Source organism: Terrabacter sp. 05T424 (genome assembly GCF_056396225.1).
The window spans coordinates 229,055-285,758 of record NZ_JBFTLB010000004.1; the positions used below are offsets into that span (position 1 = coordinate 229,055).

Annotated in this window: 48 protein-coding genes, 1 pseudogene and 1 riboswitch (2 of these 50 cut by a window edge); of the genes and pseudogenes, 22 read left to right on the forward strand and 27 right to left on the reverse strand. The window is 72.0% G+C overall.

The features are described from left to right. The 4 genes from AC1DE0_RS11585 to AC1DE0_RS11600 all read right to left on the reverse strand — a co-directional run. Positions 1-23, reverse strand: the 5' end (the start) of a protein-coding gene (locus AC1DE0_RS11585; protein WP_478100536.1) for a hypothetical protein. It extends 343 nt beyond the left edge of the window; the window shows 23 of its 366 coding nt (coding positions 1-23); the start codon lies at positions 21-23; its stop codon lies off the left edge, out of view. Next, a complete protein-coding gene (locus AC1DE0_RS11590; protein WP_478100538.1) occupies positions 20-691 on the reverse strand; it encodes a hypothetical protein in 672 nt (223 codons plus the stop codon). The genes AC1DE0_RS11585 and AC1DE0_RS11590 overlap by 4 nt, the downstream gene beginning before the upstream one ends. Before the next feature lie 126 nt (positions 692-817). Continuing rightward, complete coding sequence (locus AC1DE0_RS11595) at positions 818-1,747, reverse strand: WXG100 family type VII secretion target (RefSeq protein WP_478100540.1); 930 nt, start codon at positions 1,745-1,747, stop codon at positions 818-820. Between the two features lie 197 nt (positions 1,748-1,944). Beyond that, a complete protein-coding gene (locus AC1DE0_RS11600; RefSeq protein ID WP_442293016.1) occupies positions 1,945-2,706 on the reverse strand; it encodes an isoprenyl transferase in 762 nt (253 codons plus the stop codon). 223 nt (positions 2,707-2,929) lie between these two features. Here AC1DE0_RS11600 and trhA point away from each other — a divergent pair, with 223 nt between their 5' ends. After that, a complete protein-coding gene (gene trhA, locus AC1DE0_RS11605) occupies positions 2,930-3,697 on the forward strand; it encodes a PAQR family membrane homeostasis protein TrhA (RefSeq protein WP_478100542.1) in 768 nt (255 codons plus the stop codon). 75 nt (positions 3,698-3,772) lie between these two features. Here the strand turns inward: trhA and AC1DE0_RS11610 are convergent, their stop codons facing one another. Next, positions 3,773-4,045, reverse strand: a complete 273-nt coding sequence (locus AC1DE0_RS11610) for a hypothetical protein (RefSeq protein WP_478100544.1) — start codon at positions 4,043-4,045, stop codon at positions 3,773-3,775. Next, complete coding sequence (mca, locus tag AC1DE0_RS11615; protein WP_478100546.1) at positions 4,045-5,073, reverse strand: mycothiol conjugate amidase Mca; 1,029 nt, start codon at positions 5,071-5,073, stop codon at positions 4,045-4,047. The genes AC1DE0_RS11610 and mca overlap by 1 nt, the downstream gene beginning before the upstream one ends. Before the next feature lie 172 nt (positions 5,074-5,245). Between mca and AC1DE0_RS11620 the strand changes: the two genes are divergently transcribed. Both AC1DE0_RS11620 and greA read left to right on the forward strand, forming a co-directional pair. Further along, entirely contained in the window at positions 5,246-5,617 is a 372-nt protein-coding gene (locus tag AC1DE0_RS11620) for a DUF4307 domain-containing protein (protein ID WP_478100549.1), read from the forward strand. A 210-nt stretch (positions 5,618-5,827) separates the two neighbouring features. Continuing rightward, the gene (gene greA / locus AC1DE0_RS11625) at positions 5,828-6,313 is read left to right on the forward strand and encodes a transcription elongation factor GreA (RefSeq protein WP_442293006.1); all 486 of its coding nucleotides are present in this window, start codon (positions 5,828-5,830) and stop codon (positions 6,311-6,313) included. Positions 6,314-6,584: 271 nt separating this feature from the next. Here greA and AC1DE0_RS11630 read toward each other — a convergent pair whose 3' ends face one another. The 3 genes from AC1DE0_RS11630 to AC1DE0_RS11640 form a co-directional block, all read right to left on the reverse strand. Beyond that, complete coding sequence (locus AC1DE0_RS11630; protein ID WP_478100551.1) at positions 6,585-7,574, reverse strand: hypothetical protein; 990 nt, start codon at positions 7,572-7,574, stop codon at positions 6,585-6,587. Positions 7,575-7,767: 193 nt separating this feature from the next. Then, the gene (locus AC1DE0_RS11635) at positions 7,768-9,117 is read right to left on the reverse strand and encodes a glutamate mutase L (protein WP_478100553.1); all 1,350 of its coding nucleotides are present in this window, start codon (positions 9,115-9,117) and stop codon (positions 7,768-7,770) included. A gap of 23 nt (positions 9,118-9,140) precedes the next feature. Then, entirely contained in the window at positions 9,141-10,319 is a 1,179-nt protein-coding gene (locus tag AC1DE0_RS11640; protein ID WP_478100555.1) for a cystathionine gamma-synthase, read from the reverse strand. Between the two features lie 44 nt (positions 10,320-10,363). Here AC1DE0_RS11640 and AC1DE0_RS11645 point away from each other — a divergent pair, with 44 nt between their 5' ends. Beyond that, positions 10,364-11,077 carry an SGNH/GDSL hydrolase family protein gene (locus tag AC1DE0_RS11645; RefSeq protein WP_478100557.1) on the forward strand — a complete coding sequence of 238 codons (714 nt, stop codon included), beginning with the start codon at positions 10,364-10,366 and terminating at the stop codon, positions 11,075-11,077. A gap of 48 nt (positions 11,078-11,125) precedes the next feature. Here AC1DE0_RS11645 and AC1DE0_RS11650 read toward each other — a convergent pair whose 3' ends face one another. From AC1DE0_RS11650 to AC1DE0_RS11670, 5 genes are all read right to left on the reverse strand, one after another. Beyond that, the gene (locus AC1DE0_RS11650; RefSeq protein ID WP_478100559.1) at positions 11,126-11,749 is read right to left on the reverse strand and encodes a response regulator; all 624 of its coding nucleotides are present in this window, start codon (positions 11,747-11,749) and stop codon (positions 11,126-11,128) included. After that, positions 11,746-13,239 carry a sensor histidine kinase gene (locus AC1DE0_RS11655; protein ID WP_478100561.1) on the reverse strand — a complete coding sequence of 498 codons (1,494 nt, stop codon included), beginning with the start codon at positions 13,237-13,239 and terminating at the stop codon, positions 11,746-11,748. The genes AC1DE0_RS11650 and AC1DE0_RS11655 overlap by 4 nt, the downstream gene beginning before the upstream one ends. A 2-nt stretch (positions 13,240-13,241) precedes the next feature. Next, positions 13,242-13,838 carry a hypothetical protein gene (locus AC1DE0_RS11660; protein ID WP_478100564.1) on the reverse strand — a complete coding sequence of 199 codons (597 nt, stop codon included), beginning with the start codon at positions 13,836-13,838 and terminating at the stop codon, positions 13,242-13,244. Positions 13,839-13,996: 158 nt separating this feature from the next. Continuing rightward, complete coding sequence (locus tag AC1DE0_RS11665) at positions 13,997-14,995, reverse strand: GNAT family N-acetyltransferase (protein WP_478100566.1); 999 nt, start codon at positions 14,993-14,995, stop codon at positions 13,997-13,999. Beyond that, positions 14,992-16,014 (reverse strand): GNAT family N-acetyltransferase, encoded by a 1,023-nt coding sequence (locus AC1DE0_RS11670; RefSeq protein WP_478100568.1) that lies wholly within the window; start codon positions 16,012-16,014, stop codon positions 14,992-14,994. The genes AC1DE0_RS11665 and AC1DE0_RS11670 overlap by 4 nt, the downstream gene beginning before the upstream one ends. Positions 16,015-16,292: 278 nt before the next feature. Here AC1DE0_RS11670 and thrS point away from each other — a divergent pair, with 278 nt between their 5' ends. Both thrS and msrA read left to right on the forward strand, forming a co-directional pair. Next, a complete protein-coding gene (gene thrS / locus AC1DE0_RS11675) occupies positions 16,293-17,522 on the forward strand; it encodes a threonine--tRNA ligase (RefSeq protein ID WP_478100570.1) in 1,230 nt (409 codons plus the stop codon). 158 nt (positions 17,523-17,680) lie between these two features. After that, positions 17,681-18,385, forward strand: coding sequence for a peptide-methionine (S)-S-oxide reductase MsrA (gene msrA / locus AC1DE0_RS11680; RefSeq protein WP_478100572.1), 705 nt, complete (start codon positions 17,681-17,683; stop codon positions 18,383-18,385). 93 nt (positions 18,386-18,478) lie between these two features. Here msrA and AC1DE0_RS11685 read toward each other — a convergent pair whose 3' ends face one another. Further along, positions 18,479-29,041 (reverse strand): calcium-binding protein, encoded by a 10,563-nt coding sequence (locus tag AC1DE0_RS11685; protein WP_478100574.1) that lies wholly within the window; start codon positions 29,039-29,041, stop codon positions 18,479-18,481. 222 nt (positions 29,042-29,263) lie between these two features. Here AC1DE0_RS11685 and AC1DE0_RS11690 point away from each other — a divergent pair, with 222 nt between their 5' ends. After that, the gene (locus tag AC1DE0_RS11690) at positions 29,264-29,728 is read left to right on the forward strand and encodes an SRPBCC family protein (RefSeq protein ID WP_478100576.1); all 465 of its coding nucleotides are present in this window, start codon (positions 29,264-29,266) and stop codon (positions 29,726-29,728) included. Further along, positions 29,725-30,183, forward strand: a complete 459-nt coding sequence (locus AC1DE0_RS11695; protein WP_478100578.1) for an N-acetyltransferase family protein — start codon at positions 29,725-29,727, stop codon at positions 30,181-30,183. The genes AC1DE0_RS11690 and AC1DE0_RS11695 overlap by 4 nt, the downstream gene beginning before the upstream one ends. A 42-nt stretch (positions 30,184-30,225) precedes the next feature. On the opposite strand, the gene AC1DE0_RS11700 is transcribed toward AC1DE0_RS11695, so the two are convergent. From AC1DE0_RS11700 to AC1DE0_RS11710, 3 genes are all read right to left on the reverse strand, one after another. Next, the gene (locus tag AC1DE0_RS11700; RefSeq protein ID WP_478100787.1) at positions 30,226-32,184 is read right to left on the reverse strand and encodes a M13 family metallopeptidase; all 1,959 of its coding nucleotides are present in this window, start codon (positions 32,182-32,184) and stop codon (positions 30,226-30,228) included. A 158-nt stretch (positions 32,185-32,342) separates the two neighbouring features. Next, positions 32,343-33,020, reverse strand: coding sequence for a hypothetical protein (locus AC1DE0_RS11705; RefSeq protein ID WP_478100580.1), 678 nt, complete (start codon positions 33,018-33,020; stop codon positions 32,343-32,345). Next, on the reverse strand, positions 33,017-34,348 hold the full coding sequence (locus AC1DE0_RS11710) for a PspC domain-containing protein (protein WP_478100582.1): 1,332 nt from the start codon (positions 34,346-34,348) through the stop codon (positions 33,017-33,019). Before AC1DE0_RS11710 ends, AC1DE0_RS11705 begins: the two co-directional genes overlap by 4 nt. Before the next feature lie 125 nt (positions 34,349-34,473). Here AC1DE0_RS11710 and AC1DE0_RS11715 point away from each other — a divergent pair, with 125 nt between their 5' ends. Both AC1DE0_RS11715 and AC1DE0_RS11720 read left to right on the forward strand, forming a co-directional pair. Next, positions 34,474-35,934, forward strand: a complete 1,461-nt coding sequence (locus AC1DE0_RS11715) for an ATP-binding protein (RefSeq protein ID WP_478100584.1) — start codon at positions 34,474-34,476, stop codon at positions 35,932-35,934. Beyond that, positions 35,931-36,635, forward strand: a complete 705-nt coding sequence (locus AC1DE0_RS11720; RefSeq protein ID WP_478100589.1) for a LuxR C-terminal-related transcriptional regulator — start codon at positions 35,931-35,933, stop codon at positions 36,633-36,635. The genes AC1DE0_RS11715 and AC1DE0_RS11720 overlap by 4 nt, the downstream gene beginning before the upstream one ends. Positions 36,636-36,786: 151 nt before the next feature. Here the strand turns inward: AC1DE0_RS11720 and AC1DE0_RS11725 are convergent, their stop codons facing one another. Beyond that, positions 36,787-37,617, reverse strand: coding sequence for an alpha/beta fold hydrolase (locus tag AC1DE0_RS11725; protein ID WP_478100591.1), 831 nt, complete (start codon positions 37,615-37,617; stop codon positions 36,787-36,789). Between the two features lie 215 nt (positions 37,618-37,832). Here AC1DE0_RS11725 and AC1DE0_RS11730 point away from each other — a divergent pair, with 215 nt between their 5' ends. Genes AC1DE0_RS11730 through nirD form a run of 5 tightly spaced genes read left to right on the forward strand, consistent with a single transcriptional unit; the run spans position 37,833 to position 46,125 of the window. Next, complete coding sequence (locus AC1DE0_RS11730; protein WP_478100594.1) at positions 37,833-39,320, forward strand: nitrate/nitrite transporter; 1,488 nt, start codon at positions 37,833-37,835, stop codon at positions 39,318-39,320. Then, the gene (locus AC1DE0_RS11735; RefSeq protein ID WP_478100596.1) at positions 39,317-41,485 is read left to right on the forward strand and encodes a molybdopterin oxidoreductase family protein; all 2,169 of its coding nucleotides are present in this window, start codon (positions 39,317-39,319) and stop codon (positions 41,483-41,485) included. Before AC1DE0_RS11730 ends, AC1DE0_RS11735 begins: the two co-directional genes overlap by 4 nt. After that, positions 41,482-43,080 (forward strand): FAD-dependent oxidoreductase, encoded by a 1,599-nt coding sequence (locus AC1DE0_RS11740; RefSeq protein ID WP_478100598.1) that lies wholly within the window; start codon positions 41,482-41,484, stop codon positions 43,078-43,080. Before AC1DE0_RS11735 ends, AC1DE0_RS11740 begins: the two co-directional genes overlap by 4 nt. After that, complete coding sequence (gene nirB, locus AC1DE0_RS11745) at positions 43,080-45,638, forward strand: nitrite reductase large subunit NirB (RefSeq protein ID WP_478100600.1); 2,559 nt, start codon at positions 43,080-43,082, stop codon at positions 45,636-45,638. The genes AC1DE0_RS11740 and nirB overlap by 1 nt, the downstream gene beginning before the upstream one ends. Before the next feature lie 43 nt (positions 45,639-45,681). Continuing rightward, complete coding sequence (gene nirD / locus AC1DE0_RS11750) at positions 45,682-46,125, forward strand: nitrite reductase small subunit NirD (RefSeq protein ID WP_478100602.1); 444 nt, start codon at positions 45,682-45,684, stop codon at positions 46,123-46,125. Positions 46,126-46,452: 327 nt separating this feature from the next. Here nirD and AC1DE0_RS11755 read toward each other — a convergent pair whose 3' ends face one another. Beyond that, positions 46,453-47,328 (reverse strand): SDR family oxidoreductase, encoded by an 876-nt coding sequence (locus tag AC1DE0_RS11755; RefSeq protein WP_478100604.1) that lies wholly within the window; start codon positions 47,326-47,328, stop codon positions 46,453-46,455. A 95-nt stretch (positions 47,329-47,423) separates the two neighbouring features. Here AC1DE0_RS11755 and AC1DE0_RS11760 point away from each other — a divergent pair, with 95 nt between their 5' ends. Then, positions 47,424-47,813, forward strand: a complete 390-nt coding sequence (locus tag AC1DE0_RS11760; RefSeq protein ID WP_478100606.1) for a winged helix-turn-helix transcriptional regulator — start codon at positions 47,424-47,426, stop codon at positions 47,811-47,813. Positions 47,814-47,834: 21 nt separating this feature from the next. Here AC1DE0_RS11760 and AC1DE0_RS11765 read toward each other — a convergent pair whose 3' ends face one another. Together AC1DE0_RS11765 and cobA are read right to left on the reverse strand one after the other, a co-directional pair. Then, entirely contained in the window at positions 47,835-48,965 is a 1,131-nt protein-coding gene (locus AC1DE0_RS11765) for a uroporphyrinogen-III synthase (RefSeq protein WP_478100791.1), read from the reverse strand. Between the two features lie 104 nt (positions 48,966-49,069). Continuing rightward, positions 49,070-50,164, reverse strand: a complete 1,095-nt coding sequence (gene cobA, locus AC1DE0_RS11770) for a uroporphyrinogen-III C-methyltransferase (protein ID WP_478100608.1) — start codon at positions 50,162-50,164, stop codon at positions 49,070-49,072. 205 nt (positions 50,165-50,369) lie between these two features. Between cobA and AC1DE0_RS11775 the strand changes: the two genes are divergently transcribed. The 4 genes from AC1DE0_RS11775 (at position 50,370) to crcB (ending at position 52,606) form a co-directional block, all read left to right on the forward strand. Then, the gene (locus AC1DE0_RS11775) at positions 50,370-51,059 is read left to right on the forward strand and encodes a sirohydrochlorin chelatase (protein WP_478100610.1); all 690 of its coding nucleotides are present in this window, start codon (positions 50,370-50,372) and stop codon (positions 51,057-51,059) included. Between the two features lie 13 nt (positions 51,060-51,072). After that, a riboswitch (Fluoride riboswitch) is annotated at positions 51,073-51,148 on the forward strand. A 107-nt stretch (positions 51,149-51,255) separates the two neighbouring features. Continuing rightward, complete coding sequence (locus tag AC1DE0_RS11780; protein ID WP_478100612.1) at positions 51,256-51,759, forward strand: universal stress protein; 504 nt, start codon at positions 51,256-51,258, stop codon at positions 51,757-51,759. Next, a complete protein-coding gene (locus tag AC1DE0_RS11785) occupies positions 51,750-52,232 on the forward strand; it encodes a fluoride efflux transporter FluC (RefSeq protein WP_478100614.1) in 483 nt (160 codons plus the stop codon). The genes AC1DE0_RS11780 and AC1DE0_RS11785 overlap by 10 nt, the downstream gene beginning before the upstream one ends. Next, the gene (crcB, locus tag AC1DE0_RS11790) at positions 52,229-52,606 is read left to right on the forward strand and encodes a fluoride efflux transporter CrcB (protein ID WP_478100616.1); all 378 of its coding nucleotides are present in this window, start codon (positions 52,229-52,231) and stop codon (positions 52,604-52,606) included. Before AC1DE0_RS11785 ends, crcB begins: the two co-directional genes overlap by 4 nt. 32 nt (positions 52,607-52,638) lie before the next feature. Here crcB and AC1DE0_RS11795 read toward each other — a convergent pair whose 3' ends face one another. Next, positions 52,639-53,286, reverse strand: coding sequence for a WXG100 family type VII secretion target (locus AC1DE0_RS11795; RefSeq protein ID WP_478100618.1), 648 nt, complete (start codon positions 53,284-53,286; stop codon positions 52,639-52,641). A 123-nt stretch (positions 53,287-53,409) separates the two neighbouring features. Here AC1DE0_RS11795 and AC1DE0_RS11800 point away from each other — a divergent pair, with 123 nt between their 5' ends. Then, positions 53,410-54,078, forward strand: a complete 669-nt coding sequence (locus AC1DE0_RS11800) for an IMPACT family protein (RefSeq protein ID WP_478100620.1) — start codon at positions 53,410-53,412, stop codon at positions 54,076-54,078. 19 nt (positions 54,079-54,097) lie between these two features. On the opposite strand, the gene AC1DE0_RS11805 is transcribed toward AC1DE0_RS11800, so the two are convergent. The 4 genes and pseudogenes from AC1DE0_RS11805 to AC1DE0_RS11820 all read right to left on the reverse strand — a co-directional run bounded on the left by AC1DE0_RS11805 (position 54,098) and on the right by AC1DE0_RS11820 (position 56,208). After that, positions 54,098-54,340, reverse strand: coding sequence for a hypothetical protein (locus tag AC1DE0_RS11805; protein WP_478100622.1), 243 nt, complete (start codon positions 54,338-54,340; stop codon positions 54,098-54,100). Between the two features lie 79 nt (positions 54,341-54,419). Further along, a pseudogene (locus tag AC1DE0_RS11810) lies at positions 54,420-54,806 on the reverse strand (DUF2652 domain-containing protein); the annotation flags it as partial. Further along, the gene (locus tag AC1DE0_RS11815; protein ID WP_478100624.1) at positions 54,803-55,645 is read right to left on the reverse strand and encodes an MFS transporter; all 843 of its coding nucleotides are present in this window, start codon (positions 55,643-55,645) and stop codon (positions 54,803-54,805) included. The pseudogene AC1DE0_RS11810 and the gene AC1DE0_RS11815, both read right to left, overlap by 4 nt. Further along, entirely contained in the window at positions 55,552-56,208 is a 657-nt protein-coding gene (locus tag AC1DE0_RS11820; protein ID WP_478100626.1) for a hypothetical protein, read from the reverse strand. Before AC1DE0_RS11820 ends, AC1DE0_RS11815 begins: the two co-directional genes overlap by 94 nt. Before the next feature lie 182 nt (positions 56,209-56,390). Between AC1DE0_RS11820 and AC1DE0_RS11825 the strand changes: the two genes are divergently transcribed. Beyond that, positions 56,391-56,704: the 5' portion of an HhH-GPD-type base excision DNA repair protein gene (locus AC1DE0_RS11825; RefSeq protein WP_478100628.1), read on the forward strand. 259 nt of this gene lie beyond the right edge of the window; only the first 314 of its 573 coding nucleotides appear in the window; it begins with the start codon at positions 56,391-56,393; its stop codon lies off the right edge, out of view.

The window sequence follows — 56,704 nt, forward strand, 5'->3', positions numbered from 1 at the left end:
GGCTGCTGTGCGGGGGTGCTCATGCGTTGACCGCCTCGGTGTAGAGCTGCTCGACCGCGCCCTGCAGGCCGTTCGCGTCGACGACGCCACCCGTGCCGGTGCCCGGGCCGGCGACGTCGGCGAGCGCCTCGAAGCCCTCGCCCGAGCGACGGATCGCCAGGTTGCTCGTGCCGTCGAGGGTCTGCACCTCGAGGAAGACGCCGGCCTGCGGGTTGGCGGCGAACCGCTCGCGAACGAGGTCGGTCACGAGCGCACCGGTGCCGCCGTCCTGCTGGCCGAGGCGGATGAACCACGACGCGAGCTGCCTCGGCTGCATGAGCGCGATGACGCTGTCGGACTCGAGCAGGATGGCGAAGTCGGCCTGGCTGACGTTCTCGCCGACGAGGCCGATGCGGGTCCAGCGGGTCGCGGCGCCGACGGCGTACTCGACGAGCGCGGCGTTGGAGCGGGACTCGTGGTTGCCGTCGTCGGTCACAGCCAGCCACCCGCGGGAGGCGAGGCTCGAGGCCCCGGCCAGCAGCGCGGCGTCGTCGGCGGCCCGCGGGTCGAGCATGAGCAGCTGTCGCGAACGCTCTCCGCTGGGGGTCTCGTGGCGGGCCATGAGGTAGGCGAGCTCGGCGGCTCCGAGGCCGAAGACCTCCTCGGGCAGCTCGAAGCCCTCGAGCGGGGTGCCCTTCATCGGGTCAGCCATGGTTCTCCTCTGTCGATACGCAGTCGTTCACGGTCGGTCGCGGTGGGTCGGTCCACGGTGTCACGTCGTCGGTCCAACGATGCCGGTCACCCCGGGGTTTCGCCTCCCGGGGCGTCCACGCACCGGTCAGAAGGGCCATACCTTGTCGGCGACGTCGCTGATCGCGTCGCCCGCGTCGGAGGCGAAGTCGCCCACGGCGTCGACGGCGTCACCCGTGAAGTCGGTGATGGTGTCCCAGTTGTCGTAGACGAGCTGGCCGACCGCCATGCCGCCGGCCGCGATGCCGCAGACGACGTCGACGGGGGGCGGCGTCATCAGGGCGGCGGCGCCGAGCCCGGTCATCACGCTGTCGTAGCCGGCCCGGCCGTAGTTGCCCTCGGAGATGTCGTTGGCGACGGTGAAGCCACCGAACGCGACACCGATCGGGCCCAGCGCCTTGCCGACGGTTCCCAGGGTGCGCGCGAGGGCACCACCTTCGGCCAGTGAGGGCAGGAAGCGGGAGAGGGTGCTCCAGTTCTTCGGCGCCAGCGCCTCACCGAACTCGGCGAGGCGACCGGTCTTCCACGCGTTCTTGAGGTTGGCGAAGACGCCGGTCGCGCTGTCCCAGGTGCCGAGGTTGGACAGGAAGTTCTTGATCTTCATGCCGGTGCCGAGCAGGCCGACGGCGGTGCCGATGCCCTTGATCGGTGTCCACAGCGACTTGAGGAGGTCGTAGCCGGGGATGCCGCTGTTGTCGCCGCCGCGACCGGACCCGCCGGGGCCGCCCCCGGGGCCCGAGCCGCCCTGCCCGCTCGTGGTGTCCTGCGCGCCGGCGTTGCGGCGCAGGGCCTCAGCGAGCTTGCCGAGGTCGGTGCCGAACTGGGTCAGCTGGGCCTCGATCGGCGGCCAACGGTTCATCAGGTGGTCGAGGTCGCCGCCGCCCCACTGCCCCTTGAGCGCGTGGACAGCCCGGCTGGCCTCACCTTTGAGGCTCTCGCACTCGCGGGCGTGGCCCGTGATGCGCTCGGCCGACGCGCGCAGCGCCACCGGGTCGGCGCCCTTCTTGTAGATCGCCATGTTCCGCTGCTCCCCTGACGTCGTCGCCGTGCCGTCTCGTGTTCATGCCACGGGCCGTATGCCGTATGCCGTGTGCCGTGCCGTATGCCGTGTGTCCCCGGCGAGTCTCCGGCCGGCTACCCGAAACCTACGCAACGGAGGCGAAGCCGGACAATGGGGAGCACTCCCCACCCCACCCGGCTGTGCCCCGGCGGGGGTCAGCCGCCGAAGCGGCGGTGCCGGCCGGCATACGCCCGGAGCGCCCGCAGGAAGTCGACGTGGCGGAAGTCGGGCCAGTACGCCTCGCAGAAGTAGAACTCGGAGGTGGCGCTCTGCCAGAGCAGGAAGCCGCCGAGGCGCTGCTCGCCGGAGGTGCGGATGACGAGATCGGGGTCGGGCTGACCCTTGGTGTAGAGGTGCCCGGCGATGTCGTCGGCGGTCAGGCCGGCGGCGATCTGCTCGATGGACTCGCCGGCCGCGGCCCGCTCGAGCAGCAGGTCGCGCACCGCGTCGGCGATCTCGCGGCGGCCGCCGTAGCCGACGGCGACGTTGACCGTCATGCCGTCGACGTCCTTGGTGCGCCGGGCCGAGTCCCTGAGGCTGTCGGCGGTCTCGCGCGGGAGCAGGTCACGCGCGCCGACGATCTTCAGGTGCCAGTTCCCGGTGTCGGCGAGGTCGGCCACGGCCGTCTCGATGATCTTGAGGAGCGGCGCCAGCTCCTCCTCGGGGCGACGCAGGTTGTCGGTCGAGAGCAACCAGAGGGTGACGTACTCGACGCCGGCCTCGCGGCACCACTCGAGCAGCTCCTCGATCTTGTCGGCGCCCGCCTGGTGCCCGCTGGCCGTGCCGGCCCCGCGGGCCCGGGCCCAGCGCCGGTTGCCGTCGAGCATGACGGCCACGTGACGAGGGAGGGACTCCTTGGGCAGATCCTTGAGGACCCGGCGTTCGTACGCGCCGTAGACCACATCGCGCCACCCCACGGGGGCCTCCTCGTCGACTCGATCGTCCTCGCCCACAGGTCGCGACCCGGGCGGGCCGCCGTCCCACCGTACCCTTCAGGCCGCCGGCGATCCCGGTGGTCGGCGGGCCGCCGCGGGTGGGTCCCGTGAGGCGGATGTGGAGGTTGTGTGCCCTCGCCACTGATGGCGACGTCACAGAACCTACGCACCCGTAACCTACGGTTGCGTAGGTTACACTCGGGCCATGAGCCCCCTTCCCGAGCGGAACGACGAGAAGCCACGCGAGGACTCCTTCGCGGACGCCCTCGTGCAGTCCGGCGAGCCTCGTGAGGAGCAGGCGAGCGGACCCGTCGCCGAGCTCGTCGCCATCGTCAAGCCCCGCCTGCGCGGCTGGCTGCACCTCGGCATGTTCCCCGTCGCCCTGCTCGGCGGTCTCGTGCTGGTGCTGCTCTCCGACCCGGGCGCCGTGCGCGCCGCCTCGATCGTGTTCACGGTCAGCGCAGCCCTGCTCTTCGGTGTCTCTGCGGTCTACCACCGCGGCACGTGGGGGCCGAGGATGTCGGGCCTGCTCAAGCGGTTCGACCACTCGAACATCTACCTCATCATCGCCGGCACCTACACGCCCTTCGCGGTGACGCTGCTGTCGGCCGACCAGGCCCGGCTGCTGCTGACGGTCATCTGGGGTGCCGCGATCGGCGGCGTCCTGTTCCGCGTCTTCTGGGTCGGGGCGCCACGCTGGCTCTACACCGCCCTCTACCTCGCCCTGGGCTGGACGGCCGTGTTCTACGTCGTGCCGTTCTGGCGCGAGGGCGGTCCGCTCATCGGCACCCTGATCGGCCTCGGTGGGCTGATGTACACCGCGGGCGGCATCGTCTACGGCACGAAGCGGCCCAACCCTTGGCCGAAGTGGTTCGGCTTCCACGAGGTGTTCCACGCGTTCACGCTCGGCGGGTTCGCGACACACTTCGCGGCTGTGGTCCTCGCCGTGATCGGCTACCAGGCAGCCACCTGAGCCACCCTCCTCTCCCGATCGAGAGAACAGTCCGTCACGCAATCGTGTGACGGACTGTTCTTTCGATTGGGGGGTTCAGTCGCTGTGTGGCTGCGGCCGGCCGTCCTCGGGAGCGTCGCTCGCTGTCCCGCGCTCGACGGGCGCGTCGCGCGTGGGGTCTGGCTCCACGTCCTGCCTCACGCCGTCCGCCTCGGCGCGGGCCGTGGCCTCGTCGCGGTCGCGGTAGGCCATCCGGCGCAGCCGGTTGTTCATGTTGCGCACGAGCAGCCACAGCGAGATCGCGAGCACGAAGAAGGCGATGAAGCCCCAGATGCCGGGGCCGACCGGGAGGTTGCCGCCACTACCCATCAGGCATCCGCCTTCTCGTCGTCGTCATCGGTGTGCGTGTCGGAGCTGTCGCCGTGCGTGTGCGCGGCCGCCTCGGGCCCCTGCTCGGGCTCCGGCTCGTCGGGAAGCCGGCCGTCGTGGACGATCTCGAGGTCGCCACGGGTCGCGAGGGCGTCGGCCTCGGCCGGCGTGCCCAGGCCGGCGAACAGGTCGTCCTCCCCGTCGACCACCGGGACGTACGACAGCGCGGCCTCGAACTCCTCGACACCCCAGACCCGCTTCTGGATCTCGAGCGGCACCTGGAACCAGAACCCGTCGGGGTCGACCTGCGTCGCGTGCGCCATGAGCGCCCGGTCACGGGTCTCGAAGAAGTCGCCGCACGGGATCGTCGTGGTCGGACGCCCGGACCGGCGCGGCTTCCAGTTGGCCAGCCACTCGGCATACGGGCTCTCGAGGCCCTCGGCGAGCATCGCCTCGTGGATCGCCTCGAGGCGGTCCTTGGACCAGCCGCCGTTGTAGTAGATCTTGAGCGGCTGCCAAGGCTCGCCGGCGTGCGGGTAGCGGCTCGGGTCGCCCGCCGCCTCGAACGCGGCCATCGACACCGTGTGGCACATGATGTGGTCGGGGTGCGGGTAGCCACCCTTCTCGTCGTACGTCGTCATGACGTGCGGGCGCCAGGCGCGGATGACGCGGACGAGCGCCTCGGTGGTCACGTCGATGTCCTCGAGGCCGAAGCAGCCGTCGGGCAGCGGCGGCAGGGGGTCACCCTCCGGCAGGCCGGAGTCGACGAAGCCGAGCCAGGTGTGCTCGCAGCCGAGCACCTCCTGCGCCGCCTTCATCTCGTCACGCCGCACCTGCGCGATGTCGCGCAGGATGTGCGGGTCGTCCTTGAGCTTCTCGTTGAGGATGTCGCCGCGCTCGCCCCCGGTGCACGAGACGACCATGACGGACGTCCCGGCGGCGACGTACCTCGCCGTCGTCGCGGCGCCCTTGCTCGACTCGTCGTCGGGGTGCGCGTGCACCGCCATCAACCGCATGCCCTCGGCCACGTGGCTCCCTGTTCGTCGATCATCGGTGGGAAGGCGCGAAGCAGCTCGTGACCGCCCGCGCTCGGGCCCATGCGTCGTGCCGTGCCGGCATACGAGAGACTGGACCCGCCTGCCATCCTCTCACTCTCCCCCGCGGCTCCCGACGCCCGGGCTTCGACCGCCAGGACTTCGTATGCCGTCCCGCACGACCCTGCCCCGCCCCGCTCCCGGCCAGCTGAAGTGGTGGGTCATCGGCACCGTCGGCATCCTCGCCGGCGTCGCCCTCGCCATCTGGTTCGGGCTCTCGGCCACGCTCGGGCAGCCGAGCTGGCAGACGCTCGGCTACAAGGTCATCAGCGACCAGCAGGTGCGCGTCGACTTCGAGGTCTACCGACCCGGCGGCACGGCCCTGACCTGCACGGTCGAGGCTCTGGCCCGCGACTTCTCGCCGGTCGGCACGAGCAGCGTACGGGTACCTGCGAGCGCAGACGAGACCACGCGCCTGTCGGCGACGCTGCGCACCACCTCTCGAGCCGTGACCGGACAGGTGCGCACCTGCTCCTGAGCGGACCCGCTGCCCGGCTCGGTGCCCACGAATACGCCGTGAACTGCGCTTTTGCCGTTCACTTTGTTATCCTGAATGCTTCATACAAGGGTCCGGACCCGTCGCCGACCGGCACATCGAGTCGGTGACACCACGGTTCGGTCCCTTTCTTTTTGTGTAGGCGCCCACGCGAGCACCGCGTGGGCGCTCTTCAATCGAGGAGTGACAACAGTGACCGACACTGCCGCTGGCTTCCTGACCCAGGAGGCCTACGACCGCCTCAAGGCGGAGCTCGACCAGCTGACGGGCGAAGGTCGCATCGAGATCGCGCGCAAGATCGAAGAAGCCCGCGAGGAGGGCGACCTCAAGGAGAACGGCGGCTACCACGCCGCCCGCGAGGAGCAGGGCAAGATGGAGGCCCGCATCCGCCAGCTCACCGAGCTGCTCCACAACGCGACGATCGGCGAGACGCCCCCCGACGACGGCGTCGTCGAGCCCGGCATGCTCGTGACGGTCGAGATCTTCGGCGACGAGGAGACCTTCCTGCTCGGCAACCGCGAGATCGCCGACGGCTCCGACCTGCAGGTCTTCTCTGAGAAGTCCGCCATGGGCGCTGCCATCAACGGCAAGAGCGTCGGCGACAGCACGAGCTACGAGGCCCCCAACGGTAAGACGATCGACGTCAAGATCATCGCGGCCAAGCCCTACACCGGCTGAGCCGAGCCCTACGCCTGTCGAAACGGGCCGGGTCCACCTCCGATCTGGGGGCGGGACCCGGCCCGTTCGTCGTGTCCCCCTCCCCCACCTCAACCGTCGAAAGGCCAAACTTTGCGGCTTCTCACCCGTCGAGAGGCCAAAGTTCGCGGCTCCTCAACCCTCGAGAGGCCAAAGTTCGCGGCTCCTCAACCCTCGAAAGGCCAAAGTTCGCGGCTCCTCAACCCTGGAGAGGCCAAAGTTCGCGGCGCGCCGACGGGCGATCGACTCTTGGTCAGGATCGGCGGCGACGCGGTCTGGCGAACTGGGCCGGCGCGAAGAACTGTGGCGCCGAGCCGAAGACGTCGAGCAGATGGGGATTCACGGCCAGATGCCCAGCCAGCTCGCGCAGCCTGGCAGCTCGGGCACCGGCCTCGAACACGTCTGCTGCAATGATCGGGACGACGACCCAGTCCCCGTGCTGGAGCCTGTCGCGCCTCTGACCATCCGAGGCCCGGTCACGCCGGCGGGAGTGGAACTCGACGCCCATGTACTCGCCGACCACACGCTCCTCCTCCCAGACGAGGTCGCCACAACCAAGCCACCGTCCGGCGCGGTCGAGGAGGTCGACGTTGTGCCGTGGTTCCGGCAGCCCGGCACGAACGACCATGAGTCGGCTGCGCGTCTCCATCGGCGACCAGGCGCCGAGACGGATCCTGGGGACGGCATACGTCAGCGTCACCTTGCCCCGCGGCCGGACGCGGCGCTCGATGGCGCGGGTCAGGGGCAGTGTCCCGCCAATGATGTTCGCGACAGCGTCACCCGCCACGATGAGGTCGTCGAGTCCCACGGGCTTCCCGGGACCGACGTATTCACCGAGATCGACCCACGAGTCCGCGGGCGCGACCACCGGCACGCCGTGCACCTGCAGGACGTCACGGGTCTCAAGGCCCCTGTGCCCAACAACCTCCCCCCGACGAACGCGGTTGGCCTCGGTGCGGGTGACGATGTGGAGGCAGGGGTCCTCCTCCAGGGCCAGAGGCACCGGAATACCGAGCAGTCGAGCAGCCGTGGCATGCGCGAACGCGAAGTCGCCCGGGCAGGCCACCGCGAAGGCCCGAGCCCTCTCGATGAGTGTCATCGGCAGGCCGGTCGTGCGCACCCCGGGCGTGGGTGTCCACAGGTCTACTGCGCGCAGCCGAGTCGCTGTGACGCCGCGCTCGAGTGCTTCGCGGGTGCGGAAAGGACGACTCTGCAGGTCGAGCGGCAACGGCGCGGGCTCCATGACCGCGACAGTGCTCGCATCCGAGAGCCTCCGGCTGTCGGATCTCGTCGCCTGTGGACACGAGCTGTCCGGCGCCAGGGGGTGTGGACGGCACGATCCGCCCGAGCACGAGGAATGGCCTTTCGACGTGTGCGGGGCCGCGAACTTTGGCCTCTCGACGGTTGGGGGGCCGCGAACTTTGGCCTCTCGACGGTTAGGGGGTGGTGATCTGGGCGGCGACGGTGCGGGCGACGTCCGGGGCGTCGGCGGCGAGGAGGCCGGCTGCGAAGAGGAGGTATGCCGTGTCGACCGTCGCGCGCGCCGCGCGTGGCACCTTCCAGCCACCCGCGTGGTCGGCGAGCACGGCCCCGAGCACGTGGTCGCGCCCGGCGTCGTCGGTGTGGCGCAGCACGCCGCCGGACCCGACGAGGGCCGTGACGTTTGCGAGCGGGCGCGGGGCCTCGGTGGGCTGCGCGGGGCGCGCGTGCCGACGCACGGCGACGAGCGCGGCGAGCCGGGCCAGCTCGAGGTCGAGCGCGCGCTCCACGTCGTCGCCGGGGAGCGAGGCGGGCTGCTCGTGGACGCGGGCGGCATACGCCCTCAGGGCCTCGGCATCGGGTTTCGACTCGAGCAGGTGCTCGGCCTCGGCCGCCTCGACGACGTGCTCGGCGTTCCAGCGCATCCCGAGGTCGCCCTCGACGGTGCGCGCGTGCCAGAGCGTCGCGACGACGTCCTTGCGCAGGCCGGCGTCCTCGCCCTCGGGTGTCAGGCACGAGTAGACGTCGGTCGTCGCTCCGCCGATGTCGACGACGAGCACGTCTCCCCCGCCGGCCACGGACGCGAGCACCTCCACGCCTCTCAGCACGGCGTCGGGCGTCGCGGCCTCGACCATGGCGGCGAACGCCGGGTCGCGGGAGAGGCCCTTCCCGCCGATGACGTGGTGCAGGAACGCCTCACGGAGCGCCGCCCGGGCCGAGTCGGGCGCGATGACCCCGATCTGCGGGAGCACGTTGTCGGCGAGGACCGTGGGCCTGTCGGTCGTCGCGAGCACCCCGGCAGCCTCGTCACGAGCGTCGGCGTTCCCGGCCAGGACCACCGGCACCGCGTGCGCACCGTGCCCACCGATCGCTCCCTTGGCGAGCCGGGCGGCGTTGTGCAGCAAGACGTTGCTGTTGCCGCCGTCGGTGCCGCCGACGAGCAGGATCATGTCGGGGCGGGCTGCCCGGATGCCGGCGACATCGGCCGTCGACAGCTCACCCGCTGCGACGTGGACGACCTTTGCGCCCGCGGACAGCCCGACCCGGTGGCCGGCCTGGGCCGTGACGGTGCGCTCGTAGCCGACGACGGCGAGCCGCAGCCCTCCGCCGGCGCTCGAGCAGGCCCGCACCACTGCGTCGCCGGGCACGTCGAGCCGCTCCCGCAGCGCTCCGTAGCCGTCGAGGATGTCGCCCGTGCGCTGGGTCCCGGTCGTCGGCGTCGACGCCGTGCCCAGCACCGTGCCGTCATCGGCGAGCAGGGCACCCTTGGTGAAGGTCGACCCGAAGTCGACCGCGAAGATCGTCATGCGTGAGAAGGAAGTTCGCGGGCTCAGCCGTGGATGTCGAGCGCCTCGCGCAGGTCGGCGATGAGGTCGTCGACGTCCTCGATGCCGACCGACAGGCGGATGAGGTCGCTCGGCACCTCGAGCTCGGTGCCCGCGACGCTCGCGTGCGTCATGCGACCCGGGTGCTCGATGAGCGACTCGACACCACCTAGGGACTCGCCGAGCGTCCACAGGCTCACGGCCGCGCACGCCTTGACGGCGGCGTCCTCACCGCGCGTCATGCGGAAGCTCACCATGCCCCCGAACCGCTTCATCTGCCGAGCGGCGACGTCGTGGTTGCGGTGCCCGGGCAAGCCCGGGTAGAGCACGTGCGAGACGCCGTCGTGGCCCTCGAGGAACTCGACGACCTTCTCGGCGTTGTCGCAGTGGCGGTCCATGCGGACGCCGAGGGTCTTGAGGCCGCGCAGCGTGAGCCACGAGTCGAACGGACCTGCCACACCGCCGATGCTGTTCTGGTGGAAGGCGATCCGGTCTTCGGCGTCGTCGAGGCCGGGCACCGTGATGCTCTTGGCCGTCACGACGGCGCCTCCGACGACGTCGCTGTGGCCGCCGGAGTACTTCGTCGTCGAGTGCGTGACGATGTCGGCGCCCAGGGCCAGCGGGCTCTGCAGGTAGGCGGTCGCGAACGTGTTGTCGACCACGAAGACGGCACCCGCCTCGTGGGCGATCTCGGCGATGGCCGCGATGTCGGCGATGCCGAGCAGCGGGTTGGTCGGCGTCTCGACCCAGACCATCTTCGTCTGGCCGGGCCGGATCGCTGCACGGACGGCGTCGAGGTCGCCCATGTCGGCGATCGAGTGCTCGACGCCCTGCGGCGTCGCGACCTTGTTGAAGTAGCGGTAGGTGCCACCGTAGGCGTCGTTCGGCACGACGACGTGGTCGCCCGGCACGAGCAGCGCGCGGGCCACCGTGTCCTGGCCGGCCAGGCCTGAGGCGAACGCGAAGCCGCGGCTGCCGCCCTCGAGCGCGGCGATGCACTCCTCGAGCGCGGTGCGCGTCGGGTTGGCCGACCGGCTGTACTCGTAGCCGTTGCGGAAGCCGCCGATGCCGTCCTGCTTGTAGGTCGACACCTGGTAGATCGGGGTGACCACGGCACCCGTCAGCGGGTCGGCCTCCTGGCCGGCGTGGATGGCGCGAGTGGAGAAGCCGTGCTCGTCAGACATGGTGACGAGCCTATGCCCACGGGCTCTTCTGCGATGCTGCGGGCGTGCGCGACGACTTCGACTACTCCAACCGCGCCGTGCGCCCCCGTGGACCGGTGCTGTCAGCGCTCTCGACGACGTTCCCGGGCATCCGTGCCGTCCAGGAGCAGGTCGAGCCGTATGCCGCCTGGTGGGGTGCGCACAACCGTGAGGCCGCGCGTGGCTCCGGGCCGCTCTGGGTCGCGCTCGGCGACTCCATGACGCTCGGCATCGGCGCCAAGGCACCCGACCTCGGGTGGGTGGGTCAGCTCAGCCGCCGGTTCGACGAGCGGGGCTGGCGCCACCGAGTCGTCAACCTGGGCGTCAACGGCGCGCGCGTCGAGGACCTGCTCGAGCGTCAGCTGCCCGCGCTGGCCGAGCTGACGGCGGACCGGCCGGCCGCCCTGGTCACGGTCGTCGTCGGCTCCAACGATGTCGTGCTGCGGCGCCACCGACGCCTGCTGGTCGGCCGTTTCACCGAGCTGCTCGACCGGCTGCCCGAGGGTGCGCTCGTGTCGAACCTGCCCAACCCGCACCGCGAGGCACGGGTCGTCGACGAGCTGCTGCGCGAGCGTGCCGCCGCTGGTCGGGTCGTGCTCGTCGACGTGCGACGTGAGGGACCTCGCTCGTGGTGGGGCCGGCTCGCCTCCGACCGGTTCCACCCCAACGACGCCGGCTACGCCGACATGGCAGCCGTGGTCGAACGGTCCGTGGACCGGGCCCGTCTGACCGGCCGCTGACGGGGACGCCCTCGGCCGACGCCGCCTCGAGCGCCTCGAGCGCGGCGCTCAGGCCACGCCGTGGTCGCGCGCCCAGAGCGCGGCGGAGGTGCGGTCGCCGACACCGATCTGGCGGAAGACGTTGCCGAGGTGCACCTTGACGGTGCGCTCGCTGATGCCCAGGCTGCGGGCGATCTGCTTGTTGGCCAGGCCCTGGGCGACCTGCGCGAGCACCTCTCGTTCACGGCCGCTGAGAGTGGGCGAACCGACGGCATGCTGGCTGCTGGACGGCAGCAGCGCCCTCGTCACCCTGGGGTCGAGCGGTGCGTGGCCGGCCGAGGCCGCCCGGACGGCGTCGAGGACGTCGCGTGGCTCGCTGTCCTTGAGCAGGTAGCCGACGGCGCCGGCCTCGAGCGCCGCCCGCACGCGCTCGGCCTCGGCGAAGGAGGTCAGGACCACGACGGGGGCCGGCACACCGGCCGCCTTGAGCCGGCGGATCGCCTCGACGCCGTCGACGCCGGGCATCGACAGGTCCATCAGGACGACGTCGGGCTCGACCGCGCTGACCACCCCGAGGGCCTCGGCCCCGTCGGCCGCCTCACCGACGACACTGAGGTCGTCGCTCGCGTCGATGATGGTGCGCAGGCCGGCGCGGACGAGTCGATGGTCATCGACGACGACGACGGTGGTCATCGAACCTCCTCCACGGGTAGGGCGAGCTGCCACGTGGTGCCTCGACCGCGCAACGAGCTCACACGGAGCACCGCGCCGATCTCGGTGGCGAGGTCTGCGAGCACCCGTATCCCGAAGTGTCCCTCAAGTCGCGGGAGAATGTCGGGATCGAAGCCGATCCCGTTGTCCTCGACGGTGAGGAGCACCGGGTGATCGGGGTCCTCGTCGTTGGCAGCGAGCCGGATCGAGACGTGGCAGGCCTCCGCGTGGCGCACCACGTTGCGCAGGCACTCCCGAGCCACGCGGTGGGTCAGCTGCTGGGCCACCTCGCTGAGGCGTGAGGCCACGGCCTCGTCGACGTCTACGTCGACCTCGACGCCACGGCCGGAGAGCGGGCGGGCCAGGTCGGCCAGCGTCGTGGACAGCCCTGCGTCGGCAAGGCGTTCCGGGTAGATGTCCACGAGGAGCGAGCGGAGGCTCGCGATGCTCGCACGGACGGTCGAGGCCGCCTCCGTGATCGTGGCGGCGAGCCCTGTGCGCCCTGCTGCACGCTCGGCCTCTGCGGCACCGCTCACGGCGAGGGAGCTGGCCACCAGGTCTTGCACGGGGCCGTCGTGCAGGTCGGCCGCGATGCGGCGACGCTCCCGGGCGGAGGCGTCGACGGCGCGGCGCAGCAGCGACTCCCGCTGGTGCTGGGCGGCGTCGAGCCGGTCCAGCAGCCGCCACAGGACGGGAAGCATCAGCACGAGCAGCAGCAACAGGCTGCTCGCAATCACGCCGGCGAGGGCTCGCCACAGGTCGAAGGCGCGCTCCTGGACCGGTTCGTAGTCGGCGTAGACCTCGAAGAGCAGCTCCTGCTTCGAGGTGGTCCAGACGGGGCGGTAGACCTCGAGCAGCTTGCCGTCGCCGCGCTCGAACTCGTTCTCGGAGCGGTCGAGGTCGGTGACCTCCGCCTGGGTCCGGGGGTCGGAGAGGGTGGCCGACTGCTCCTCGTCGAGGGTGAACCTCTTGCCGACGAGGCTCGGCACGTCCGAGTAGACGATCCTGCCGTCCGGCTCCCAGAGCTTGACCCGCCGGATGCCGTTGGCGATGATCCGGTCGCGCACCATCGTGTCGAAGGCCGCGTACGCGTTGGGGTCCCCAGTGAGGAGCGCATCGTCGAGCGCCGGCTGGATGAGCGCCAGGGCCATCAGGTCCGTCCGGTGCGCGACGTCGTTGAGGACCTGCCGCTCCGCGAGCTGCCTCGCGGCGAACGACGTGCCGACGACGACGAGCACGAAGACGGCGAAGGCTGCCAGCCCGAGCTGGAGCAGCATCCGCCGCCGGCTCGGCAGCGGAGGCACCCTGGGCGGGGCGACGCCGTCGGCGAGCGTCCACCAGAGGGGGAGGTTCCGGTGGGCTCGCTCGCCGACGGCGTGCGGCGCAGTCGGTGGTGGGGGAACCACCGGTCGGGGCGCCGCCCCGGGCAGCGGGAGCGTGCTCTCGCTGCCCGAGCGTTCTGTCGCTTTCATGGTCAGTGGTCGTCTGCTCCGGAGTCGTCGCCACCGTGGCGACCAGACGAGCCGGAGGAGCCGGAGGAGGACGAGCCGGACCTGCCGCCGTGGTCGTCGGCGGTGCGGGTCACCCGGGACACCGAGGTGCGGGACCCCGAGGACGACGAGGAACCGGAGCCCGACGAAACAGAGCCCGACGAACCAGAGCCCGACGAACCGGAGGACGAGGAGCCGGATCCCGATGAACCGGAGCCGCGGTTCGACGAGCCGCCGTGGTCGTCGCCCGGCTCGGCGTGAGCGCCGCGGTCGTCGCCCGGCTCCGCGTGAGCGCCGTGGTCGTCGCCCGGCTCCACGTGAGAGCCACGGTCGTCGCCGGCCTCGGTGCGCGAGTCGCGGGGGGTTGCGCCGCCCTTGTCGTCGCCGGCCTCGGTGGTGTGGGTCGCGCTCGGCGTACTGCTCGAGGTGCGGGCGCTGTCGTCGCCGGACTCGGTGACGAGCTCGGCCGACGGGGGGACGTAGGTGGGGATGCTCTGCGCGAACGAGCTGTTGCCGACCAGGCCGAGAGTGGCCGGAACGAGGGCGGCCACTGCCACCGCTGCAACGGTGAGTCGTCTCATCGGAATCTCCTCTTCAGGGCACCGTCCCGGCTTCGGGTCGGTGTGCGGATGCTGTGACTCAACGGTGCGGCCTGCGCCCCGTCGGGCGCCATCGGGCTTTGGTCCTAGTACCTGTGCGGCCGACGTCCGCGCCCGGTCACCGCCCGCCTCCCCCTGCCTCAGAGCTCCTTGGCCCACTCCCGCGTCCAGCCGGTCACCGTGAAGCCCATCCGCTCGTTGATGGCGACCATGTGGGTGTTGGTGTCGGCGTTCCAGGTGCGCACGGTCGTCACGGCGGGCCGCTCCCGCTGGAGCGCCTGCAGGTTGGCCACCTTGACCGCGAGGCCGAGTGCGTTGCCGCGGTGCTCACGGAGAACGAGGGTGTCGGACTGGACTGCGAGGTCGGGCTGCCCGGGTCTGACGACGATGTCGGTGAAGGCGACGAGACGTCCGGACGGCACGTGTCGGGCGACGGACTCGACCGCCCACACGGAACTCGGGGTGTTCCACTGCTGACGCACCCGCTCGGCGTCCCAGTCCTCGTCGTCGAGCTCGATGTCACCGGTCGGGGCGTCGGTGCTCATGCGCCGCGCCAGCAGCGCGCGATCCTCGAGCCACTCCTCGGGCAGCCTGTCGACAGAGGTCAGGACGACGTATGCCGTCGGGTCGAGTCCGGGATCGAGTGCGGCGAGAGTGCCCTCGGCCACGGGCAGCACCAGGTCCTGACGCAGGTCTGCCAGGGTCTGGCGGTAGCCGTTGGCGAGCGCGAATTCCGTTGCCGCGTCACCGTTCTCGACCGGCGACCCACTGTGCTCGTGGATGCGCGTGCACCCGTCGTCACGCAGCGACTTCTCGCAGTGCGCGAGGAGCAGGCTGCCGACGCCGTGGCGCTGGTGGTCGGGATGCACCGAGAGCCAGACGCCTGCTGTCCCGACGTTCTCCCGCGTGCGTCGGATCGTCTGCGCCGACGCGACCGGGTCGTCCGAGCCGGCGGACGCGACGACGAAGGTGCGCCTCACCTCGTGACGACGCGGGGCGATGTCGAGGATCTCCTCGACGGAGGTGCGCTGCGCCGTGGCACCCCAGACGCGGCGGTTGGCGGAGTGGTGCACCTCGAGCCAGGCCTCGCTCTGCGGGTCGCCGGCGCGAAGCTCGATCTCCTTGACCTGAAACGTCATTCGCCCGGCCCAGTCTGCTTCTGCCACTCGCGGCTGTAGCCGTCGACGACATAGCCGAGGCGCCGGTTGACCGCGAGCATGTGGTCGTTGGACGCGGCGTTCCACGTGCGGATGGCCGTGACGTGCGGCAGCTCGTCCATCAGCAGCAGCGCGTTCGCGGCCTTGAGCCGCAGACCCAGCCCGTGCCCGCGGTGCTCTCTCAGCACGAGGGTGTCCTGCTGGTAGCCGAGCTCCGGCTCGCCGGCCGACACGGACACGGTGGTGAACCCGACGAGACGGCCCGACGGGAGATGGCGCACGGCGGTCTCCACCACCCTCCGGCCGGAGGCACGAGCCCTCCCGGTGCTCGCCCGCAGGCGTTCGGCGTCCCAGTCCTCCTCCTCGATGTCGAGGTCGTCGGCCGGGGCGTCGGTGCTCATGCGCTGCTGGAGCACGGCCCGGTCGTCGAGCCACTCCTCGGGCATGTCGTCGACGTACGACTCGAGGGCGTACTCCTCGGCGCCGGCAGCAGCCAGCTCCGCGCGGAGCGACTCACTGTCGGCCGGCAGGGCCTGCTCGCTGCGCAGGACCGTCTGGGCGACGACGAAACCGTTGGAGGTCGCGAAGGACTCGGCTGCGTCCGACCCGCCGTTCGCCCACTCGGTCTCGACGAGGAGCGTCGTGCGGCAGTGCTCCGTGGCGATGGCCTCCGCGTCCGCCAGCAGGGCCGTGCCGACCCCCTGCCGCCGCGCAGCAGGATGCACCGAGAGCCAGAGCATCGCGCTGTGCAGGTTGTCGCGCAGCGGGAGGTGCACCTCGAGGGCGCCCACGAGCCGGTCCCGGTCCCACGCAGCCCGTGCCACCCGCTTCTTGTCGGAGCCCTTCACGAAGCCCCGGATCTCCTCGAGCGTCCAGGCGCTCCCGCGCCCGCCGAACAGGTCGCGCTGCACGGCTGCGTGGACGTCGATCCACTCGCGCGCCGCCGCCTCCTGTTCCGGGTCGAGCAGGTCGATGGGTCTGATGTCGAGGTCGTCGCTCACGACCACGAGTCTGTCGACCCCGCACACGACGCGGCCAGCCATTTCTGCCGAGCGGCGCGACACGGCATACGTCCTCGGTGGCGCACAGCTCGGCAATCGCCTTGCCGCACCGGCGTTCCCGCCCTACCCTCGATCCATGCACCGCTCACAGCAGACGACGACGCCGGACCCCTCCGGCGCACTGTTGCTGCTCTAGCACCCCCACTGCAACCCACGCCCCGGAGTCGACTCCGGGGCGTTCGTCGTCTCCGGGCCGGCCCAGCGCAAGGAGACCGACCATGTCAGACCATCGCGAGCTCAACCACGACCTCGACGTCTATGCCACCGACCCGCTCGCGGGCGCCGGGCTACCGCTCTGGCTGCCGGCCGGGTCGGTCATCCGCCGCGAGCTCGAACGTCTCGCCAAGGACCTCGCCCACGCCGACGGCTGCGTCGACGTGCACACCCCGGTGCTCGGCAAGAGGGCTCTCTTCGAGCGCTCGGGCCACTGGGCCAAGTTCGAGGACGACATGTTCCCGACCGTCCAGCTAGGCGACGAGGAGGTCGTGCTGCGGCCGGCGAACTGCCCCCACCATGCCCTCGTCTACAAGGCGCGCAGCCACTCCTACCGAGAGCTGCCGATCCGGCTCAACGAGCTCGCGCCGATGTTCCGGGCCGAGCGCTCCGGCGTGCTCTCCGGCCTGACCCGGGTGCGCCAGATCAGCCTCGACGACACCCACGTCTTCTGCCGGCCCGACCAGACCGGGGCAGAGGTCGCCCGGGGGTTGCGCGCCGCCCTGGAGGCGCAGCGCATCCTCGGCCTGCCCGTGCACCACGTGCGCCTGTCGCTGCGCGACGACTCCGACGCGTGGCTCGGCACCGAGCAGCAGTGGGGCACCGCGCAGGACGCCCTGCGCGAGTCGGCCCGCAGGGTCCTCGACGCCTACGACCTGCCCCTCGTCGAGGCGCCGGGCGAGGCCGCCTTCTACGGCCCGAAGGTCGACCTGCAGGTCTTCGACTCCCGCGGGCACGAGGAGACCATCGCCACCGTCCAGGTCGACTTCAACCAGCCCGAGCGCTTCGACCTGACCTACCACGGGGAGGACGGCGAGCGGCACCGCGTCGTCATGGTGCACCGCGGCACCGTCGGCTCGATGGAGCGCGTCACCGCGGCCCTGCTCGAGCGCTACGACGGGCGTCTCCCGCTCTGGCTCGCGCCGGTCCAGGTCGCGGTGCTGCCGGTGTCGCAGGAGCAGGACGAGGCCGCCCGCGCGCTCGTCGACGCGCTTCGCGCGCAGGGCGTACGCGTGGTGCTGGCCTGCGACGACTCCCTCGGCTCGCGCATCCGCGAGGCCCGCCGACGCCGTGTCGCCGTGGTGGCCGTGGTCGGGGCCCGCGAGGCCGCGGACGGGTCGGTGCAGGTCACCGACGTCGCGGCCGGCTTCCGGGAGGTCGTGCCGGTCGACCACCTCGTCGAGCGGGTCGTCGCGGCCCGCGACGGACGGTGCCAGGGCGTCGGGTGGACCTGAGCCGCCCCGAGCGGTCTGGTGTGTGCAGCCGCTGGGGTCCTGGCCCCGCCGGCTGCACACGCCAGGGGTCCGCGGGACCGGGCCGGCCGGCATACCGGAGCGGTCTCGAGCGTTGCAGAGGCGTACGACCCGCCCCACACGAAGGATGTGACACTGGAATGGTGTTCGGACTCGGCAAGAAGACCCACCTGCCCGCTCGCGAGGACGCCCTCCCCGGTCGTGCGGAGCCCCCGTTCGAGGTGGACCCCACCCACGTCGTGCTCGGCACGCCGATCGAGGGACCGTGGCCCGACGGCTCGGAGGTGCTCCACGTCGCCATGGGCTGCTTCTGGGGCGTCGAGCGGATCTTCTGGAAGCAGGACGGCGTCGTGTCGACGGCCGCCGGCTACATGGGCGGCTACACGCCCAACCCGACGTACGAGGAGACGTGCACCGGGCGCACCGGCCACGCCGAGACCGTGCGCGTCGTCTACGACCCCGAGAAGACCTCGCCCGAGCTGCTGCTCAAGGCCTTCTGGGAGAACCACGACCCGACCACGGCGAACCGCCAGGGCAACGACATCGGCACCGCCTACCGGTCGGCGATCTACTGGACGACCGAGGGGCAGCGGCTCGCCGCCGAGGCCACCCGCGAGGCGTTCCAGAAGGTGCTCGACGACAACGGCTTCGGGCAGATCACGACCGAGATCCGCTCGGCCGACGACGCCGGACCGTTCTACCTCGCCGAGGACTACCACCAGGGCTACCTGCACAAGAACCCCGGCGGCTACTGCAACCACGGCCCCAACGGCATGACCTGCCCCGTCGGCATCGTCCGCCAGGACCAGCTCCCGTCGCAGCAGGACATCGCACCGCCCGCCTGACGCACGGGCGCCGCGAGAAGCCGGCTCCCGAGGCACCACGTAGGGGACGCCCCCACCCGGATCGGGTGGGGGCGTCCGTGCGGAGGGCATCGGTCAGGGTGTGCAGGCCGTCTCGTCGAAGTGGCCGGGCGTGCCCGGGTACGCCTGCCCCGAGCCGTGCTCGTTCTCGCCCGGGTAGACCATCGCGAGCTCGCGGAAGGCGGACGTGCCCGCCGTCGTCACGTCGGTGCCGGGCCGGCCGGCGCTCGAGGACCAGGCCAGCTGCTGGAGCCAGCTCTGCATCGCCGGGGAGTGCCCGCGCACGTCGTTGAAGCCGCCGTACGCAGCGTTGCAGTGCGTGAACAGGTTGTACGCGCCGTTCCAGTCGATGAGCCGGTCACCGGGGTTGGGCCCGTTGGCCGTCACGTCGCCCTGGAGCACGTCGCGGTCCCAGCCGCCGTAGATCCAGTCGGTGCCCTGGTGGTGGTTGTCGTTGGCGGGGTCGGCATCGGCCAGCCCTGTCATCTCGAACCACAGGCACGGGTCGACCGTCACGATGTTCTTCTTCGCGCCGGTCGTCAGCGGCCAGTCCCCGAGCGTGCAGCCGCTGCCGGGGGTGTAGCTGCCCCGCGGTCGCACGTCGAGCAGGTCTGAGCCGAGGACGTCCTGCTTCGCCGTGTCGGACTCCCCCGCGCCACCGAAGAGGTGGTCGACGAACCGGTCGTCGGTGCCGCGCGAGCTGGGTGTGAAGACCCCGTTCACGAGGCAGTCCGGGGTGGCGGCGTCGAGGACGGCGTCGCAGCCCTGGCCGCCCCACAGGACGTCCTCACCGTCGCCGCCGAAGACGTCGTCGCCGCCGCTGTCGCCGTTGACGACGTCGTCGCCGTAGCCGGCGTGGATGGCGTCGTCGCCCGAGCCGCCACGGATCAGGTCACGGCCGCCCTCGTCCATACCGTTGTGCGGCATGGCGGCTGCGGTCGAAGCCCCGACCCACTGGTCGCCGTCGGCGTCATGGAGCAGGTCGACGCGCCGGTCGTACGCGCCGCGGGCGAACGCGGTGAACGTCTCCTTGGGTGGGCTGTTGAGCGTCACCGAGGCCTGCGCCGGGCTGTCAGCCGCGCTCAGGTACTGGTTCACGATGCCGCCGCGGTCTCCGACGATCGCGTCACGGCCGCTGTCGCCGTTGATCCGGTCGTCGCCGAGCTCGCCGTAGAGGTCGTCGTCGCCGTAGCCGCCGGAGATGACGTCGTTGCCGTCCTGGCCCCAGATGCCGTCGTTGCCGTCGTCACCCCAGACGAGGTCGGCGCCGAAGGCCCCGGCCACCTCGCACGTCGCCTGCGCGGCCGTGCAGAAGCGGGTGCTGGGCCCGGGCAGCGCCGGGTCGTGGGTGCGTAACGCCGTGGCGTCGGACGGCACGGCCCCGTCGGGGTAGCGGTCGGTGTAGACCTTCTCGGACTGCCCTCCGGCGCTGCCCTGGAGGGTGCGCAGGAGCGAGCCGTTGTCGCCGAGGACGACGTCGTCGCCGCCGTTGCCCTCGATGACGTCGGCGCCGTCACGGAAGCCGGGAGCAGGCGAGCCGCCGATGACGTCGTCCTGCCCGGGCGCCGAGCTCGTGCCGCGCAGCAGCGCGGTCGGGCTGGCCGAGCCGGGCCACCCGGCCGTGAGCGCCGAGACGGTCGTGCCGTGGGCCGATGCCTCGCCGAGCGCCAGGTCGCCGAAGAGCTGGTCGGCTCCGCCGTTGCCCTCGACGTGGTCGGCGCCGGCGTCGCCGGTGACCGCGTCGTTGCCGTCCTGTCCGAGGAGCACGTCGACCCCGTCGCCGCCGGAGAGCCGGTCGAAGCCGTAGAGCGTCGCCGAGGGCGTCGTCAGCGGGCTCGCACCGAGGTCCCACGGCTGGATGAGCCGCGTGGTCATCGCCGTGCCCGAGGTGCTGCCGAGCCGGACGGTGACCGCGCTGGGCGTCTGGCCGGGGGCCGGGCGCAGCACCTGGCCGTTGTCGCCGAGCACCACGTCGTCGCCGKGTCCACCGAAGACGGCGTCGTCGGTGTCGGGTTGGCCGACGGTAGTCGCGCCCGACGCTCCGGTGCCGGATGACGGCGTGGAGCTGCCGCCGACGAGGTCGTCGTCGCCGAGGCCGCCCTCGACCCAGTCGACGTCAGGGCCGCCCTCGACGTAGTCGTCGTCGCCCTCACCCTTGAGCCGGTCGGTGCCGCTCTGGCCCAGGATGACGTCCTGTCCGTCACCGCCGAAGACCTGGTCGGCGCCGGAGTTGGTGAGGACGGGGCTGGTCCCGAGGTCGAGCGGCGTCACCCGGTGCGTCCGGGCGAAGCCGCGCATCCGCGTGACCGGCGTGGAGTCCGCTGCGGGGACCCCGGAGACGACGACGGCGTTGTCACCGGCGATGAGGTCGGGACCCGCGTCGCCATGGAGCAGGTCGCCCTCGTCGGGACGACCGACACCGGCACTCGCCTCCTGGAAGGACCCGCCCACGATCTCGTCCTCGCCGGCGTCACCGTGGATGACGTCGGAGCCGTTGTTGCCCTCGAGGTGGTCGGCATCGTCACCGCCGTTGACGGCGTCGCCGCCGAGGCCGCCGTATGCCGTGTCGTCGCCGACGCCACCGTAGATGACGTCGCCGCGGCCGGCCGTCGGCGTCAGACCGTCGAGGTCGAACGGGATCGCTTGTGCGTCAGACGTGCTCGTCGGGTCGTCGACCGTGCCGTTGTCACCGATGATGACGTCGTCTCCCGTGTCGCCGCTGATGGTGTCGCCGGCGTCGGCGGGCCCGACGTCCGTGCGACCCGCCGCACGCGTGCCGCCGTAGAGGACGTCGTCGCCGTCGCCGCCGCTGATGCGGTCGGAGCCGTTGTCGCCCTCGACGACGTCGGTGCCCGCCTGGCCGTAGAGCTGGTCCTGACCCGTGTTGCCGAAGACGAGGTCGGCCCCGGCGTCGCCGTAGCCGCGGTCGTCGCCACTGCCACCCCAGACCCGATCGACGTCGTCGCCGCCGAAGAGGACGTCGGTGCCCTCCTGGCCGCACACGAGGTCGGCTCCGCCACCGGCGAGGACGCGGTCGCTCGCGCCACCCGTCGAGATGGTGTCGACGCCGGCCCCGCCGAGCACGAGGTCGTTGCCGTCGCCTCCGGCGCCCGACGTGCCCTCGGGCACGGGGTCGCTCGCGACAGGACTGCCGGGACGGCACGTCTCGTCGGCGGACGCACCGACGGTCACGGCGTCGCGCAGGGTGTCACCGAACACCGTGGACGGGCCGTCGCCGCCGATGACGTGGTCGTTGCCGAGACCGCCGACGAGCGTCTTGCTCGACGAGGTCTCCCCTGCCGGGACGGGGAGGTGCGTCACGGCGCGGTACGCCCCGAAGTCGACCCCCTCGATGACGTCCGGGCCGCGCGCGGCGCCGGCCGCGTCGAGGCCGCGGGCCCCGACCTGGCTCGGCTCGGCGATGACGTAGTCGTCGCCCGGACCGCCGAAGAGGGCGTCGGTGCCGTAGCCGCCGACGAGGGCGTCGGGACCGCCGCCGCCGACGATCCGCGCGTGCTCGCCGCTCTTCGAGTGGCTGGTGACGACGTCCTCGAGCGCACTGCCCCAGACCTGGTCGTTGCCGGAGCCGGTCTCGATGATGTTCGGGATCGACGGCTGGCCGGACGGGGTGGTCAGGGTGTCTGCGGTGCCGGCTGCGTCGACTCCGAACGTGCCCTCGCTGGAGGCGTAGATCGTGTCGGGGCCGGAGCCGCCGGTGACCGAGTCGCTGCCGAGGCCGCCGATGAGGACGTTCCCCTCCGAGCCGGTGGTCGTGCCTGCGGTCGCACCGGGCCGGTCGGACGCGACGCCGATCTTGTCGTCGCCCGGGCCTCCGTTGACCCGGTTGCTGCCGAGACCGACGCTGATGACGTCGCCGGCGCCGCTGCCCTGGTCGCCCTGGGTCGGGTCGGAGTCGAGCTTCGTCCAGTCGACGACCCCGGTGAGGTCGACCTCCGTGATCTTCGGCGAGGAGTTCTCGACGTCGACGCGGTTGAGCGCGGCGGCGACGTTCGTGACGGACGTCGGCAGGGCGCCGTCGCCGGAGACGAAGTCCTTGCCCTGGCCGGTCGTGATGGCGTCGGCGCCGGGCCCGCCCGCGACTCGAGCGACCTTGCCCACGGCGTCGGCCGTGACGATGCGGTCGTCGCCCCCGCCACCGTCGACCCACGAGTTGCCGGTGCCTGTCTGGATCTGGTCCTTGCCGGGGGTGCCGAAGACGATCGCGTCCTTGTCGAAGACCGTCAGGTCCGCCTGGGTGGTCGTCGACGACGGGTTCGCGTCCTTCTTCCCGTCGCCGACGAAGCTGACGACGAGGGGCGTCGAGGAGCCGCGCCCGTCGACGACGACCCGCTTGAGGCCGGCGTCGAGGTACTCACGCGTCTCTCCGAGCATCTGCACCTTGAAGCCGTCGAAGTCTGGGTTGGTGCCCGCGTCGTCGCCCGTCTTCTGGGCGAAGTAGAGGGCCGTCACCTTGACGGTGTCGGACTCGGTGTCGGACGTGTTGCCCCACGGCGCGCCGCGGGCCGCGTCGGTGCCGAACTGTCCTGCGAAGACGACGAGCGTGTCACCGGTCGTGCCGCCGAGGCGCGGGGGCGGTGGCTCGCAGTTCGGTTTCGCCGTGAAGTCGAGAAGCGTGATGTCGGCGATGTTGATCGAGAACGACACGCTGAACGGCGAGAACCCGAGCGTCACGTAGAGGCGCAGGAAGAGGCTGAGCCGCCCCGTGGTCGTGAACAGGCAGGCCGGGTTGTTCGCCGCTGCGTGCAGGAACTCGCTGACGCGGAACTTGCCGTCGTTGTTCGGGTCGTTCCAGTGGAAGCCGATCGTCAGGTGCAACCCGCCCTCGATGCCGACGGTGATGATGACGGCCGTCACCGCGGCGCCGGCGGCGATCTCGCCGTCGAGCCGGACGACCGGCACCGGCACTCCGTTGGCGTCGGTCGTCTTGAAGTAGAGGCCGTCGAGGAGCTTGACCGCGTCGACCGACGTGCCCGCCTGGGCAGCCTCCACGGCATACCGGATGCCCGCGGTGTCGAGTCCGGCCATGAAGCGCAGGGTCACCGACGCGGAACCGGACAGGGTGACCATGACGGGTGGCGGCGCGTACACCGGCCCGAAGGCCTGGCGCCACGTGAAGCCGAGCGTCAGCGGCCCGCTGTCGAACTCGACGAGGGAGACGTCGCTGCCCATGAGGAGGCTGAAGACGGACGCCGGGTCGTCGAGGATCGGGAACGTGAAGCCCGACTTGTTGGCGCTGCCGGCTGTGCCGCCGGAGCCGAACACGTTGCCCTTGCCACCACTGGTGTTGAGGGCGTTCTTCACGTCGTCCGTGCTGGCGGCCGACGCCGTCTTGATGAGCGAGCCCGTCGTGCCGGGGGCCAGGCTGCTCGTCGGCGACACGCTGGTGTCGAGGGCCTTCTCACCACTCACCGTGAAGCTGCCGATCGGGATGAGGCACGACGGGTCGACCGCCCCTCCACCGCAGTCGGGCATGTGGTTGATGAGTGTCGTCAGGGCCGCGATCTTGTCGACGAAGTCGAGCTTCGGGCCGCCGGCGAGCGTGTTGAACGTCTTGGCCAGGGTGAGGAGGCTGACGTCGCCGCCGCCCGCCATCTTGCTGAGGTCGGACAGCACGGGGATCGGCGCGTAGAGCGTGTCGATGACCGGCTGGAGCGGCCCGGTGACCGACTTGACCTTCTTGAGCACCGGGCCCAGCAGGTTGGACAGGAAACCGCCCGCGTCGAGCTTGACGTCCTTGAACTCGATGTCCGGGACCCCGAGGTGCTTGAGGTCCTTGTTCGAGAACTCCCAGCCCAGGACGAAGTTCGCCTGGACCCCCGGGAGCACCGAGTCGACGGACGCCTTGACGAGCCAGTCCGCCTTGATCTTCGCGGTCAGCGAGATGCCGAAGAGCGAGGAGGCGTCGCCGCGGGCGATGTCGGAGATCGTCAGGACGCTGTCGGCCGTCTCGGTCGTGTCGCGGGACTTGAGGTCGACGAGGAAGGCGCCGGCGAAGAGGGGCGCCGTGCCGTTCTTCTTCACGTCGATGTCGAGGAAGGCGAGCTGGGCCTTCATCGTCGCCGGCATGTCGAAGCGCGCGCCGAGGCCGAACTCCGGGGCCGGGGCGCCGTCCTGCCAGCTGTCGTGCGTGTAGATGATGAAGCCGTCGTCGGTGTTGATGCCCGCCTTGACGTGCAGCTGCAGGCCGAGGCCGTAGGTGATGGCGTCGTCGTCGCCAGCCTTGAGGGCGAGGCCCGGGATGCCGATGTCGAGCGGCAACTTCTTGCCGTCGCCGAGGCAGCCGGAGCCCGGCACGCAGCCCTCGTCGGGCGTGACCGTGCCCGCCTTGACGTCGAAGGCGAGGTTGACGCCGTTGATGCTCGTCGTCGGGCAGTCGATGAGCATCGGCTTGGTCGTGACGGGCGTGTACGCCGACGGGGTGGCGCTCCCGTCGTCCGTGAAGGACTGCGCGTTGCCGGCGGTCGCATCGACGACCGCGACGAGCTCGAACGCTCCGCCGTCCTTGCTGCGCAGCACCTTGTACTTCGTCGCGCCGTCGGACTTCGTCCAGGAGACCTTGATCGAGTGGGTGCTGTCGAGGCTCGTGAAGGCGGTCGCCGTCTCGGTGCTCGGAGTGGAGGCGACGGTGTCTCCGTCGGTGCCAGGGCCCGAGCCCTGGCTCGCCACGATCTCGTAGCGCCACTTCGTCGCACCCGTCGTCGACGGCGTCGCCGCGAGTGTCGGTGCGCCGGTCGGTTCGAGCCTGGCCTTGCACTCGTAGTCGACCCTCAGGCTCGTCTTCTGGAGCCCGGCCGCGGTGATCGCCTCGGCCAGCTTGCTGTTGACGTAGTCCTTGGCCTCCTTCGGGCTCGCCGGGACGTTGCCGAGCTTGGCCTTGATCTCGGCCCGCAGGCGTCCGATGGAGTCGGCGCCCTGCTGGAGGTCCTTGCCGACGAACGGCAGCTTGCCGTCGAAGGTGGCGAGCCGCATCGACTGCTCGATCTTCTCGAGGTAGCCGTCGAGGCCAGGGCCGATCTGGGTGAAGTCGGCGAAGGCGGCGGCGAGGGCGGCCGCGAGGTCGGGCAGCTCGAACCGCTTCAGCGCGGCGTCTGGAGCCGGCAGGGTGCCGGAGAGGTCGAGCAGGGTCGCCGGGTCGGTCGAGTCCTGCAGGCGCAGGGCCACCGAGCCCAGCGACGTGGTCGGGCCACCCGAGACGGTGGCGTAGAGCGGGATGACGCCGCAGACCATGAGCGGTGTCGTGAGGCCCTCACCGCAGTCGACGGGCGTGTTCGAGGCGTTGAAGGTCACGCCGAGCCCCGACAGGAAGGTCGAGAAGCTGACCGGCGTGTTGGCCGTCGCCCCGGCGTCGGACAGCTCGAGGCTGAGGTTGGCGCGCAGCTTCGCCTGCTTGGCCGGGTCACCTGCGGGGTCTCCCGCCGACACGGTCAGCGGGCCGATGGTGCCGGCGGCGCGGCCGGTGAACCCGGCGTCGGCGGCGATGCTCACCTTCGAGTCGGCGAGCACCTTGAGTGTCGCGGCGTCGCCCGGGCCGGTGCCCGGCGCGAGCGGCACGACGAGGCCCACCTTGACGCCGCCTGTGACGTGGGCGGAGCCCTGCCCGGTCGCTGCGGCCGTGACGAGTGACTTGTCGCCCCCGAGGTCGAGGCGCAGCGGCGTGCTCGTGCGGAAGTCGCGCTTCCAGTCGAGGTCGAGCACGACACTCGGGGTGCCGCCGTCGTCGAGGTATCGGAAGTGCAGGGCGCCGGTGCCGAGACGGTCGTCCAGCACCTTGACGAGGTCCTGCATGTTCTGCGGCGGGTGGAGGGAGATCACGTCGAGGGCGTCGTCGAGCGGGGAGCGGAAGGCGTATGCCGTGTGGTCGGCAGGCTTCTGCGTCCAGGGCTCGGTGAGCGTCACGGTGTCACCCGTCGCCGAGGCCACGACCGCCACCTGGGTGCCGACGACGACGGTGCGCCCGACGAAGGAGGCGTCGAACGTGCGTCCCACGTGCTGGAGGGTGTTGGTGCCGTAGTTGACGTCGGAGCCGACGCCTGACGCGTCGCGCCGCATGAGGTCGCGCAGCGACGTTCCCGTGCCGGGGATCTCACGGCTGTAGATGCCGGATGCGCCGCCGGGCTGCGCATCGGCGAGCTGCGCCGCCATCGTCTGGAGGGTCTTCAGAACGATCGCGAAGAGCTCCGCCTGCGAGCCGGGCTTGATGTCGAGGGCGAAGATCCGGCTGAGCCGGCTGAGGTCGAGCTGCGGGCCGTCGGTGCCGCTTGCCTGCGTCAGGTCGTTCCAGTGCGCCGAGACGCCGACGTCGGTGCCGGCGGGCATGAACCCGTCGGCGTCCGGGATCGAGGCCTTGAGGTCGGCAGCGGCCCGCACGTTCAGGTCGACGTCGAGCAGGTCGCCTGCCTTGCTCGTGCCCGTCGGGGTGTCGGTGACGAGCGTCGCGAACAGGTCACGCAGCCGGAGGTCGTGCTGGGCGTCGCCGGCCTGCTTGAGACCGATCGAGAGCATGTGCCCGCTGCCCGCGGCCGAGCAGTCGACCGGCGCCGAGCTGTTGCAGACCGACAGCGAGCCCTTGAGCCGCACCTGGAAGAAGCCCGCGTTGGCGGTGAAGTCGACGGCGGTGTCGATCGGGAAGTCCGCCGTGAGAAGCGGACTGCCCGTGCGCACCATGAACCGGTCGGGTCCGAGCGGGAGTGAGGTGACGTTGGTCGAGAACGCGCCGGTCGACTGCACGAACGGGCACGCCTTCGTGTTGCCCTCGAAGCCGATGCAGTCGTTGCCCGTCTTCGGGTCCTGCAGGTCGAGCACCAGCGTGAGGTCGGCGGCGAACGACGGCTTGACCGTCGCGAAGGTCTGGGCGGAGTTCGCCCTCAGGATCCCGCGCCGCGGTCCGGCGCCTCCGGGCTGGTCGGTCAGCTGGTCGCCGAAGGTGACGGCGCCGAGCTGTGCCTCAGGTCCGACGATGACGAAGGGCGAGCTGGCAGAGGGCTGCCCACCGATCCACGTCCCGGAGATCGTGAGCGAGTTCTTCGTGTTGCCCGTGATCTCGCCCGCCGAGGTGCCGGCCATGACGCGCATGCCGACCCACTGGTCCGGTGTCCACGGCTGGGTGCCGTCGTCGAGGGTGAGGCCGCTGGCGGAGTAGGTCGCCGACGGTCGCGACGTGCGCGCGGCTCCCGCGTCCATCGCGACACCGGCGGAGGGCGCCGTCTTCACCATGCGCATCCGGAAGACCAGCTTGCTCGTGGCTGCGTCCCACGAGAGGTTGTCGAGCCCGATGCCGGCCGCCTTGAGCTTCGAGACGAGGTCCTGCAGCGAGTCGAAGGTCGGATTGCCGACCGTGGAGGCGTCGAAGCCCGGCGGCGAGGGCTGGTTCGGGTCGGGCGCCTGGACCACGTTGGCCTTGAGGAAGTCGACGAGCACCTGGTTGGCCTTGATCGCGTCCGACACGGTGCCACGCAGGAAGGGCAGGTCGAGGTTGCCCGTCGAGGGCAGCGGCCCGGCGCCGTCGGGGTCGAACTTCGCGGCCTGGATGCCCGTCAGGGCGGTGGCGACCTGGGCGAGCCCGTCGGCGAGGTCGCGCAGGCTCATGTTCTGGAACTTGCCGACGAGCCCCGCCAGCGTCGGCGCCGTGACGGTCGGCGAGCCGGTCGCGATGTTCGGCCACGCGACGGCGACGTCGGCCGCCACGTTCGTCGGGAAGCTCACTCCGGCAAGGCCACTCGTGTCCGCGGCGACGTGCAGGGTGCCCGTGACCGAACCGGCCGTGCCCGGCTGCGCGGGCGATCCGGTCGGGTCGAGCGCGGCCGCCACGAGGCCGGCGAGCGAGCCGTCCGCGGCCAGCTCGCCGTCACCGGTGCCCACCGCGTCGAAGGCGAGCACCCCGTCGTTGTTCGGGTCGTCGACCTTGGCGTACGCGTGCGCCGTGACCGCGAAGTCGGTGCTGCTCAGCGTCACGCCGAGGATGCCGACGGCGGCCTTGGCCGACGCCGACAGGTGGGCGGTGACGTCGACGTCGACGCGGGGGGCGTGCGCCGCGTCGCTCGCGAGGTAGACCTTGTTCGTCGTGGGGCCCGTCCAGACGACCCAGAGCGACAGCGTCGCCTCCACCGTGGCCGTGACGCCCTTCGGCGACGAGAGCTCCACGCGCGGGCTGGCCGAGCTGACGGCGAGCGCCTGGTTCGTTGCCGTGCGGGTGACGACGAGGTTGATGTGGACGCGCTTTCCGTCGCCCAGGTCGTCGACGGTGATGTCGAGCGTGCCGGTGCGCCCTCCGGGCAGGCTGACCGCCTCCCCCGACGTCGCGAGTTCGGCCCAGGTCGTCGTGCCGGGCAGCGCGCTGGTCACGCCCTCCTCGACGAGGTCGTCGAGGCCGGCCAGGCCTCCGGGGCTCGCGGCGACGAACGGCAGCTGCTTGCCGAAGGCGCCGATCGTCGCCAACCCACGCGTCCACGTCGCGAGGTCGGCCGTGCCACCGCTCCCACCGAGGAAGGCCACCACCTTGGCGACTCCCGGGTCGGGGTCGGCCGCGAACGCGGGCGAGGGCCCGGCCATGGCTCCGACCACGACGAGGAGCGAGGCCAGGACCGCTCCGAGGGCACGACGAATCGACTTGCGAACCATGGTTTCTCCCCAGAAGGGAGCGCACCGCGAGCCCTACCCTGCGCGAGCCACATCCGAGACGCTCCTGATCTGCAACGTAGTGAGCACCCGGTCACACGTCTGGCAAATCGTCCGAAATGCGCCTGATTCGGTGATAGAGGGACGGATGGGGCTCGAGAGACGTGGAGCGGCCCGCTTCGGCGTCGGGCCACCCTCGTCGCGGACCGATGGCAGGATGCCGCCATGGCCGACAAGAGCTTCCACATCACCCGCGAGACGACGATCGCGGCGCCGCCCGAGAGCATCCTCGCCCTGCTCGCCGACTTCCATGAGTGGCAGAAGTGGTCGCCGTGGGAGGGGCTCGACCCGGCGATGGACCGCACCTATGCGGGTGCCGGCTCGGGCGTCGGCGCGGTCTACGCGTGGAAGGGCAACAGCAAGGCCGGCGAGGGCCGCATGGAGATCCTCGAGGCCGAGGCCCGGCACGTCGGCGTCGACCTGCTCTTCGCCGCACCGATGAAAGCCCACAACCGGGTCGACTTCACGCTGACGCCCGTCGCCGACGGCACGCAGGTCGAGTGGGCGATGACCGGCCCCCAGAACGTCGTGATGCGCATCATGAGCAAGCTCTGGTCGATGGAGAAGCTCGTGGGTCCCGACATGGAGAAGGGGCTCGCGCAGCTCAAGCGCACCGCCGAGACGGCATGACCGGCGTGGTCATCCGGCCCGCGACCCGTGGCGACGTCCCGGCGATCGTCTCGATGCTCGCCGACGACCCGCTGGGGGCCGGCCGGGAGGACCCGGCAGACACGCAGGCGTACGACGCGGCATACGACCGCGTTGCGGCTGACCCGGGGGAGCACCTCGTCGTCGCCGAGCGCGACGGTGCCGTCGTCGGCACCCTCCAGCTCAGCGTCGTCCCCGGGCTCTCCCGGCGCGGTGCGACGCGAACCATCGTCGAGGGCGTACGCGTCGCCGACGGCGAGCGCGGAAGTGGCCTCGGCACCGAGCTCGTGACCTGGGCCGTCGAGGAGTCGCGCCGGCTCGGCGCCACCCTCGTGCAGCTGACGAGCGATGCCAGCCGCACCGACGCCCGACGGTTCTACGAGCGGCTGGGCTTCGTCGCCTCGCACGTCGGCTTCAAGCTCCGGCTCGACGACTGAGGGGCGGCGACCGGTGGTCGCCGCCCCTCGGTCGTCGCCGGGTCAGAAGATGCGGACCCGCTCGTCCGGCTCGAGCCAGAGGCCGTCGCCGGGCTTCACGCCGAACGCCTCGTGGAACTCCGAGAGGTTGCGCACCGCGTTGCCCCGCACGTCCTGGGGCGAGTGCGGGTCGATCGCGAGCAGGCGGATCGCCTCGGCCTCGCGGGACTTGCCCTTCCAGATCTGGGCCCAGCCGATGAAGAAGCGCTGGGGCCCGGTGAAGCCGTCGATCTCGGACATGCCGGTGCCCTCGGTGGCGATGCGGTAGGCCGAGTAGCCGATCTGCAGGCCGCCGAGGTCGCCGATGTTCTCGCCCACGGTCAGGCCGCCGTTGACCTTGTGCGACTCCTCGAGACCCGCGGGCGTGTAGGTGTCGAACTGCTGGATGAGACGCTGCGACAACGCGTCGAAGCGCTCGCGGTCGCCCTCGGTCCACCAGTCCCGCAGCGCCCCGGTGCCGTCGTAGCGCGAGCCCTGGTCGTCGAAGCCGTGGCCCAGCTCGTGCCCGATGACCGCCCCGATGCCCCCGTAGTTGACGGCGTCGTCAGCCTCGGGGTCAAAGAAGGGCGGCTGGAGGATGGCGGCCGGGAAGACGATCTCGTTCATCGACGGCATGTAGTACGCGTTGACGTGCTGCGGGAGCATGAACCACTCGGTGCGGTCGATGGGCCCGCCGATCTTGGCAAGGTTGCGGTCGACCTCGAACGCCGTGCTGCGCCGCACGTTGCCGACGAGGTCACCCGGGTCGATGTCGATGGAGGAGTAGTCGCGCCATGACTCGGGGTAGCCGATCTTCGGGGTGAAGGCGTCGAGCTTCTCGAGGGCCTGCGCCCGCGTCTCGGGCCCCATCCACTCGAGCGAGGAGAAGGACCTGCGGAAGGCCGCGACGAGGTTGCCGACGAGCTCCTGCATGCGCTCCTTCGCTGCCGGCGGGAACCAGCGCTCGGCGTACAGCCGGCCCACGGCCTCACCGACGCACGACTCGACGACCGCCACCCCACGCTTCCATCGCTCCTTGTTCTCGGGCTGCCCCGACAGGGTGCGGCCGAAGAAGTCGAAGTCCTCGTCGACGAACGACTGCGGCAGCAGGGTCGCGAACTCCGAGAGCACGTGCCAGGTCAGCCACGACCGCCAGTCGTCGATGTCGGTCGACTCGAGGGCCGCGCCCAGGGCACTGACGAAGCCCGGCTGGCGCACGACGACCTTGCCGAAAGAGCCGGCCGGCGCCTGCAGCCCGGACAGCCAGACGTCCCAAGGAAACTGGGGCGCCAGCGCCTTCGCCTCGTCGAGGGTGTGGGCGTTGTAGGTCTTCACAGCGTCGCGGTTGGCGACCTTGTCCCAGTGCGACGAGGCGAGCAGGGTCTCGAGCGCCATGATGCGTGTGGCCTTGCCCTCGGCGTCGGGGATGCCGGCGAGCGTGAGGAGCCGACCGATGTGCGCGACATAGGCGGTGCGGATGTCGGCGTACTTGTCCTCGCGGTAGAACGACTCGTCGGGCAGCCCGAGGCCGCCCTGCTCGAGGTAGACGACGTAGTCCTCCGGCGAGCGCTCGTCGGGCGACACGAAATGGCGCAGCGGTCCGTCGACGCCGTCGCGCTCGAGGCGCCCCAGGGCCGCGCCGAGGGTGGCGACGTCGGAGATGGTGGCGACCTCCGACAGCAGCGCATGCAGCGGGGTCAGCCCCAGCTCCTCCACCCGGTCGGTGTCGGTGAAGCTGGCGTAGAGGTCACCGACCTGGCGCTTCGGGGTGCCCGGTGCGCTGTCGTGGTCGGCTGCTGCGGCCTCGATGAGGTCACGCACGCGCGACGTCGACTCCTCGCGCAGCATGTCGAACGTGCCGAACCGGGCCCGGTCGCCGGGGATCTCGGTCGTGTCGAGCCACGTGCCGTTGACGAACCTGAACAGGTCGTCCTGCGGCCGGGCTGCCCGGTCGAGCGCCTCGAGGTTGATGCCGGACTTCATGACCACGTTGTCTCCTCGTACGGTTGCCGGACCGTCCCGGCGAGCGTGACCCGAGCCTAACCACGGCGGGCGCTCCCCCGGGCGCTGACCCGCACGCTCACGAGCGCCGCCGGTCGGGTCCCGTCTCCCGGCCGGCGGCGCCCGCGGCGCATCGCTCGCTAGCGGCGCAGCCGTCCGGCCACGACGCCGGCGAGCCCCACGATGAGGAGCATGCCGCCGAAGGCACCGATCAGCGGCGGGCCCACGAGCCGGAAGGTGAGGTCTGCGTTGGTCAGGTTGGCCGCGAGCAGCCAGCCGGCGACGATCATGGTCAGCAGCCCGAACATGATCGAGCCCGGACGCGGGCCCTTGCGCACGGTGACGAGGGCGGGACGTGGGTCCTGGTAGGCCTGCTGGGCGTTGACCGGTGCGGGCCACGACCCGGACTGCGTCGGGTCGGGCAGCGAGGGCGGCGGCAGGTGCGGCAGCTGCGAGGCGTCGGTGACGACGTCGTCGGGCACCGGTGCCGACGGCTCCACCCGGAACGGGCTCGGCGTCGGCAGCGCCTGCGTCGAGGTCGCCGGGATCGTGGTCGTCTCGTCGGGAGCGCCGGTCGCCGGGCCGGTCGCCGCGCCGGTCGCCGCGCCGATGGTCGGGTCGCCCATCGGGTCCGCCGTCGGGTCGGCGAGCGGATCGCTGAACTGCGGCGCTGCGCTGGTGCTGTCGTCGTGGCTCATGGTGCTCGTCTCCCCGGACGTCGTCTCGGTCGCTGCTGTGAGGTCGGTGATGTCGTTCGTGTCGTTCGTGTCGTTCGTGTCGGGGCGGTCGCCCGACTCCCCGGTGCGGTCGGTGCTCATGACGCGCTCCCGGTGAGCACCTGGATCTGGCCCAGCCCGACCTCGGCGTTGACGACGATCTCGTCGGTGCCCGTCGTCGGGCCGTAGTGCACGGTGCGCGCCCAGCTGATGCCGCCGGCCTGCAGGTCACCGTTACCCGACTCGGTGGTGACCTGGCCCTCGTTGGTGCCCTTGGCGTCGAGCGCGCCGGCCCTGGCCTTCGTGTTGACGGTCACCGGCACGCCCTGGGGAACGACGATCGTGAGGTTTCCGGCGCCCAGCGTCGCGGTGACGGTGTCGGTCCCGGGGGCCTTGTAGTCGGCCTTCGTCAGGTCGACCTTCAGGTCACCCATCCCGAGCTTGTAGGTGGGCGCGGGTGTCAGGGAGGTGACGGCGTACGACTGGTCACCGACCCGCCAGGGGACGTCGAGACCGGTGGGAGCGGCGGTCGTGAGAGCGGCGGCGATGACGCCGACGACGGCGAAGAAGCCGAGGCCCGAGCGGCGACCAGCGATGCCGGCGACCACGATGGCGAGACCGAGCACGCCCACGCCAGAGGCGATCCCGATAGCCACGTGGTTGCCGGGCCATCCGGCCGCCTCGGCGACGATCGAGAACACGACACCCGTCGTGATCGCGAGGCCGAGGACCAGCAGCCCACCGGCGAAGCCGATCGAGGGTGTGCGCTGGCGCACCGGGGTCGGCGCAGGCGGACGCGGCGTCGTCAGGGTGGCACCCGCGTTGGCTGCGGCGTTGCCCGTGGAGCCGTATGCCGGGTGAGGAGTCCCAGCCGGCGTGGCCGAGGAGGGCGTGCCGGGGCCTGCGGGCACCGACGGGTCGGTGGCAGTCGCGGTCGACCCGGTCGCGGGGCGGTTGCCGCCGTTCTTCCACGGGGCCTGCGCCATGAGGTCACGGCCCGTGTCGGTGCGGGTGAGGAACCACCAGGCACCGCCGACGAGCAGCGCGAAGCCGAAGAAGCGGAAGCCCTGCGTGTCACCGCCCCACCAGGGGCCGCCGCCCAGCACCGAGATGCCCGTGACGACGAGGAGGAAGATCGAGCTGCCCTCGCCGTGCTTCAGCGCGCGCTCGATGTGGATCTCACCGCGCTCGTCGGGCATGAGCAGCCAGAGCACGAGGTAGAGCGCCACGCCCATCCCGAAGAAGATGGAGAAGAGGATGAAGCCGGCTCGCACGACCAGCGAGTCGACGCCGAGCCACCGGGCCACCCCTGTCGCGACACCGGCGAACCAGCGACCGTCCCTGTTGCGCACGATCCCCGGGCGCCGCAGAGCGGTGTAGAAACCGTCCAGGCCGTGGCCCTGCGTCGGGGCCCCATTGCTTTTCGTCATGGCTCCAGCGTGGCGGTGCGCTCGCGCCGCAACCATGAGGGTCGACCCTGAGCGCACCCTGACGCGACCCCCAAAGGAGGCCCGGATGGTCGCCCTCACCCACCACGGTGGGCGAGGATGGAAGGGTGCAGACGGCATACGAGAACGGCCAGGGCCCGGTGCGACCCGCGTGGCGGGCGACGCAGCGACCGCCGCTCGTGCGCCACCGGCAGGGAAAGGTCGTCGCCGGTGTGGCCGCGGGGCTGGCAGACCACCTCGGTGTGCCGACCTCGGCGGTGCGCGTCGCCTTCGTGCTGACGACCATTCCCTTCGGCGCCGGGCTCGTCGTCTACGTGTTCCTCTGGGCCACGATGCGGGAGATCGGCGACGTCGTTCCCACGACCGCGCCTGTGGGCGGCCCGGCCACAACCTTTGCTGCAGACCCGGCCACAGCCCCGGCGAGCACCTCCCCCGCGTCCACGGGCAGCGGTCACCACCTCGACCTCGCCGGCCTTCGCACCTGGCTGCGCAGCGGCCACCAGGCGGTCCTCATCACGCTGCTCGGGGTGGCGGCACTGGCCCTCGCCGGCGCGCTGTGGCTCGGCAGCGCCGGCTTCAACGTGCACGCCGAGGTGATGCTGCCCGTCGTCGCGATCGTCATCGGCGCCATCTTCTTCTGGTCGCAGCTCGACGACACCGACGCCATCGGGGCGCGCCGCCCGGTCCGGTGGGTCTGGCTCGTCGTCGGCCTCGGCCTGACGATCCTGGGCCTGGTCGGGCTGCTCGTGCGCGGCACCGACCTCACGGCGGTGTGGCAGATCGCGGGGGCCGTGCTCGCTGCACTCGTCGGCGTCGCCGTGCTGTGCGCACCGTGGATGCTGCGGCTCTGGAGCAACCTGCGCGTCGAGCAGGCTGCCCGCATCCGGGCCACCGAGCGTGCCGACATCGCGGCCCACCTGCACGACTCGGTGCTGCAGACCCTCGCGCTCATCCAGCGCCAGTCCTCCGACGCCGCGACCGTCGCCCGGCTCGCGCGCGCCCAGGAGCGGCAGCTGCGCAGCTACCTCTACGACGAGGACGCCCGCGCCGGCACGCTCGGTGCGGCCCTGACCGCCGCCATGGGCGAGGTCGAGGACCTCCACGGGGTGCCCGTGCAGCTCGTCGTCACCGGAGACCGCCAGATCGACGAGCACCTCGACGCCCTCGTCAAGGCGGTCCGCGAGGCCGCGTGGAACGCCGTGCGCCACGGCAGCCCGCCCGTCAGCGCGTACGTCGAGGTCGGTCCGGATGCCGTCGAGGCGTTCGTGCGCGACCACGGCTCCGGCTTCGACCTCGACGAGGTGCCCGACGACCGCGCGGGCGTGCGCGAGTCGATCATCGGACGCATGGAACGCCACGGCGGGACAGCACGCATCCGGCACCGGGCCGACGGCACGGAGATCGAGCTGCGCCTGCCGGTGCGCCAGCCGTCCGAGCCCGAGGCGGGAGACCCCAAGGCCACCGACCCCAAGACGCCGGACCCCAAAGCGGCCGACCCGCAGACCCCGGAACCCCAGACGCAGGAATCCCAGACGCAGGAACCCCAGACCCAGGAGCAGGCCTCATGACCGACCCGCGGACCATCCGCATCGTGATCGTCGACGACCACCACATGTTCCGCACCGGCGTGCGCGCCGAGCTGAGCGCGGTCTCGGCGCCGACCGGGCCGGCCTCGTTCACCCTCGAGATCGCCGGTGAGGCGGGTGCGGTCGAGTCCGCCGTGCAGGTCATCACCGAGCAGCAGCCCGACGTCGTGCTGCTCGACGTCCACCTCCCCGGTGGCGACGGGCACGGCGGTGCCGACGTCATCCGTGCGTGCGCGACGATCCAGTCGCGGGCCGGCGTGCCGGTGCGCTTCCTGGCCCTCTCGGTCTCCGACGCGGCCGAGGACGTCATCGCGGTCATCCGCGCCGGTGCACGAGGCTACGTGACCAAGACGATCAGCGCCGACGAGCTGCGCACCGCCATCGGCCGCGTCGCCGACGGTGACGCGGTGTTCAGCCCGCGCCTGGCCGGCTTCGTGCTCGACGCCTTCGGAGCGGCCGCCGGCGAGGTCGCCGAGATCGACGAGGAGCTCGACCGGCTCTCGGCTCGCGAGCGTGAGGTCATGCGCCTCATCGCCCGTGGCTACCAGTACAAGGAGGTCGCGAAGGAGCTGTTCATCTCCGTCAAGACCGTCGAGACGCACGTCAGCTCGGTGCTGCGCAAGCTGCAGCTCAGCTCGCGCCACGAGCTCACCGCCTGGGCGATGGGCCGTCGCCTCCTCTGACCCGAGTCGCTGCGTGCCCCTCCCCTGCCGATCTCGCCGAACGCTCCGTTCGATCGCGAACTCACTGTTAGAACACGGTTTTCGCGACCGAACGCGGCGTTCGGTGCGCGCGGGGGGCCGGAGGGTGTGGCGGGGGCGTGGGGGTATGCCGTCAGCCTGGTGCGTGGAGGAAGCGGCGCAGGGCGGTGACGATGATCTCGGGTGCGTCGGTGTGCACCCAGTGCCCGGCCCCCTTGATCGTGAACAGACGCGTACGCGGGAAGTGCCGTCGCATCCGGTCACCGTCCTCCCGCTTGATGTAGCGGGAGTCGCCGCCGGCGACCCAGAGCACGGGCCCCTCGTACGCCGGCAGGTCGTCGACCTCGCGTGGCCAGTCGGCGATCCGTGAGTCCACCCCGAGGGCGGCGTCGGCGGCGATGAGGTCGAGGTTGACCTGCCAGCCCCACGAATGGCCGTCGCGGCGCAGGTTCTGCAGCAGGAAGGCCTTGACGCCGGGGTCGGACTCGTCGAAACGGGCTTCGGCGTCGCCGCGGCTGGAGAGCTCGGCGATCGGAAGGTCCTGCATCTCGCGGATGTAGCCCTCGAAGCGCTCGAGTGAGCCGTATCCCTTCGGGGCGATGTCGACCACGACGAGGCGGCCGACGAGCTCGGGGTGGCGCAGCGCCAGGACCATCGCCACCTTGCCGCCTAGCGAGTGCCCGACGACCATCCACGACTCCCCCGGCGCGGTCGTGCGCAGGGTGGCGGCCACGGCGTCGGCGTACGCGTCGAGGGAGAACTCCTGCGACCACGGTGACCGCCCGTGGTCGGGCATGTCGACGAGCAGGCAACGGGCGTCGGCGCCGTCGGGGCCGCTGACGGCCTTCGCGATCTGCGTCCAGTTGCGGCCCTGGCCGAAGAGCCCGTGCAGGAAGGCGGCGCGCGGCCCGGCCGTGCCCACGGACAGCGTGTTGAGCGAGGCCTGGTCCGGAGCCGACGTCATGGCGCGAGCCTACGCGGAGCCCGCCTCACCCCTCTCCCGACCGTCGGTGAGACCCGACCGGAGGCGTCCCGTGCACGACCTCACGGCCGTGCAGCGACCTCGTGAGGGAGACGTAACCCCCGCGTCACAGCGGGTCGGACGAGGTGCAACACCGCGTTCCTAGCGTGGGCGCCACGCTCTCGCAGCGGCCCCCGACCCGCCTCCGAGGAGGAACCGTGAGCACCACCACCGGAAACAGCACCGGCCCCAGCACGAACGGCAGCGTCGCCGCACCCACCAGCACGCCGACCACCCTCGTCCCGGACAGGCCGAGCCGCTTCCGCCAGCTCACCGCGCCACGGTCCCGTGTCATCCGCGACTGGGATCCCGAGGACACCGCGGCCTGGGAGGGCGGCAACAAGAGGGTCGCCCGCCGCAACCTCGTCTGGTCGGTCGCGACGGAGCACATCGGCTTCTCGATCTGGTCGATCTGGTCGGTCATGGTGCTCTTCATGCCGCAGGCCGTCTACGGCTTCACGGCCGCCGACAAGTTCTTCCTCGTCGCCGTGCCGACGCTCGTCGGAGCCGTGCTGCGCGTGCCCTACACGATGGCGACCGCGTTCTTCGGCGGCCGCAACTGGGCGATCTTCAGCGGCGTGGCACTCCTCGTGCCGACCCTGCTGACCTGGTGGCTGATGGCCAACCCGGGCCACTCGCTCGGCACGTTCATGGCGGTCGCCGCCCTCGCCGGCCTCGGCGGCGGCAACTTCGCCTCGTCGATGACCAACATCAACGCCTTCTACCCGCAGCGGATGAAGGGGTGGGCCCTCGGCCTCAACGCGGGCGGAGGCAACATCGGCGTGCCCGTCGTCCAGCTCGTCGGCCTCCTCGTCATCGCGACGCTCGGCAACCGCCGCCCCGAGGTCGTCTGCGCCGTCTACCTCGTGCTCCTCGCCGTCGCGAGCATCGGCGCTGCAGTCTTCATGGACAACCTCGACCACCAGACCGCCAACCCGAAGGCGATGCTCGAGGTGCTGCGGCACACCGACGCGTGGGTCATCTCGCTGCTCTACATCGGCACGTTCGGCTCCTTCATCGGCTTCGGCTTCGCCTTCGGGCAGGTGCTCAACCAGACCTTTCTCGCAGGCCTCACCGGCGGGACGGCACCGACCCCTGCCCAGGCCGCGGCCGCCAGTCTGCACGCCGCCCAGATCGCCTTCGTCGGGCCGCTGCTCGGCTCGGTCAGCCGCGTCTGGGGAGGCAAGCTCGCCGACCGCCGCGGCGGCGCCGTCGTGACCCTGTGGACCTTCGTCGGCATGGCCTGCGCCGGTGTGCTCGTCACCCTCTCCGCCCGGGCCGACGACGTGACCACTGGCGCGGCGACCGGCCTGCAGCTCACCGGCCTCATCGGCGGCTTCGTCCTGCTCTTCGTCCTCTCCGGTCTGGGCAACGGCTCGGTCTACAAGATGATCCCGGCGCTCTTCGAGACCAAGGCGGCCTCGATCCCCGGCCCCACCGTCGAGCGGGCCGCCTGGTCTCGCTCGATGTCCGGGGCGCTGATCGGCATCGCCGGCGCCATCGGTGCCGTGGGGGGCGTGCTCATCAACCTCGGCCTGCGCGCGTCGTACCAGGGTGCGGCGAAGTCGGCCACCGCGGCGTTCGTCGTCTTCACGCTCTTCTACGTCGGCGCCGCCCTCCTCACCAAGGTGCGCTACCGACGATGACGACCCAGACCACCACCAGAGCCGTTGTCACGCCGGCCCGCACGCTCGGAGGGGGCCACCCCTCCGAGTTGCAGGGGCAGCACGGCGTCGAAACCCACTGCGCCTACTGCGGCCTCCAGTGCGCGATGACCCTGGCCGGCTCGTCGGCCGACGACCTCACCGTGGCCCCGCGCCGCTTCCCGACCAACCGGGGCGGCTTGTGCCAGAAGGGCTGGACCAGCACCGAGCTGCTCCGGACGCCCGGACGCCTCACGACCCCGCTGGTGCGTCGCGACGGCGAGCTCGCTCCCGCGTCGTGGGACGAGGCGCTCGACGTCGTGGCCGACGCGATCGTGCGGACGCAGACGGCATACGGCAGGGATGCTGTCGCGGTGTTCGGCGGGGGCGGACTGACGAACGAGAAGGCCTACCAGCTGGGCAAGTTCGCCCGCGTGGCGCTGCGCACGAGCCAGATCGACTACAACGGCCGCTGGTGCATGAGCTCGGCCGCTGCGGCCGGGATCCGCTGCTTCGGTCTCGACCGGGGGCTGCCCTTCCCGGTCACCGACATCGGCTCGGCGCACGCCGTGCTACTCCTCGGGGCCAACCCCGCCGAGACCATGCCGCCGTTCCTCACGCACCTCGTGCGCGCCGCCGACGCCGGTGGGCTCATGGTCGCCGACCCGCGCCTGACGCCCACTGCGGCCAAGGCCGTCGACGGTGGCGGGCTGCACCTGCAGCTGCGTCCCGGCACCGACGCGGCCCTCGCCCTCGGCATGATCCACCTCGCCGTCACCGAGGGGTACGCCGACCGCCGCTACGTCGCCGAGCGCACCTCGGGCTTCGACGACTTCTGGCCGGTCGCGGCCCAGTGGCTGCCTGTGCGCGTCGAGCGCGTCACCGGCGTCTCGGTGACCACGATGCGCGCGGCCGTCGCGGCCCTCGCCCGGGCCCGCGACACCGAGCGGGGCGCGTACGTCCTGTCCGCCCGGGGCAGCGAGCAGCACGCGAGCGGCACCGACACGGTGACGGCGTTCATCGCCCTCTCCCTCGTGCTCGGACTGCCGGGCAACCCGGGCAGGGGCTTCGGCACGATCACGGGCCAGGGCAACGGGCAGGGCGGGCGCGAGCACGGCCAGAAGGCCGACCAGCTGCCCGGCTACCGCAAGATCGACGACCCGGCGGCGCGAGCCCACGTGGCCGCCGTCTGGGGCGTCGACCCGGCCGAGCTGCCCGGTCCGGGCCGCAGCGCCTTCGAGCTGCTGGCGGCCCTGGGCACCGACGACGGCCCGCGCGTGCTCATGGTCCACGGCAGCAACCCTGTCGTCTCGGCTCCCGATGCCCGCGTGGTCGCTGAGCGGCTGGCCGCTCTCGACCTGCTCGTCGTCTCCGACTTCGTCCTGTCGGAGACCGCGGCGGTCGCGCACGTCGTGCTGCCCGTGCTCCAGTGGGCCGAGGAGGAAGGCACCCTGACCAACCTCGAGGGTCGGGTGCTGCGCCGGCGCCGCGCGCTCTCGGCGCCGGCGCAGTGCCGGAGCGAGCTCGAGATCTGGAGCGAGCTCGCGGACCGGATCGGTTGTGGCGCTGACTTCCCCACCGACCCACGTGTCGTCTTCGACGAGCTGCGCCGCGCCTCTGCTGGCGGACCCGCGGACTACTCAGCGGTGACGTGGGAGCGGCTCGACGCCGGCGAGAGCCTGCACTGGCCGTGCACCACGGAGCGCCCCCAGGGCACCCCGCGGCTGTTCCTCGACGCTTTCGCCACGCCCGACGGGCTGGCCCGCTTCGTGCCCGTCGACCACGTCGGACCGGCCGAGGCCGACGACGCGGACTACCCCCTCGTCGCGACGACGGGTCGGGTGCTCCAGCACTACCAGTCCGGGGCGCAGACGCGGCTCGTCGACGAGCTGTCGACGGCGGCGGGCGCGATGTTCGTGCAGATGCACCCGGACACAGCCGCAGCCGCGGGTGTGCGCGACGGGGATGTCGTCGACGTCGTGAGCCGCCGCGGCCGCACTCGAGGGGCCGTGCGCGTCGACGACGACATGCGCAGCGATGTGGTCTTCCTGCCGTTCCACTGGGCCGGCGACGCCCGCGCCAACTCGCTCACCCACGCCGCCCTCGACCCGACCAGCCGCATGCCCGAGTTCAAGGCGTGCGCCGTTCGCCTGGAGGCCGTCTCATGACCCCCACCCCCCGCAGGGTGCTCGTCGTCGGCAACGGCATGGCCGGGGCCCGGCTCGCCGAGGAGGTCCGTCACCGCGACCCCGATGCGACGCGCTTCGCGGTCACCGTGGTCGGCGAGGAGCCGCACGCCGCCTACAACCGCGTGCTGCTCTCGACCGTCGTGGCCGGCGGCATCACAGCGCGCGACACCCGGCTCAAGCCCGACGGCTGGTGGGCTGCCCGGCACGTCGACGTCGTCACCGGTGCTCGGGTCACGGCCGTCGACACCGCCGCCCGGGTCGCCACGCTCACGAGCACCGACGGCGCCGAGCAGACCCTGGCCTGGGACGAGCTGGTGCTGGCCACGGGCAGCACGGCGTTCGTCCCGCCCACCGAGGGCCTGTATGCCGGCGCGCCCGGTCCAGACGCCCCGCTGGCCGAGGGCGTGGTGGCCTTCCGCACCGTGGACGACTCGTCCCGCATCGTGGCCGCAGCCGAGTCTGCCTCCACCGCAGTGGTGCTCGGTGGTGGGCTGCTCGGACTCGAGGCTGCTCGAGGGCTCCTGGCGCGTGGTGTCGAGGTGACGATCGTCCACCCGCAGGACTTCCCGATGGACCGGCAGCTCGATGTCGACGGCGGCGCGGTGCTGACGCGCGTCGTCCGCAGCATCGGCGCGCGCCTCGTGCTCGGTCAGCTCGTCACGGCGCGTCACCCGGCACGCGGCGCCGAGCCGGCACACGTGGTGCTCAGCGACGGTTCAGCCGTGTCGGCCGACCTCGTCGTCGTCGCCGCCGGGGTGCGCCCCCGCACCGACCTCGCCGTGACCATGGGCCTCGATGTCGACCGCGCCGTGGTCGTCGACGACCGCCTCGCGACGTCGGCGCCCCACGTGCACGCCATCGGCGAGTGCAGCCAGCACCGCGGTGAGGTGCCCGGCCTCGTGCAGCCCGGCTGGGACCAGGCCCGCGTGCTCGCCGACGTGCTGACCGGTTCCGACGCCACCGCGACCTACCAGGGCACGAGCGTGCTCACCCGCCTCAAGGCACACGACATCGACCTCGCCAGCATGGGCACCGTCGACGTCGACGTGCACGACCCGGGCCACGAGGTGCTCGCCTTCACCGACCCGAGCCGGGGCCGCTACGCCAAACTCGTGCTGCGCCAGGACCGCCTCGTCGGCGCGATCCTGCTCGGCGTGGGCGACGCCGCCGGCGCCCTGACCCAGCTGTACGACACCGGTGCCGCCGTCCCGCGGGACCGCCTGGCGCTCATGCTCGGTCGCGCCGTCACCCGGTCGGGCGCACCCGAGACGGCCAATCTCGCCGAGATGCCGGGGACGGCCGTCATCTGTCGCTGCAACACGGTCACCAAGGCGGCGATCGTCGGCGCCTTCCGCGCCGGAGCCGACACCGTCGCCGGTGTCGCCGAGGCCACCAGGGCCACGACCGGCTGCGGGTCGTGCAAGGGCGCGGTCGACGGCCTGTGCTCGTGGCTGCGATCGGCCGAACCCAGCTCTGCCCCTGACGAACCCGCACATCGCGACCACACCTCCACCGACCAGACCAGCCCCGCCACGGTGCCGGCACCCGCCGCCCTGACCGAAGGAGCCGCCTGATGTCCACCACCACCGAGAACCGCACCGGCACCGACATCCGCACGGTCGTGGTCGTCGGCCACGGCATGGTCGGCCACCGCTTCGTCGAGGCGCTGCGTTCGCGTGACGCCGCCGGCGCGTGGAAGGTCGTCGTGCTGTCCGAGGAGGCGGAGGCGGCATACGACCGCGTCGGCCTCTCCGCCTACGTCGGGCCGTGGGACCGCGGCGCCCTCGCCCTGGCGGGCAACACGTATGCCGGAGACGACCGCGTGGACCTGCGGCTCGGCACCCGCGCCGAGGCGGTCGACCGTGCAGGGCGAACCGTGACGACCAGCGCCGGCGACGTCATCGCGTACGACTCGCTCGTGCTCGCGACGGGCTCCTACCCGTTCGTGCCGCCGGTGCCCGGCCACGACTCGACGGGGTGCTTCGTCTACCGCACGCTCGACGACCTCGACGGCATCCGTCGCGCAGCGGAAGACGCCCACGAACGGGCCCGCGCCGAGGGTCGCGAGGCCAACGGGCTCGTCGTCGGCGGCGGCCTGCTCGGGCTCGAGGCCGCGAACGCGCTCCGGCTGCTCGGGCTCACGCCGCACGTCGTCGAGTTCGCGCCGCGCCTCATGCCGCTCCAGGTCGACGAGGGCGGCGGTGCCGTTCTCGAGGGCCTGATCAGCAACCTCGGCGTGCAGGTGCACACCGGTGCGGGCACGAGCTCGATCTCACCGCAGGACGATGGACGCCTCGCCGTCGAGCTGTCCGACGGCACAGCGCTGCTCACCGACCTCGTCGTCTTCTCTGCCGGAGTGCGACCGTCCGACCAGGTGGCTCGCGACGCCGGTCTCGACGTCGGCGAACGCGGAGGGGTCGTCACCGACGTGGCCTGCCGCACGAGCGACGAGAACGTCTGGGCCGTGGGTGAGGTCGCCGCGGTCGAAGGCCGTTGCTACGGCCTCGTCGCGCCCGGCTACACGATGGCCGAGGTCGTCGCCGACCGGCTGCTCGGCGGAGAAGCGACCTTCCCCGGCGCCGACCTGTCCACCAAGCTCAAGCTGCTCGGCGTCGACGTCGCGTCGTTCGGCGACGCCATGGCGACGACTCCGGGTGCGCTCGAGATCGTGCACACCGACGCGACCAAGGGCACCTACGCGAAGGTCGTCGTCAGCGACGACGCGAGGACGCTGCTCGGCGGCATCCTCGTCGGCGACGCGTCGGCGTACACGACCCTCAAGGCGTACGTCGGCCGAGAGGTGCCCGGCGACCCGGGCGCACTCGTCTCCCCCGCGGGTGCCGAGCTCGGCGCGGACGCGCTGCCGGACGACGCCGTCATCTGCTCGTGCAACAACGTCACGAAGGGCTCGATCTGTGGCGCCATCGCCGAAGGCGCCTGCGACGTGGCCGCGATCAAGGGCTGCACGAACGCCGGAACCACCTGTGGCGGCTGCCTGCCCACGGTGAAGAAGCTCCTCGTCGACTCGGGCGTCGAGCTCTCCAAGGCGCTCTGTGAGCACTTCGAGCAGAGCCGCGCCGAGCTCTTCGAGATCGTCGCGTCGACCGGCATCCGCACGTTCTCGGGTCTCATCGGGCGCTACGGCACCGGCACCGGCTGCGAGATCTGCAAGCCGACGGTCGCCTCGATCCTCGCGTCGACGAGCAGCGACCACATCCTCGACGGCGAGCAGGCCGCGCTTCAGGACAGCAACGACCACTTCCTCGCCAACATTCAGAAGAACGGCACCTACTCGGTCGTCCCCCGCATGCCCGGCGGCGAGGTCACCGCCGAGCAGCTCATCACGATCGGCCAGATCGCCCAGGACTTCGGGCTCTACGTCAAGGTGACCGGCGGCCAGCGCATCGACCTCTTCGGCCCCCGCGTCGAGCAGCTGCCTGCGATCTGGCAGCGCCTCGTCGACGTCGGCATGGAGTCGGGGCAGGCCTACGGCAAGTCGCTGCGCACCGTGAAGTCGTGCGTCGGCTCGACGTGGTGCCGCTACGGCGTGCAGGACTCCGTCGGCATGGCGGTCGACCTCGAGCACCGCTACCGCGGGCTCCGCTCGCCGCACAAGCTGAAGTTCGGCGTCTCCGGATGTGCGCGCGAGTGCGCCGAGGCCCGGGGCAAGGACGTCGGCGTCATCGCCACCGACAAGGGCTGGAACCTCTACGTCTGCGGCAATGGCGGTCAGACGCCCGCCCACGCCAAGCTGCTCGCGAGCGACCTCGACGACGAGACCCTGGTGCGCTACATCGACCGGTTCCTCGTGTTCTACGTCCGCACGGCCGACCGGCTGCAGCGCACGGCACCGTGGCTCGACACGCTCGAGGGCGGCCTCGACCACCTCAGGGCCGTCGTCTGCGACGACTCGCTCGGCATCGCCGCAGACCTCGAGGCCACCATGGCGCGGCACGTCGACGGCTACCGGGACGAGTGGAAGGCCGTGCTCGACGACCCCGAGAAGCTCGCGCGCTTCGTGTCGTTCGTCAACGCTCCGGACGAGGCGGACCCGACGGTGGCGTTCGACGAGTCCGGGGCCCGCAAGGTGCCGGTGATGCTCGGAATGCCGTCGACCACTCGCCCGTCCTGACCGTCGCACCCGACCAGAACCCCTGCGCCAGAGAGGATCCGACATGACCACCCTCGCCACAGCTCCCGAGGTGACCACCGCCGGGACGGACATCACGACGTCCGTCGCGGTCCGCACCGTCGTCCGTCCCGGGATCGTGCCCGCCCCCGGCGCCAAGCAGTGGGTGGCCGCCTGCGACGTCCACTGTCTCGTTCCCGGCCGGGGCGTCGCCGTGCTGCTGCCCGGCCGTGCCCAGGCCGCGCTCTTCCTGCTGCCCAACGGGATGATCTACGCCGTCGACAACCTCGACCCGTATGCCGGCGCGGCCGTGCTGTCCCGGGGACTCACGGGCGACCGCGGCGGCGAGCCGACCGTGGCCTCGCCCCTGCTCAAGCAGGTCTTCTCGCTGCGCACCGGAGTGGCACTCGACGACGACAGCACCGCCCTGCCGACGTATGCCGTCCGCGTCCAGCACGGCATCGTCCACGTCGGCCTCCCCCTCTCGTGAAGACCCGTCGGAAACTGAGCACTCGATGGGTGGTTCAGGTCGAGTGCTCACTTCCGTCACACCCCACCCCGTCGGAAACTGAGCACTCGATGGGTGGTTCAGGTCGAGTGCTCAGTTCCCGACACACCCCACCCCGTCGGAGACTGAGCACTCGACTCGGGCGCCTGTCGGGAACTGAGCACTCGACGGGGGCGCCTGTCGGGAAGTGAGCACTCGATGCGTGGTTCAGGTCGAGTGCTCAGTTCCTGACGCCAGGCCCCAGTCGAGTGCTCAGTTCGTGACGTCGGGCCCCAGGCGAGTGCTCAGTTCCGGACAAGCTGTGCCGCGTCAGGCGGGGGTGGACGTCGTGACCAGGGCGGCGCGGACAGCATCCTGCAGGTCGGTCGTGGGACGACCGGCGAGGCGTGAGAGGTCACCCGAGTCGGTGAACAGGGCGCCCTCGGCGATGCCACGGTCGCTGTCGGCGAGCACGGCGGCATACCCCTCGGGAAGCCCCGCCGTGACGAGCGCAGCGGTGTAGTCCTCGACCGACAGGTCGCGGTAGGCCACCTCGCGCCCCGTCGCACCGGAGACCGCAGCTGCGTAGTCGGCGAGGGTGAACGCGTGGTCGCCACCGAGCTCGTAGACGGCACCGTCGTGATCGCCCCCGGCGAGCACCGTGGCGGCAGCGGCTGCGTAGTCGGCACGGGTCGCCGCACTCACCCGGCCGTCGCGGGCCGCACCGAGGACGGCCCCGAGCTCGAGGACGGTCGACAGCTGGCCGGTGTAGTTCTCGACGTACCAGGAGTTGCGGAGCAGGGCGAAGGTCAGGCCGGAGGCTGCGAGCAGCTCCTCCGTCGCGCGGTGCTCCGCCGCGAGCGCCAGGTCGGAGGTGTCGGCGCGCGTGATGCTCGTGTAGGCGACGAAACCGACCCCGGCACGCTTGGCAGCGTCGACCACATTGGTGTGCTGCGGGATTCGCGTGCCGACCTCGCTGCCGGAGATGAACAGCAGCCGGTCGACGCCGGCGAAGGCCACGTCGAGGGACGTCGGGTCGTCGTAGTCGGCGCGGCGCACCTCGACGCCACGCTCGGCCAGGTCGGCGATCGACTCGGTCTTGCGGGCGGTGGCGACGACGTCGGTGGCGGGCGTGCCCCGGTCGAGCAGGGCCTCGATGACGAGGCGGCCGAGGTGGCCGCTGGCACCGGTGACGAGAAGGGTCATGACGTTCCTTTCGAAGGGCTGGACACCCATCAGAACGACCGCGCCACCGACATACTTCCCACAAGTTAGTACCCACTTTCAAGTAAGGTACTGACATGACGGTTAGTTTGACGCTGCGCGACTACTTCCCGGATGCCGTCTACGCGTCCGGGTGCCCCAGCCGGGTCGTGCTCGACCACGTGACGAGCAAGTGGGGCACGCTCGTGCTCCTCGCGCTGTCCGAGGGTGAGCCGCTCCGGTGGAGCGAGCTGCGCCGGCGCGCCGAGGGGGTCAGCGAGAAGATGCTGGCCCAGACCCTGCGGATGCTCGAGGCGGACGGCCTCGTGCACCGGGACGCGCGGCCGGTCGTGCCGCCGCATGTCGAGTACTCCCTCACCCCGCGCGGGACCGAGCTCGCCGAGCGGATGGTGCCGCTGATGCTCTGGATCGTCGAGAACGCGCCCGACATCCTCGCCGACTCCGAGTCAGCCGCGGCGGCGCGCTGACGCGTCGGCGACCCACTCGCGTCAGACGTTGAGGCGGTAGCCCCGGCGCACGACGGTCTGCACGAGGTGCCGGTCGGGCAGCGCGGACCGGAGGCGGCTGACCGCCATGTCGAGGGCGTGCTCGTTCTCGGCGTCTGGCAGCTCGTCGAGCAACCGTTCGCGGCTCAGCACCGCCCCGGGCTCCGACATGAGCGCCGCGAGCATGGCCCGAGGACCGCGGGCCAGGGTCACCGTCTGTCCACCGAAGGTGACGATGCGGCCGTGCACCACGAGCGGCCCGAGCGCGGTCTGCACCTGCTCGACACCGTTCACGGTGAGGTGCTCGATGACGGTGCGGATGAGGGCTCCCATCCGGTAACGGTCGGGCACGATCGGCGTCACCCCGAGGTCGAGCAGCGGAGCCGCGGTGACGGGCCCGACCGCGGCGGCCGTGACACCGCAGCGAAGGGCATCGACGAGCACGCCATCCATGCCGAGCTGCGCTGCGGCAGAGACGAGTCCGTCCACCGCGGGCGCCGAGGTGAAGGTCACGACATCGACCTCGCGCGCAGCGACCGCCGCAACGAGACGACCGAGCCGGCTCTCGTCGGTGGGGCGCACCCAGCGGTACGGCGCGACCGTCAGCACCGAGGCGCCGGCCGACCGCAGTCGCTCCAGCTGTTCCACGTCCTCGTGCCCGTGCAGCTGCACCGCGACCCGCTTGCCGCGCACGCCGGCCTCGAGCACGAGGCCGATGGTGGAGGCGGTCCGCTCGTCGTGGGCGATGCCGTCGTCGTCGTGCCCGGCGGCGCGCACCGCGCCGCGCGCCTTGGGCCCGCGGACGATGATCCGCGCGGCGTCGAGCGTCCGGGCGAGGTCGTTCCCGAGGCCGGCCGCGTCGGCGGCCTCGACCCACCTGCGGAAGCCGTACGCCGTCGTCACGACCACGACGTCCGGCCGGCACTCGATGACCGCCCTCGTGTCACCGATGAGGATCTCGTCCTCCTCGACCGGCGCGATGCGGACGGCCGGGGCGTGGAGCACCTCTGCGCCGCGCCGCACGAAGGCGTCGATGAGGTCGTCCGACCGGCGGTCGGACGTGACGGCGATGCGGAACCCCGCGAGCACAGGGCCGCCCGGCTCGACGCGCACGGCCTCGGCGTCGGCGTCGATCGGCTGGGAAGACCACGCCGTACGCGGGTGGCTCCGGCCCGCGCCCGGAGGCACCGAATTCCGGCCCTCCCCGAGGGCCGGGTCCTCGGGCCCCTCGTCGCYGGTCACCCGGCGGCGCCCAGGGCCGGGCTCTCGTACGCGACGAGTGGCGCACCAACCCGTCGCGCCCACACGTCGGACTGGCGCACGACCTCGCCGACGACGATGACGGCCGGCGACGACGCGCCGGCCCCGGAGGCGAGGTCGGCCAGCGTGCCGACAGTGCCGACGATGCTGCGCTGGTCGGGCGTGAAGCCGCGCTCGACGACGGCTGCCGGGGTGTCGGGCGAGAGCCCTGCTCGGGTCAGGGCAGCGGTGATCGGCACGAGGTTGTGCATGCCCATGAGGAAGACGACGGTGCCGCCGAGGGTGGCGAGCGAGGCGGCCTGGTGCGGCTCCAGGGGCACGTGCCCCGACACGACGGTGAAGACGTGGCTGACGCCCCGGTGGGTCACGGGTATGCCGGCCGCCCCGGGCACGCCGACCGCCGACGAGACGCCGGGGACCACCGTCACGGGCAGCCCGGCCTCGACGGCGGCGAGGACCTCCTCGCCGCCCCGGCCGAAGACGTACGGGTCGCCGCCCTTGAGCCGCACGACGACAAGGCCTGCGCGGGCGCGCTCGACCATGAGCCGCTCGATCTGCGCCTGCGGCACGGCGTGATGTCCGGGACGCTTCCCGACGTCGATGACCTCGGCGCCCGGAGCGAGCGCGGCGACGTCACCGACCTCCGCGAGCCGATCGGTGAGCACGACGTCGGCCTCGGCGAGGGCGCGCACCCCGGCGAGGGTGAGCAGCTCGAGACCCCCTGGCCCCGCACCGACGAGGACGACGCGGCCAGCCGACGACGTGCTGGCGTCACCCTCGGCGGAGGCGGCGGCGTCCTCCTGCTCCGGCAACGGCTCGGGGGCGAGAGCGGCGTCGGTGACGACGATGCAGTCGGCGGCGAGCGCCTCACGCGCGGGAGCCCACGTGACCGCCGGACCGACCAGCACGCCCACGCGGGCCCGGGCGCACGCCTCGGGCGTCACCGCATCGGGGGTGCCTGCCGTGGCGACCACGGCTCCTGCCCGCGAGTAGCGGCGCACCACCGAGGGCAGGGCGTCTGCCGGACCCACGACGAGCACTGGCACGCCGGTGAGGTCGGTGTCGATCAGCACGGCGGACTCCTTCCGTCGCAGCTCGGTTGCACGTTCCTTCAGCGTAGGAAGTGCGTGTTTCATCCGCGTTTCGATCCCGCGATGCGCTGGTAACGACCGGCTCACCCGGGCCGTCGGCGAGCGTGCGACCCCCTGAGACTCTCACCGGACGGGTCGCGGTGAGCTGTCGCGACGCCATGACGGCGCCACCTGACAGAGTGGCGCCATGACCCGCGAAGCGCCCGTGCTCGTCGCGGCCGCGCACGGCACCTCGTCCCCGGCCGGACGCTCTGCCATCGGTGGGCTCGTCGCCGCGGTTGCCGCGCGGCGCCCCGACCTCACGGTGCGTGCTGCCTACGTCGACGTCCAACCACCCGACCCGGCGGCCGTGCTCGCCTCCCTCGCCGACAGCCGGCAGGCCCGCCTCGTGCCCCTGCTCCTGTCGGCGGGCTATCACGTCTACGTCGACCTGACCGAGGCCGCCGAGTCCGTGCCGGGCACGACCGTCGCTCCCGCCCTGGGGCCCGACGACCGGCTTGCGGCGCTGCTTCAGCGACGGCTCGTCACAGCAGGCCTGCGCGACGACGACGTGGTCGTGCTGGCCGCGGCAGGCTCGTCGCAGCCGTCGGCGGTGGAGGACTGCCGCCGCGTCGCCGCCGAGCTCGCCCGCCTCCTGAACCGCCAGGTCACGTCGGCCTTCCTGTCGGCTGCCGAGCCCAGTCTCGCGGATGCCGTTGTGTCGCAGCGACTTCCGGGTCGCCGAGTCGTCGTCGCCACCTACCTGCTCGCACCGGGCTTCTTCGCCGGTCTCGCTGCCAAGGCAGGAGCGGATGTCGTCACGCCGCCACTCCTCGTCCCCGACGAGCCAGTTCCCGACGAGCTCGTCGACATCGTCATCGAGCGCTTCCTGGCGTGACCCGGACGCTATGGTGGTTCCCGGCGATGGATCCCGCCTGGGCACGCAGGTGCCCGAACCGCCGACCGGCTGATGGTTCCTGTTCATCCACGGCCGTGCCGTGGCGATGGGCAGGCCTGCGCGCCGCGCCCGTCACCGAGTGTCTGGAGACTCACCGATGGGCCAGCGTGTGCCACCCCAGCCGCACCCCTCGCGCATGACCGACTTCGCCGGCCACCCCCTGGTCGTGGGCGTCGTCGCCGACCAATCGCCGCTCGTCGCCCTGACGGCGGTGTCGCTGGCCCGGGCGACCGCCGCGAGCGCGCTCTACTTCGCGCACGTCGACACGTCGCGCTACGCGGACGTCGAGAACGCGGACGGCACGGTGCGCCACCTGGCGATCGACCCCGACATCGACGACGAGCTCTGGCCCGAGCGCGAGGCTGCGCTGGGGCGCGCCGTCGGCGAGTGGATGCAGGGCCAGGACGTGCCATGGCACTTCGTCTACCTCGCCGGGCGCCCCGACCGCGCCCTCACACACCTCGCCCGCGCGGTCGACGCCGCAGCCTTCGTCGTCGGCACGCACGCCGGGCACCACCACCGGATCGCGGACTTCGTCAACCGATCCGTGTCGATGCAACTGTCCCACCGACAGCACCGGCCCGTCATCGTCGTCCCCGTCAGCGTGGTCGACTGGGATGAGCGGGCACCGTGGGAGTGACCGGAGACGAGCCCGACCGGGTGTCGACCGCGACGCCACACGCGCCGCGGGCCGCGCACCGGCATCCCGGCCTGCTCGCGCTGATCTTCGCCGGGGGCACCCTGGGCACCGGAGTGCGTGCCGCCCTCGAGAACGCAGCACCGGCCGACGCGGCTGGGATTCCCTGGATCACGTTGATCATCAACGCCATCGGGTCGCTGCTGCTCGGGCTGCTGCTCGAGACGCTGGCACGAACCGGTGCCGACGCCGGCCGGCGCAGGGCTGCCCGGTTGACCTTGGGCACCGGAGTGCTCGGGGGGTTCACGACCTACAGCACCTTCGCCGTCGAGACAGTCCAACGGCTCACGTCGGGGTCGGTCGCGGTGGGTGTCGTCTACGCCGTCGTCAGCATCGTGCTCGGCGCGACGGGGGCTGCCGCCGGATTCGCCGGCGCGCGCCGCATCACCCGGCACACGCAGGGGGTGCGTCGATGACGGTGCTGCTGCTCGCGGTCGCCGGCGGCATCGGCGCCGTCTCGCGCTTCCTCGCAGACACGTTCGTCGCCCGGCACAACCCCTTCCGTATGCCGCTGGGCACGCTGCTCATCAACGTCACCGGCTCGCTGGTGCTGGGCCTCTTGACCGGGCTGCTGGCCGCCGGCGCACCCGACTCCACGGGCGCGAATGTGCGGGCCGTCCTCGGCACCGGGTTCTGCGGCGGCTACACGACGTTCAGCACGGCATCGGTCGAGAGCGTGCGGCTGTGGGTCACGGCGGGTCGAAGCACCGGGGTCGGGTATGCCGTGGCGACGCTGCTCGGCTCGGTCGCCGCCGCGGGCGTCGGTGTGTGGCTGGGCGGCCTTCTCTGACAACGACGTCGAGGCACACCGGCGGCGCGCAGTCAGCGGATGGGCAGTCCCAGCTGGTGTGCGGCGCCGGCCGCCGCGGCCGCCGACGGCACCGGGTGCAACCAGGCGCCGGGCACTTCGGGCTCTCCGTGCTGCAGCTCGAAGACCTGGCCGACGCCGATCCACTGGGCCCAGCCCATCGCGGTGGGCGCGTGCGGAGTCCCGGCAGAAGCGACGAAGGTGGCGCCCACCGGGCCGCCCCACAGCGAGGCCTGTGGACCGCCGCCACCCTGCCCGACTCCTGCGGGCTCCACGACCTGACCGAAGGCCGCGTGACCTGACGCGCGACCTGACGCGTGACCTGAGGCGTGCCCGACCGCATGACCCGACGAGTGTCCTGCCGGCCCTGAGGTGTGGCCCGACGGGCGACTGGGACGCCCGCTCGAGCGGTGCTGCAGGTCGGCGTTGTCGTTCAAGCGGCGCGAGAGCCGGTCGAAGTCGGCGCTGATGCGGGCGAGGTCGTGCTCGACCCGACGCCACCTCTCGACGAGGTGCTGCAGGTCCGGCCCCTGCCAGGCGCGCTGCATCGTGCCGACCGCCCGCTGGCCGCGCGTCCGCACGACGTCGATCTCGCTGCCGAACGACGCCATGCGTCCGGCCGAGTCGCGCAGCGCGTCGACGTCAGCACCCTTCGCGTACACAGAACTCCCCTTCACCCCTGCAAACCGGACCCATCCTCACCCGCCCGGACGTCCCCGTGCAATGGGGAGCCCTCCCCGGACGCCCGGCATACTCGAGGGGTTCCGCCCAGCCCGAGAGAAGGTATGCCGCTGAGCCCGCCACGCCGCTACCTGACCCTGGCGTCTCCGGCCCGGGCGGAGGTCGAGGTCCGCCGCTCCCGCTTCGTCTGTGAGGTCGCGCCCGCGACGTCGGAAGCGGTCGCTCGCGCCTTCATCGAGCAGGCGCGCACGGGCCGCCGGGACGCGCGACACCACTGCACGGCATACGTGCTCGGCCCTGACGGGGCGACGATGCGCAGCAACGACGACGGCGAGCCGTCCGGGACCGCCGGCGCGCCGATGCTCGACGTGCTGCGCGGTCACGAGCTCACCGACGCCGTCGCCGTCGTGTCGCGCTGGTTCGGCGGCACGCTGCTCGGCACCGGCGGTCTCATCCGCGCCTACGGCGACGCGGTCACGGCGGCTCTGGAGCGGGCCACGCTGGTCGCGATGGAGCTGCGCGAGGGTCTCGTCGTCGAGGTGGGCGCGGCCGACGGCCCCCGCGTCGAGAACGCGTTGCGCGGGCGCGACGGCTGCGACGTCACCGAGGTCGCGTGGACGGAACACGGGCTCGTGCTGCGTCTCGCCGTCGTTCCGGGTGCCCAGGAGGCCGTCCGCGGGCTCGTCGCCTCCCTGACAGGCGGCAACGGACGCGTCGCGCCCGGGCCGGAGAGCTGGGTGGGGTCAGCGCCGCAGGACACCGTGGGCGACTGACCGGAGCCCGACGTGTCGGTCAGGCAGGCTGCCGGTGGCGGCGGCGCCGCAGGCCGACCATGTAGGGGAGGCCCGTGCCGACGACGGCGAGAGTGCGCCCGAGCCGACCCAGAACCGTCGGCTCCCCGGGGACGCCGGTGTCGAGCTCGGTGACGTCGACGCACCAGGTGTCCACGGTGCCGATGCCCTCGAGGGCTTGGGAGCCGGCGCGTGCGGGAGGGGACAGCGGGCTGTCGGAGCCGCCACTCAGGTCGGCCGACATGAGCACGTACTCGGGCAGGCTCGACGTCGTTCTTGAGCAGCCGGTGAACGAGGATGACGTCGATGCCGACCAGCTTCGTGCGCTGGCGCACCGTCTGGCTCGCGACCTCGCCGACGTGTGCGACGAACTTGAGCCGGAGGCGGTCGGCCTCGGTGCAGCCCTTGCACGGGCAGAGGTTCGTCGCGACGAAGCGCCGCTCCCGGTGGAACGCGCGGTGCATCGTCGCGGCCGTCCGGAGGGTCAGGTCGACGAGGGCACCGGCGTCGAGACCGTCGACCGTCCGCGCCATGAACGCCGCATCACCCTCGAGCTCGACGAGCTCGAAGCCGGGCGCCGCGTCGACGACCGTCTCGAGCAGGCGAGCGGTGTTCACCTCCGCGTGGGCGAGGCTCATGCGGTGGGTGCGCATGTAGTCGGTGTAGCCGCCGATGTCGGCGATGAGCATCAGCGTCCGGTCGGTCGTCATTCGTGGTCCTCTCGATCGAGGTCAGGGGGTGCGAAGCGTTCGAGCATGGACTCGACGACCGCACCGGCCGCGCGTGCGCTGGGGGTGAACCCGAGCACGGCCGGCAGGAAGTGGTCAGAGCGGAGCGACCGCAGGTGCAGCTCGCCCGAGGCCCGGACGGTGGCCGTGCGGCGCGTGCGGCGGAGCAGGGCGATCTCGCCGAACCCGTCGCCCACCCCGAGGGTCGCGACGTCGCGACCGCCGCCCATGACCACAGCCTCGCCGCTCTCGATGACGAAGTAGCGGTCGCCCGGGTCGCCCTGCTCGAAGACGGTCGCGCCGGCGGGCACCACGACCGCCGGCTCGAGTCCGCGAGCGAGCCTCTCGAGAGTCGGCAGCGGCAGGGGACGCAACATCCCCACCTCCCGCAGCAGCGCGATGTCCCGGTCGTGCACGTCGACCGACCGGTCCATCCCTCTCAGGCGTCGCAGCGACACGATCGCAGCCGTGGGGCACAGGAGCCCGACGACGACGAGCGTGGGGCGTATGCCGGCCTGGTCGACGAGCACCGACGTGACGAGCGCGCCCACGCCGATGAGGAGGGCGACGCCGCTCTCGAGCACGCCGAAGACGCGCGCGAGCACCTCGTCGTCGGCCAGCCGGGCGAGCAGCGTGAAGCCGCTGAGGTCGATGACGGCGTTCCCGACGCCGACGAGCGCGAGCAGCAGCCAGGCGGCCACGTCCTGCGGGAAGACGCCGACGAGGGTCACCGGCAGTCCCCACAGGGCGACCCCCACGGCGAACCAGGTGCCGAGGCCCTTGGTGTCGACGAGCAGCGCCACGCCGAGCGACCCGACCACCGCACCGGCCCCGATCGCCGCCGCGAGCACCCCGACGCCCGACTCGCTCGTGCCGAGCAGGTCGATCGCACCACGACCATGAGCACCGTGAGGGCGCCGCGCGTGAAGGCCTGCACTGCCGCCAAGCCGATGATCAGCGCCACGTCCCGGTCGCCCGCGACGACCCGCACGCCCTCGGCCGCCGATCGCAGGATGGCGGGGGCAGCGGACGGCGCCGGCCGGGGCGGGGCGTCGTATCGCAGGCGGAGCAGGGTCGCCGCGACCGTCGACAGTGCGGCGAGCGCGTAGACGACCGGCGTGGGTCCTCCGAGCCCGACCACGGCCGCGGCGGCCCCCGTCGCGGCGGCGCGGAGCAGCGAGACGACCACGAGCACCCGCTCGCGGCGCCCCCGGTCCGCGAGCGGCGACAGCAACGGCGCCAGCAACGCCGAGGGCACCATGCGCAGCAGACCGACGAGGCCGACCGCCGCCGCCCCGCCGTCGCGGTACGCGAGGATGCCCAGCCCCACGGTGAAGGCCCACTCCGCGGTCCAGGCACCGAGGAAGCCCAGCTGGGCGCGCAACGGGTCGGGGTTGCGCGCATTGCTCGCGAACGCGCCCCTGCCCTGCCGAGCCTGGCCCGGGGACGACTCTCCCCCACGGCGTGACGGTACCGCCGAGCGTCCCCGCGAGGAATGCCTTCGGCGAGAAGGTGGCCGGCCCCTGCGACCGGACCGCCCACGCGCCCGCGTGAGAGCATGCCTGCATGGGCTTCCAGATCGCGGGCGATCCCGCCGCTGACCAGGTGCTCGACGAGCACCCGTTCGCCGTCGTCGTCGGGATGATGCTCGACCAGCAGTACGGCATGGAGCACGCCTTCCGGGGCGGCTACAAGGTGCTGAGCCGGTTCGGCACGCTCGACCCGGCCGCCATCGCCGGCGCCGACCCCGACGAGTTCAAGGCGATGGCGAGCACGCCACCGGCGATCCACCGGTTCCCCGGCTCGATGGCCGCGCGCCTGCAGGAGCTGGCCGCCCTCGTCGAGAGCCGCTACGACGGCGACGTCACGCGCCTCTGGAC

Bases quoted from the DNA above. Each gene is read 5' to 3' on its own strand.
- AC1DE0_RS11590 (WP_478100538.1), bottom strand. From the start codon at position 691: ATGGCTGACCCGATGAAGGGCACCCCGCTCGAGGGCTTCGAGCTGCCC.
- AC1DE0_RS11595 (WP_478100540.1), bottom strand. From the start codon at position 1,747: ATGGCGATCTACAAGAAGGGCGCCGACCCGGTGGCGCTGCGCGCGTCG.
- trhA (WP_478100542.1), top strand. From the start codon at position 2,930: ATGAGCCCCCTTCCCGAGCGGAACGACGAGAAGCCACGCGAGGACTCC.
- AC1DE0_RS11610 (WP_478100544.1), bottom strand. From the start codon at position 4,045: ATGGGTAGTGGCGGCAACCTCCCGGTCGGCCCCGGCATCTGGGGCTTC.
- AC1DE0_RS11620 (WP_478100549.1), top strand. From the start codon at position 5,246: ATGCCGTCCCGCACGACCCTGCCCCGCCCCGCTCCCGGCCAGCTGAAG.
- AC1DE0_RS11630 (WP_478100551.1), bottom strand. From the start codon at position 7,574: ATGGAGCCCGCGCCGTTGCCGCTCGACCTGCAGAGTCGTCCTTTCCGC.
- AC1DE0_RS11635 (WP_478100553.1), bottom strand. From the start codon at position 9,117: ATGACGATCTTCGCGGTCGACTTCGGGTCGACCTTCACCAAGGGTGCC.
- AC1DE0_RS11640 (WP_478100555.1), bottom strand. From the start codon at position 10,319: ATGTCTGACGAGCACGGCTTCTCCACTCGCGCCATCCACGCCGGCCAG.
- AC1DE0_RS11650 (WP_478100559.1), bottom strand. From the start codon at position 11,749: ATGACCACCGTCGTCGTCGTCGATGACCATCGACTCGTCCGCGCCGGC.
- AC1DE0_RS11655 (WP_478100561.1), bottom strand. From the start codon at position 13,239: ATGAAAGCGACAGAACGCTCGGGCAGCGAGAGCACGCTCCCGCTGCCC.
- AC1DE0_RS11660 (WP_478100564.1), bottom strand. From the start codon at position 13,838: ATGAGACGACTCACCGTTGCAGCGGTGGCAGTGGCCGCCCTCGTTCCG.
- AC1DE0_RS11665 (WP_478100566.1), bottom strand. From the start codon at position 14,995: ATGACGTTTCAGGTCAAGGAGATCGAGCTTCGCGCCGGCGACCCGCAG.
- thrS (WP_478100570.1), top strand. From the start codon at position 16,293: ATGTCAGACCATCGCGAGCTCAACCACGACCTCGACGTCTATGCCACC.
- msrA (WP_478100572.1), top strand. From the start codon at position 17,681: ATGGTGTTCGGACTCGGCAAGAAGACCCACCTGCCCGCTCGCGAGGAC.
- AC1DE0_RS11690 (WP_478100576.1), top strand. From the start codon at position 29,264: ATGGCCGACAAGAGCTTCCACATCACCCGCGAGACGACGATCGCGGCG.
- AC1DE0_RS11695 (WP_478100578.1), top strand. From the start codon at position 29,725: ATGACCGGCGTGGTCATCCGGCCCGCGACCCGTGGCGACGTCCCGGCG.
- AC1DE0_RS11700 (WP_478100787.1), bottom strand. From the start codon at position 32,184: ATGAAGTCCGGCATCAACCTCGAGGCGCTCGACCGGGCAGCCCGGCCG.
- AC1DE0_RS11705 (WP_478100580.1), bottom strand. From the start codon at position 33,020: ATGAGCACCGACCGCACCGGGGAGTCGGGCGACCGCCCCGACACGAAC.
- AC1DE0_RS11710 (WP_478100582.1), bottom strand. From the start codon at position 34,348: ATGACGAAAAGCAATGGGGCCCCGACGCAGGGCCACGGCCTGGACGGT.
- AC1DE0_RS11720 (WP_478100589.1), top strand. From the start codon at position 35,931: ATGACCGACCCGCGGACCATCCGCATCGTGATCGTCGACGACCACCAC.
- AC1DE0_RS11725 (WP_478100591.1), bottom strand. From the start codon at position 37,617: ATGACGTCGGCTCCGGACCAGGCCTCGCTCAACACGCTGTCCGTGGGC.
- AC1DE0_RS11735 (WP_478100596.1), top strand. From the start codon at position 39,317: ATGACGACCCAGACCACCACCAGAGCCGTTGTCACGCCGGCCCGCACG.
- AC1DE0_RS11740 (WP_478100598.1), top strand. From the start codon at position 41,482: ATGACCCCCACCCCCCGCAGGGTGCTCGTCGTCGGCAACGGCATGGCC.
- nirB (WP_478100600.1), top strand. From the start codon at position 43,080: ATGTCCACCACCACCGAGAACCGCACCGGCACCGACATCCGCACGGTC.
- nirD (WP_478100602.1), top strand. From the start codon at position 45,682: ATGACCACCCTCGCCACAGCTCCCGAGGTGACCACCGCCGGGACGGAC.
- AC1DE0_RS11755 (WP_478100604.1), bottom strand. From the start codon at position 47,328: ATGACCCTTCTCGTCACCGGTGCCAGCGGCCACCTCGGCCGCCTCGTC.
- AC1DE0_RS11760 (WP_478100606.1), top strand. From the start codon at position 47,424: ATGACGGTTAGTTTGACGCTGCGCGACTACTTCCCGGATGCCGTCTAC.
- AC1DE0_RS11775 (WP_478100610.1), top strand. From the start codon at position 50,370: ATGACCCGCGAAGCGCCCGTGCTCGTCGCGGCCGCGCACGGCACCTCG.
- AC1DE0_RS11780 (WP_478100612.1), top strand. From the start codon at position 51,256: ATGACCGACTTCGCCGGCCACCCCCTGGTCGTGGGCGTCGTCGCCGAC.
- crcB (WP_478100616.1), top strand. From the start codon at position 52,229: ATGACGGTGCTGCTGCTCGCGGTCGCCGGCGGCATCGGCGCCGTCTCG.
- AC1DE0_RS11800 (WP_478100620.1), top strand. From the start codon at position 53,410: ATGCCGCTGAGCCCGCCACGCCGCTACCTGACCCTGGCGTCTCCGGCC.
- AC1DE0_RS11805 (WP_478100622.1), bottom strand. From the start codon at position 54,340: ATGTCGGCCGACCTGAGTGGCGGCTCCGACAGCCCGCTGTCCCCTCCC.